64 protein-coding genes, 1 pseudogene and 2 other annotated features (2 of these 67 only partly in view) are annotated in these 57,671 nt (G+C 30.8%); of the genes and pseudogenes, 10 read left to right on the top strand and 55 right to left on the bottom strand.

Going from position 1 to position 57,671, the window contains the following annotated elements:
* From C3E89_RS12680 to C3E89_RS12625, 12 genes are all read right to left on the bottom strand, one after another.
* A protein-coding gene (locus C3E89_RS12680) for an ATP-binding protein (protein ID WP_236913308.1) crosses the window boundary here: on the bottom strand, positions 1-567 show its 5' portion. 234 nt of this gene lie to the left of the window's left edge; 567 of the gene's 801 nt are visible here — the first part of the coding sequence; the start codon lies at positions 565-567; its stop codon lies off the left edge, out of view.
* Positions 497-1,360, bottom strand: a complete 864-nt coding sequence (locus C3E89_RS12675) for a replication protein (RefSeq protein WP_236913307.1) — start codon at positions 1,358-1,360, stop codon at positions 497-499. The genes C3E89_RS12680 and C3E89_RS12675 overlap by 71 nt, the downstream gene beginning before the upstream one ends.
* Positions 1,361-1,403: 43 nt before the next feature.
* Positions 1,404-2,303, bottom strand: a complete 900-nt coding sequence (locus C3E89_RS12670; RefSeq protein WP_236913306.1) for a recombinase RecT — start codon at positions 2,301-2,303, stop codon at positions 1,404-1,406.
* A gap of 12 nt (positions 2,304-2,315) precedes the next feature.
* The gene (locus tag C3E89_RS12665) at positions 2,316-2,801 is read right to left on the bottom strand and encodes a siphovirus Gp157 family protein (RefSeq protein WP_236913305.1); all 486 of its coding nucleotides are present in this window, start codon (positions 2,799-2,801) and stop codon (positions 2,316-2,318) included.
* Positions 2,802-3,218, bottom strand: a complete 417-nt coding sequence (locus C3E89_RS12660; RefSeq protein ID WP_236913304.1) for a hypothetical protein — start codon at positions 3,216-3,218, stop codon at positions 2,802-2,804.
* Between the two features lie 31 nt (positions 3,219-3,249).
* Complete coding sequence (locus C3E89_RS12655; protein ID WP_236913303.1) at positions 3,250-3,564, bottom strand: hypothetical protein; 315 nt, start codon at positions 3,562-3,564, stop codon at positions 3,250-3,252.
* A gap of 13 nt (positions 3,565-3,577) precedes the next feature.
* Positions 3,578-3,880 carry a hypothetical protein gene (locus C3E89_RS12650; protein WP_236913302.1) on the bottom strand — a complete coding sequence of 101 codons (303 nt, stop codon included), beginning with the start codon at positions 3,878-3,880 and terminating at the stop codon, positions 3,578-3,580.
* A 5-nt stretch (positions 3,881-3,885) separates the two neighbouring features.
* A complete protein-coding gene (locus tag C3E89_RS12645) occupies positions 3,886-4,431 on the bottom strand; it encodes a helix-turn-helix domain-containing protein (protein ID WP_236913301.1) in 546 nt (181 codons plus the stop codon).
* A gap of 189 nt (positions 4,432-4,620) precedes the next feature.
* A complete protein-coding gene (locus tag C3E89_RS12640) occupies positions 4,621-4,860 on the bottom strand; it encodes a hypothetical protein (RefSeq protein WP_236913300.1) in 240 nt (79 codons plus the stop codon).
* 14 nt (positions 4,861-4,874) lie between these two features.
* Entirely contained in the window at positions 4,875-5,054 is a 180-nt protein-coding gene (locus C3E89_RS12635; RefSeq protein ID WP_236913299.1) for a hypothetical protein, read from the bottom strand.
* Between the two features lie 20 nt (positions 5,055-5,074).
* Positions 5,075-5,281 carry a hypothetical protein gene (locus C3E89_RS12630; RefSeq protein ID WP_236913298.1) on the bottom strand — a complete coding sequence of 69 codons (207 nt, stop codon included), beginning with the start codon at positions 5,279-5,281 and terminating at the stop codon, positions 5,075-5,077.
* Between the two features lie 63 nt (positions 5,282-5,344).
* Positions 5,345-5,569: a helix-turn-helix transcriptional regulator gene (locus C3E89_RS12625; RefSeq protein WP_236913297.1), complete on the bottom strand. Its 225-nt coding sequence runs from the start codon at positions 5,567-5,569 to the stop codon at positions 5,345-5,347.
* Between the two features lie 176 nt (positions 5,570-5,745).
* Here C3E89_RS12625 and C3E89_RS12620 point away from each other — a divergent pair, with 176 nt between their 5' ends.
* Positions 5,746-6,099 (top strand): helix-turn-helix domain-containing protein, encoded by a 354-nt coding sequence (locus C3E89_RS12620; protein WP_236913296.1) that lies wholly within the window; start codon positions 5,746-5,748, stop codon positions 6,097-6,099.
* An 8-nt stretch (positions 6,100-6,107) separates the two neighbouring features.
* On the opposite strand, the gene C3E89_RS13375 is transcribed toward C3E89_RS12620, so the two are convergent.
* Positions 6,108-6,239, bottom strand: a complete 132-nt coding sequence (locus C3E89_RS13375; protein WP_272876624.1) for a hypothetical protein — start codon at positions 6,237-6,239, stop codon at positions 6,108-6,110.
* Between the two features lie 310 nt (positions 6,240-6,549).
* Here C3E89_RS13375 and C3E89_RS12615 point away from each other — a divergent pair, with 310 nt between their 5' ends.
* Both C3E89_RS12615 and C3E89_RS12610 read left to right on the top strand, forming a co-directional pair.
* The gene (locus tag C3E89_RS12615) at positions 6,550-8,031 is read left to right on the top strand and encodes a ComEC/Rec2 family competence protein (RefSeq protein WP_236913295.1); all 1,482 of its coding nucleotides are present in this window, start codon (positions 6,550-6,552) and stop codon (positions 8,029-8,031) included.
* Positions 8,032-8,165: 134 nt separating this feature from the next.
* Complete coding sequence (locus C3E89_RS12610) at positions 8,166-9,815, top strand: recombinase family protein (RefSeq protein WP_236913294.1); 1,650 nt, start codon at positions 8,166-8,168, stop codon at positions 9,813-9,815.
* Here the strand turns inward: C3E89_RS12610 and C3E89_RS12605 are convergent.
* Both C3E89_RS12605 and aroE read right to left on the bottom strand, forming a co-directional pair.
* Positions 9,738-10,763 carry a GspE/PulE family protein gene (locus tag C3E89_RS12605; RefSeq protein ID WP_236913293.1) on the bottom strand — a complete coding sequence of 342 codons (1,026 nt, stop codon included), beginning with the start codon at positions 10,761-10,763 and terminating at the stop codon, positions 9,738-9,740. The genes C3E89_RS12610 and C3E89_RS12605 overlap by 78 nt on opposite strands.
* A 32-nt stretch (positions 10,764-10,795) precedes the next feature.
* On the bottom strand, positions 10,796-11,662 hold the full coding sequence (aroE, locus tag C3E89_RS12600) for a shikimate dehydrogenase (RefSeq protein WP_236913292.1): 867 nt from the start codon (positions 11,660-11,662) through the stop codon (positions 10,796-10,798).
* A 177-nt stretch (positions 11,663-11,839) separates the two neighbouring features.
* Between aroE and C3E89_RS12595 the strand changes: the two genes are divergently transcribed.
* A complete protein-coding gene (locus C3E89_RS12595) occupies positions 11,840-12,493 on the top strand; it encodes a YhcN/YlaJ family sporulation lipoprotein (protein WP_236913291.1) in 654 nt (217 codons plus the stop codon).
* A gap of 67 nt (positions 12,494-12,560) precedes the next feature.
* Positions 12,561-13,301 (top strand): polysaccharide deacetylase family protein, encoded by a 741-nt coding sequence (locus tag C3E89_RS12590; protein WP_236913290.1) that lies wholly within the window; start codon positions 12,561-12,563, stop codon positions 13,299-13,301.
* Between the two features lie 23 nt (positions 13,302-13,324).
* Here C3E89_RS12590 and sigK read toward each other — a convergent pair whose 3' ends face one another.
* The 25 genes from sigK to C3E89_RS12465 form a co-directional block, all read right to left on the bottom strand.
* The gene (gene sigK, locus C3E89_RS12585; protein WP_236913289.1) at positions 13,325-14,023 is read right to left on the bottom strand and encodes an RNA polymerase sporulation sigma factor SigK; all 699 of its coding nucleotides are present in this window, start codon (positions 14,021-14,023) and stop codon (positions 13,325-13,327) included.
* A 62-nt stretch (positions 14,024-14,085) separates the two neighbouring features.
* Positions 14,086-15,750, bottom strand: coding sequence for a peptidoglycan D,D-transpeptidase FtsI family protein (locus tag C3E89_RS12580; protein WP_236913288.1), 1,665 nt, complete (start codon positions 15,748-15,750; stop codon positions 14,086-14,088).
* A gap of 60 nt (positions 15,751-15,810) precedes the next feature.
* Positions 15,811-16,431 (bottom strand): uridine kinase, encoded by a 621-nt coding sequence (gene udk / locus C3E89_RS12575; RefSeq protein ID WP_236913287.1) that lies wholly within the window; start codon positions 16,429-16,431, stop codon positions 15,811-15,813.
* A 4-nt stretch (positions 16,432-16,435) separates the two neighbouring features.
* A complete protein-coding gene (locus C3E89_RS12570; RefSeq protein WP_236913286.1) occupies positions 16,436-17,665 on the bottom strand; it encodes a peptidase U32 family protein in 1,230 nt (409 codons plus the stop codon).
* 5 nt (positions 17,666-17,670) lie between these two features.
* Positions 17,671-18,318 (bottom strand): O-methyltransferase, encoded by a 648-nt coding sequence (locus C3E89_RS12565; protein ID WP_236913285.1) that lies wholly within the window; start codon positions 18,316-18,318, stop codon positions 17,671-17,673.
* 69 nt (positions 18,319-18,387) lie between these two features.
* Positions 18,388-19,434, bottom strand: coding sequence for an endolytic transglycosylase MltG (gene mltG, locus C3E89_RS12560; RefSeq protein WP_236913284.1), 1,047 nt, complete (start codon positions 19,432-19,434; stop codon positions 18,388-18,390).
* A gap of 96 nt (positions 19,435-19,530) precedes the next feature.
* Positions 19,531-20,016 (bottom strand): QueT transporter family protein, encoded by a 486-nt coding sequence (locus C3E89_RS12555; protein ID WP_236913283.1) that lies wholly within the window; start codon positions 20,014-20,016, stop codon positions 19,531-19,533.
* Between the two features lie 21 nt (positions 20,017-20,037).
* Entirely contained in the window at positions 20,038-20,376 is a 339-nt protein-coding gene (locus C3E89_RS12550) for a YlbF family regulator (RefSeq protein ID WP_236913282.1), read from the bottom strand.
* A gap of 17 nt (positions 20,377-20,393) precedes the next feature.
* Positions 20,394-20,981: a lysine exporter LysO family protein gene (locus C3E89_RS12545; RefSeq protein WP_236913281.1), complete on the bottom strand. Its 588-nt coding sequence runs from the start codon at positions 20,979-20,981 to the stop codon at positions 20,394-20,396.
* Positions 20,971-21,276 (bottom strand): LysO family transporter, encoded by a 306-nt coding sequence (locus C3E89_RS12540; protein WP_236913280.1) that lies wholly within the window; start codon positions 21,274-21,276, stop codon positions 20,971-20,973. Before C3E89_RS12540 ends, C3E89_RS12545 begins: the two co-directional genes overlap by 11 nt.
* A gap of 114 nt (positions 21,277-21,390) precedes the next feature.
* Positions 21,391-23,055, bottom strand: coding sequence for a ribonuclease J (locus C3E89_RS12535; protein WP_236913279.1), 1,665 nt, complete (start codon positions 23,053-23,055; stop codon positions 21,391-21,393).
* 98 nt (positions 23,056-23,153) lie between these two features.
* Positions 23,154-23,591, bottom strand: a complete 438-nt coding sequence (locus C3E89_RS12530) for a Fur family transcriptional regulator (RefSeq protein ID WP_236913278.1) — start codon at positions 23,589-23,591, stop codon at positions 23,154-23,156.
* A 68-nt stretch (positions 23,592-23,659) separates the two neighbouring features.
* Positions 23,660-23,911 carry a DUF1292 domain-containing protein gene (locus C3E89_RS12525; RefSeq protein WP_236913277.1) on the bottom strand — a complete coding sequence of 84 codons (252 nt, stop codon included), beginning with the start codon at positions 23,909-23,911 and terminating at the stop codon, positions 23,660-23,662.
* A gap of 12 nt (positions 23,912-23,923) precedes the next feature.
* On the bottom strand, positions 23,924-24,334 hold the full coding sequence (gene ruvX / locus C3E89_RS12520) for a Holliday junction resolvase RuvX (RefSeq protein WP_236913276.1): 411 nt from the start codon (positions 24,332-24,334) through the stop codon (positions 23,924-23,926).
* An 11-nt stretch (positions 24,335-24,345) separates the two neighbouring features.
* Positions 24,346-25,293 carry an aldo/keto reductase gene (locus C3E89_RS12515; protein WP_236913275.1) on the bottom strand — a complete coding sequence of 316 codons (948 nt, stop codon included), beginning with the start codon at positions 25,291-25,293 and terminating at the stop codon, positions 24,346-24,348.
* Positions 25,290-27,458 (bottom strand): hypothetical protein, encoded by a 2,169-nt coding sequence (locus tag C3E89_RS12510; protein WP_236913274.1) that lies wholly within the window; start codon positions 27,456-27,458, stop codon positions 25,290-25,292. The genes C3E89_RS12515 and C3E89_RS12510 overlap by 4 nt, the downstream gene beginning before the upstream one ends.
* Positions 27,459-27,471: 13 nt before the next feature.
* Entirely contained in the window at positions 27,472-27,738 is a 267-nt protein-coding gene (locus tag C3E89_RS12505) for an IreB family regulatory phosphoprotein (protein WP_236913273.1), read from the bottom strand.
* A gap of 84 nt (positions 27,739-27,822) precedes the next feature.
* A complete protein-coding gene (gene alaS / locus C3E89_RS12500) occupies positions 27,823-30,462 on the bottom strand; it encodes an alanine--tRNA ligase (RefSeq protein ID WP_236913272.1) in 2,640 nt (879 codons plus the stop codon).
* A 134-nt stretch (positions 30,463-30,596) separates the two neighbouring features.
* Positions 30,597-31,784, bottom strand: a complete 1,188-nt coding sequence (locus C3E89_RS12495) for an AI-2E family transporter (protein ID WP_236913271.1) — start codon at positions 31,782-31,784, stop codon at positions 30,597-30,599.
* A 47-nt stretch (positions 31,785-31,831) separates the two neighbouring features.
* Positions 31,832-32,002, bottom strand: coding sequence for a hypothetical protein (locus C3E89_RS12490; RefSeq protein WP_236913270.1), 171 nt, complete (start codon positions 32,000-32,002; stop codon positions 31,832-31,834).
* A 97-nt stretch (positions 32,003-32,099) separates the two neighbouring features.
* Positions 32,100-32,576: a PRC-barrel domain-containing protein gene (locus C3E89_RS13465; RefSeq protein WP_236913269.1), complete on the bottom strand. Its 477-nt coding sequence runs from the start codon at positions 32,574-32,576 to the stop codon at positions 32,100-32,102.
* 118 nt (positions 32,577-32,694) lie between these two features.
* Positions 32,695-33,117: a Fe-S cluster assembly scaffold protein NifU gene (nifU, locus tag C3E89_RS12480; protein WP_236913268.1), complete on the bottom strand. Its 423-nt coding sequence runs from the start codon at positions 33,115-33,117 to the stop codon at positions 32,695-32,697.
* Positions 33,118-34,296, bottom strand: a complete 1,179-nt coding sequence (gene nifS / locus C3E89_RS12475) for a cysteine desulfurase NifS (RefSeq protein ID WP_236913267.1) — start codon at positions 34,294-34,296, stop codon at positions 33,118-33,120.
* Between the two features lie 11 nt (positions 34,297-34,307).
* Entirely contained in the window at positions 34,308-34,745 is a 438-nt protein-coding gene (locus C3E89_RS12470; protein WP_236913266.1) for an RrF2 family transcriptional regulator, read from the bottom strand.
* 231 nt (positions 34,746-34,976) lie between these two features.
* Positions 34,977-35,591: a hypothetical protein gene (locus C3E89_RS12465; RefSeq protein ID WP_236913265.1), complete on the bottom strand. Its 615-nt coding sequence runs from the start codon at positions 35,589-35,591 to the stop codon at positions 34,977-34,979.
* Between the two features lie 99 nt (positions 35,592-35,690).
* On the opposite strand from C3E89_RS12465, the gene C3E89_RS12460 reads away from it, so the two are divergent.
* Positions 35,691-36,956 (top strand): hypothetical protein, encoded by a 1,266-nt coding sequence (locus C3E89_RS12460; RefSeq protein WP_236913264.1) that lies wholly within the window; start codon positions 35,691-35,693, stop codon positions 36,954-36,956.
* Here C3E89_RS12460 and C3E89_RS12455 read toward each other — a convergent pair.
* Positions 36,949-37,221, bottom strand: a complete 273-nt coding sequence (locus C3E89_RS12455; RefSeq protein WP_236913263.1) for a putative Se/S carrier-like protein — start codon at positions 37,219-37,221, stop codon at positions 36,949-36,951. The two genes, C3E89_RS12460 and C3E89_RS12455, sit on opposite strands and share 8 nt — an antisense overlap.
* A 111-nt stretch (positions 37,222-37,332) precedes the next feature.
* Here C3E89_RS12455 and C3E89_RS12450 point away from each other — a divergent pair, with 111 nt between their 5' ends.
* The 4 genes from C3E89_RS12450 to C3E89_RS12435 all read left to right on the top strand — a co-directional run bounded on the left by C3E89_RS12450 (position 37,333) and on the right by C3E89_RS12435 (position 39,220).
* Positions 37,333-38,103 (top strand): glycosyltransferase, encoded by a 771-nt coding sequence (locus tag C3E89_RS12450; protein ID WP_236913262.1) that lies wholly within the window; start codon positions 37,333-37,335, stop codon positions 38,101-38,103.
* Between the two features lie 19 nt (positions 38,104-38,122).
* Complete coding sequence (locus C3E89_RS12445; protein ID WP_236913261.1) at positions 38,123-38,311, top strand: hypothetical protein; 189 nt, start codon at positions 38,123-38,125, stop codon at positions 38,309-38,311.
* A 289-nt stretch (positions 38,312-38,600) separates the two neighbouring features.
* On the top strand, positions 38,601-38,897 hold the full coding sequence (locus tag C3E89_RS12440; protein ID WP_442870600.1) for a hypothetical protein: 297 nt from the start codon (positions 38,601-38,603) through the stop codon (positions 38,895-38,897).
* Complete coding sequence (locus tag C3E89_RS12435; RefSeq protein ID WP_236913260.1) at positions 38,873-39,220, top strand: glycosyltransferase family protein; 348 nt, start codon at positions 38,873-38,875, stop codon at positions 39,218-39,220. Before C3E89_RS12440 ends, C3E89_RS12435 begins: the two co-directional genes overlap by 25 nt.
* 115 nt (positions 39,221-39,335) lie before the next feature.
* Here the strand turns inward: C3E89_RS12435 and C3E89_RS12430 are convergent, their stop codons facing one another.
* The 14 genes and pseudogenes from C3E89_RS12430 to ortB all read right to left on the bottom strand — a co-directional run.
* The gene (locus C3E89_RS12430) at positions 39,336-39,689 is read right to left on the bottom strand and encodes a formyltransferase family protein (protein WP_236913259.1); all 354 of its coding nucleotides are present in this window, start codon (positions 39,687-39,689) and stop codon (positions 39,336-39,338) included.
* A gap of 196 nt (positions 39,690-39,885) precedes the next feature.
* Positions 39,886-40,752 carry a nucleotide sugar dehydrogenase gene (locus tag C3E89_RS12425; protein ID WP_236913258.1) on the bottom strand — a complete coding sequence of 289 codons (867 nt, stop codon included), beginning with the start codon at positions 40,750-40,752 and terminating at the stop codon, positions 39,886-39,888.
* A gap of 12 nt (positions 40,753-40,764) precedes the next feature.
* Positions 40,765-41,869, bottom strand: a pseudogene (locus tag C3E89_RS12420) (DegT/DnrJ/EryC1/StrS family aminotransferase).
* Between the two features lie 142 nt (positions 41,870-42,011).
* Positions 42,012-43,073 (bottom strand): glucose-1-phosphate thymidylyltransferase, encoded by a 1,062-nt coding sequence (locus C3E89_RS12415; RefSeq protein WP_236913257.1) that lies wholly within the window; start codon positions 43,071-43,073, stop codon positions 42,012-42,014.
* A 106-nt stretch (positions 43,074-43,179) separates the two neighbouring features.
* A complete protein-coding gene (locus tag C3E89_RS12410; protein WP_236913256.1) occupies positions 43,180-44,136 on the bottom strand; it encodes an L-threonine 3-dehydrogenase in 957 nt (318 codons plus the stop codon).
* A gap of 92 nt (positions 44,137-44,228) precedes the next feature.
* Positions 44,229-45,056 carry a DegV family protein gene (locus C3E89_RS12405; RefSeq protein WP_236913255.1) on the bottom strand — a complete coding sequence of 276 codons (828 nt, stop codon included), beginning with the start codon at positions 45,054-45,056 and terminating at the stop codon, positions 44,229-44,231.
* 71 nt (positions 45,057-45,127) lie between these two features.
* Complete coding sequence (gene leuS / locus C3E89_RS12400) at positions 45,128-47,539, bottom strand: leucine--tRNA ligase (protein ID WP_236913254.1); 2,412 nt, start codon at positions 47,537-47,539, stop codon at positions 45,128-45,130.
* Between the two features lie 44 nt (positions 47,540-47,583).
* Positions 47,584-47,794, bottom strand: a binding site (T-box leader).
* Between the two features lie 62 nt (positions 47,795-47,856).
* The gene (asnS, locus tag C3E89_RS12395) at positions 47,857-49,245 is read right to left on the bottom strand and encodes an asparagine--tRNA ligase (protein WP_236913253.1); all 1,389 of its coding nucleotides are present in this window, start codon (positions 49,243-49,245) and stop codon (positions 47,857-47,859) included.
* Between the two features lie 56 nt (positions 49,246-49,301).
* Positions 49,302-49,531 (bottom strand) — a binding site (T-box leader).
* Between the two features lie 24 nt (positions 49,532-49,555).
* Complete coding sequence (locus C3E89_RS12390) at positions 49,556-50,881, bottom strand: replication-associated recombination protein A (protein WP_236913252.1); 1,326 nt, start codon at positions 50,879-50,881, stop codon at positions 49,556-49,558.
* A gap of 126 nt (positions 50,882-51,007) precedes the next feature.
* Complete coding sequence (orr, locus tag C3E89_RS12385; protein WP_236913251.1) at positions 51,008-52,072, bottom strand: ornithine racemase Orr; 1,065 nt, start codon at positions 52,070-52,072, stop codon at positions 51,008-51,010.
* A 419-nt stretch (positions 52,073-52,491) separates the two neighbouring features.
* Entirely contained in the window at positions 52,492-53,853 is a 1,362-nt protein-coding gene (locus C3E89_RS12380) for a GlmL-related ornithine degradation protein (RefSeq protein WP_236913250.1), read from the bottom strand.
* The gene (oraE, locus tag C3E89_RS12375; protein ID WP_236913249.1) at positions 53,843-56,059 is read right to left on the bottom strand and encodes a D-ornithine 4,5-aminomutase subunit OraE; all 2,217 of its coding nucleotides are present in this window, start codon (positions 56,057-56,059) and stop codon (positions 53,843-53,845) included. The genes C3E89_RS12380 and oraE overlap by 11 nt, the downstream gene beginning before the upstream one ends.
* Complete coding sequence (locus tag C3E89_RS12370; protein ID WP_236913248.1) at positions 56,059-56,424, bottom strand: ornithine aminomutase subunit alpha; 366 nt, start codon at positions 56,422-56,424, stop codon at positions 56,059-56,061. The genes oraE and C3E89_RS12370 overlap by 1 nt, the downstream gene beginning before the upstream one ends.
* Before the next feature lie 11 nt (positions 56,425-56,435).
* Positions 56,436-57,671: the 3' portion of a 2-amino-4-oxopentanoate thiolase subunit OrtB gene (ortB, locus tag C3E89_RS12365; RefSeq protein ID WP_236913247.1), read on the bottom strand. Its footprint extends 183 nt past the window's final position; the window shows 1,236 of its 1,419 coding nt (coding positions 184-1,419); the start codon falls outside the window, past its right edge — the gene reads right to left on this strand; it ends in the stop codon at positions 56,436-56,438.

Below are 57,671 nucleotides of genomic sequence, written 5' to 3'. Positions count from 1 at the left end.
CCTGTAAGTTGCACTTTTATATAGGTCATCTATCAATAAAACTTTTGCATTTTTATATTTGTTGATCTCTCTAACATAACTTTCCTCGTCTGCTGTAACTTGTTTAATTCTAGTTATCCCTTCCCTGTATTGCATGTATCTAACGCCAATACCCTTACTCATTAACTCGTTAGCTATAGCTATACTTAAATGTGTTTTTCCAGATCCTACTTGTCCTAAAAATGCTATAGAATTGTTTTTGGAATCCTTGATGTTACCAAAATTCTTAACATAATCTATGGCCATTTTTTTAGCTATAGCTATAAATTTATTTTTTGCTACAAAGTTATCAAAGGTTTTACTTAAAAAAGCCTCCGATATCCCAGATGATTCAAGAATCCTTTTGTAATGCTTGGCTTCCCTGCACTTACAAGGCCTAGAAGAAGTTATTAATCCATCATCATCGTATATGTCAATCCATTCAGTATCTTTGCATATCTCACATTCATACTCCTCATCATCCTTTGAAGAGGAATTTGCTTTTATCGAATTTAACACCCTGTTTGCTATTTCCTGGAGTTGGTCCATTTTTGACAACCTCCTTTTTAATCTGTTTTTTCTCCCATTCTTCATTGAAAATAGGCATAAAGTAGCTAAAAGAATTTATTGTCAGCCGTCCATTTCTAGCCTTGTTTTCTTCAGATGCAGTTTTCATAACCTCTATGATAAAATCAACATCTCGATATTTTTCATATGCATCAACTATGTCAGCTAAATCTTTCCCATTGCATATAGTTCTTTTTCGAATTTTAGTTAGATAGTATCTTTCTATTTTTTCAACTGGATTAATCTGTTTGGCAGGATCGGCACCTGCTCGGGCGACAGAATTATTGCTTCCAGTTTCTGACTGTCCATCCTCTATGGTAGTAATAGTATCTTTCTTTATATTGTCTTTATATTGTCTTTCTTGGTAAGCTAATTCGCTTACTGTAGCGTAAGCTTTTTCGCTTACTCTACTGTACGCTAATTCGCTTACTGTATCCTTTTTAATCAACTCTATGCCATCGATTTTCCACTCTGTATACCTCTTATTAAAACTCAATCTCCTTGAAGAATTAAAATCAGCTTCTTTAACCACAATAATTACATTGCTGTCAATTAATTTATCTAACTCTCTTTTAACCTGCTGCTTATTACAATTTGTAGCTTCTGATAAAAAATTAAGAGAAAACTCGCTATCCTTCCTATTAAACCCATAAGTATATCTCCACATAACCATTAAAATCTTAAATTGTGTGCCATTAAACTTTGCTTTAGAAACAACTTCTAATATCTCATTCGCTATCCTTGTATATCCATCTTCAAGTTGTGGACCTTTCAAGCATATCACCTACTTTGGAGACCAGGAGCATAAAGCTCCTAGTCTAAAATGATTTATTATCTTCACCATCTGAGTTGTTCCATGGTAAATCTGGGTTATCTACTATAAAATCATCGTTAACTTTAGTGCTATCCTCTATCTCAACTTCTGCTTCGATTATTTCTCCTGGATCATTGTCTACATAGTCGTATTCATCCTCATTTCTTATTACCGCTTGGTCTGCTTTTATAGCTTCTAATAATTGCTGATTTGGTGTTTGCATTTCTACTGATAGAATTCCCCATTTGTTTATCATATTTTTAATTACAGTTTTTTTACACATATCATCTAAGTTGTCCGACCACATTCCTGATTTATATTTTCTATATTGAGCAGAGTATTTCGTAGCATGATTTAATAAACTATCTACAGTCCAGTAAACCTTTTTCTCAAACCCATTTAACAGAGAAAAATATCCTGCATATCCTAATACTCCTTTGCCTTCCCTTTCTTTTTCGTCTTCAATGAATTCAACTTCTAGTTCCTCTGTAAGAGGATTCCAACTCTTCAATTCTCCTTCTCTTATGTCTATTACATTAATATTTCTATACATGCCTGTCCTTAAAGCTAGCTGAATATAACCTTTATATCCTAATTGAAATTGACATTCCTTATATCCTTTTTTGCTATTGTAATAAGGCACTAAATATGCAAATCCAAAGTTATCTTCTATTGGTAAATCTAATATTGCTGCTTTTAATGCTGATTGAATAACTGTATTTGGTTCACATTCTCCTAGTGCTGCATTACTGTTTACTGCACTTATAATGCTACTCATAAACTGAGGTGCTCGGCTCCCTAATACCTCTCTAAATCTTTTTTGATATCCTTCAACATTTAATAAAGATTTAACTGTATGATTTTGTGTGATACTATTATTTTTATTTGCTATCTTATTAGTCATATTGAAACCCTCCTATCTAATTCTTAACGATTTAGTTTGTTTCAACTCTGCTCCCGGGACTTCTTCTCCATTCTTCAGAGCTTCTAGGATATCTTTCTTAACTATTGACTTTGTATATTTGAAAAAGTCTTCAGGAATAGCATTTTCATCTATTATTTTTACACTTGGAGCATTGTTTTGAATTGCTACTGTAAATAAGGGTGTTTTAACTTTATCTATCTTCATAGTTTTTAATTGCATTTCTAAGTAATTCTTTATATTTTTCTGCTTATTTTCTAAAGTCTTTCTTCTATTTGCTAGTCTTTTTTCTTCTGCTTTTAATGTTTCTATGTCCCCATCTATACTTCTAATTAATTTAGCCATGTTTTCAGCCTTAGAATTAATATCCCCTTCAATTTGATTTAGTGCATTTTCCAAAGTTTCTGTACCCGTTTCATCATCATTGATTAAGTCTTGAATATTTCTATACATTTCTGCTAACTCATATAATTTAAACATCTATATAGCCTCCTTATATTCTTGAATTTCTTTTACTTTCAACTCCATAATTCTTTTGAATATCCTATATTCTAAACTAGATTTTATTTTAGTATGCTTTCTTAACTCTCTAACTGATTCCTGAGCTTCTATAATTGCTTTCCTTAGATCAGTTTCATCCATAGCATAAGTTTCATTGAATATTAAGGTCAAAGCCCGTGCTGAAGCAAATGCTATCTCGTCTTCTACAAGTACTACGTTATCCTTGTATCCTTTTTTAATTGCATTTTTATATGTCTGTTCTGTAATCAATTCCCATTCCATCATGCCATCACTTTTATTTGTATAAGCTTTCAACTTAAGATAAAACACTTGTCCTTCAATAATGTACTGATAATATCTACTCCATCTAAGTTTAAAGCTTCTATGTCTTCTCATTTTCATTTCCCCTCCAATATGGTATAATTGATTAAATAGTATTTTTTAATGCTGTTGACCTTTTCAAGTTGCCGCTTGAATTGGTCTCTTTTTCTTTATAACGCTTTATCCTGTGATATATATTTGAATCTGTTGAACCGTATATTTCTGCTATTGCTTTATATGTTAATCCCTGATTTCTCATTGCTATCATGTCTTTTACGTCTTCATCAGTAGTAGCTTTTATTACTGATGTATTTTCAATTACTGCAAATGCCTGCTCTGGTGTTGCTATATCCTCTCGTAGTATTGCTATATACATTGCTGCTATGTTGTAACGTAAATCCAAACTTGTCTCTGCCTGCATACTTATTCACCTCCTAGCTTGTCCAAAATTCAGTTTCAGATAATTTTACTTCTATTTCTTTATCAAATTCGTCTGTACCTAAAATTAAGTAATCTTCCTCTAATTCAAATATTGGCACTATTTCTTCCACATAAAGGTTAAGACTATCTAAAATTACATCTTCTTCATTTACGATATAGAAGTCATATATTTCTCCTACTTCTATTGAACTGACCAAGTAATTTAATGTGAATTCTAGATTTTCTTTAGAAATAGCTTTTTCATATCTTTTTCCTAAATATTCTTTATCTTGGTTTAAAAATATTGATTTTATCAATCTATTTACCTCCTCACATATCCTCTTCGCCTGCACTTTTCATTATGTTCTGCTATCATTTCCTTCATGTCTATAAACTTGTTTAATGCAATCTTGAAAATCTCTATAGTATGTTCTGTATCTAGTAATTCATGGATATTAGACTTAAGTCTTTGAATTTCTGTTTCTGTAAAATCTTCCTTTGTTTTTTTATTAGTGATTAGTACTAAAGTTTCTTCTAATACTTCGTGAGATTCCCTATGTTCTTCTAATAACTTTAATGCTATATTGCTAAGATTAAGATCTACAGAATCTAAGATTTCATAGCTATAAGCCTGTCCTATTGCACAACAGTATTTGCAGTATTTCTGTGTCAGAAAAGGTTCTTTATATAAATCAGCTAATTCTACTACCATTCCCGGTGAAGGATCTCTTACTCCTCTTTCATAACAACCTAAACTTTCTGTGCTTATTTCTATTCCTTTAACTGCAAGTAGTGAAGCTACATTATCCCTGGTCAATCCTTTATTCTCTCGTGGTGTTTGATAATCAATTACGTAGTTTGAACTCATTCAAAATCCTCCTTTCAACTGTTATAATTTAATTAATGAAGTAAAACTAAGCTGATTTTTTAGATTCTTTCATTTTCTTTTCTACCTTCTTTAACTCTTCCTGCAATTTAGAAGGTAAATCCTTAGCCTTGCACGTAAAGGCTACCAGTCTAATCTGTTTCATCCTTTCCTTTCCCTCCCTTCCCTTTCTTATCTATATTTTGAAAACTGTGCTTCCCATTTTTCATCTCTAATTCTCTGATTTAGTTCCTTTACTTTTTCCAATTCTTTTTCTTCATCAATAGTCTTAAAACCTAAATTATCGGCACCTTCAATTAGATCTGATAAGTCTCTTTCATGCCCAGTTAAAGCTCGATTGATTATGTCTAATTCATTTAAAGTAAATTCAATTTTTATACTATCCATGCTTTCCTTCCTCCCTTCATTCAATTAAATTCCCCCTTTCATTGAACGTGTCTTAAACTTTCTATTAGTAGATCTAAATCCTCAGGCTCTAAGCTCCTATATAAAGCTGTAGCTAGAGCCTTGCAAACTCTTTTGTCATATTCTTTTTGCTGCTCTTCGTTAAAAGGTGCATTTATAATTTCACAGTTTAATAAGCTTGGTTTTCTTTTTCTTGCCATGTTATTTCCCCTTTCTTTTATTAGTACCATGTTCCATCAGGTGCATAGTGTAGCCATTCTCCATTCTTGAATGTTACTTTAAGGTTCCTACCTAATGGCTTTACACTCACTGGAGTCCAATCCTCTTTGTAATCAGTCCCCACTCCTGCCTTATGCTTTGCATTCGTCATTATCAACAGTTGTTGTTGAGCTACTGTTAGCTTTTTAAACCCGTTAACATTTTCCACCTTACTCACTTCCTTTCCACAATTTACTTCTTTTTTTGAATCTGTTTATGTGAGATAATTTATTTATGCTGACTGGTTATCGTTGCCTTCTGGGACATTTGAAATTAAAAAAATATCATCATCTTCTGTTTTTAATACTTTTTTTATTTTTAATGCAACAGCTAATGAAGGATTTTTATCTCCAAGCTCTATATTTGTATAGGTAGTCCTTGCAATACCGACTTTTTTAGCGACTTCCTCCTGGGTTAAACCTAAATGTTTTCTTTTTTTTATCATATTGACTCTCATCTTATCACTCCTCTCATTGTCCCATATGGCAACCTTTCACTTATAATTATAGTCCCATTCAGTAACATTGTCAAGCGTTTTTTAAGTTATTATTTTATTTAGGGACATGTTCTTTAATTTGTTTATTTTGGGGACATTTTATTATACAATATAATTATGAAACTGAGGTGATAGCTTTGAATTTTGCTTCAAGATTAAAACAGCTAAGAAAAGAACATAATTTAACACAAGAAGAATTAGCTCAAAAGATTTCAAAAACTCGGTCCACTATAGCTGGCTATGAAACTGAGAGGAAAGAGCCTGATTATGAAACCCTTATCACATTATCAAAATATTTCAATGTTTCAGTAGGATATTTGCTTGGTGAAACCAATATCCCCCATAGATATGAAGAAGCTGATGAATTTCTATCTAAATTAAAAGCAGAACTTAATAATCGTGGTTATGATTTTGACGGTAAATCTGCTGAAGAACTTGCTGAAATACTATCAATTGCATTAAAACTGATGGATAAAACCAAAAGCAACTAACCTACTGGCTAACTGCTTTTGGTTTCTTTATTTATAATAATATTAGCAATGTCATTTATCAAATTATCCTGCTCTTCTTCTGTTAAATTCTCAATCAAACTTTGAATTTTGATTTTTATGTAGCCTATATCCTCCACCACTATGCGCCCCCTTTATGAATTATTACAGTGGCGAACGTATGTTTAATTACATTATAGCAAACATTTGTTCTTTATGCAATATCTATTGTGTTATTTATATAATATAAAATCGTTCTAAATCCGTCAACCATGCAGGTTTGATGAGCATTTGTATATGTTTAAAAGCCACAATATATATATTTAGTTGCCATAATATATATAAAAACAGTATCACAAATAATGGCTATAAATACACATTTGTTATATTGTACCAATTTGTCGGTATTTGTCGATAAGTTTTTTTAAATATATTAATTAAGGAGGCTTTAACATGAAGGAATTTTTAAATTATATTCCAGGATTTAGAAGTAATAAGATTTGGAAAAAGATAATAGCAACAATTTATTATTTCATTGCACTATTAGGTTTATTTGATGGTATTGGAATGTTTTTATTTTTATTAGGTATGCCTTTTATTGTTTTCTCTATAGCAGATGTACTTAAATCAAGAAAAGGCAATAAATCATCAAAAACAGCCATCATAACTCTTATTATATCGTTGGTAGTTACGTCAACAGGCTTTGCAATGATTGAGCCAGCCGAAACCAACATAGCTGATAAAGAAGAACCTGCAGCAGTAGAAAAGGCAAAAGAGGATGGGCCAGAGAAAGTTAAGAAGGTAGAAAAAGAGCCCGAGGAACCAGAAGAACCTAAAAAAGAAACATTTCAAAAATCAAGAGACTTAAAAGTACACTACATAGATGTTGGACAAGGTGATAGCATATTAATTCAACTACCAAATGGACAAACAATGCTTATTGATGGTGGACCAGGAAAGCATGCACAAATAGTTATCGATTATTTAAAAGAAGAAAAGGTAGAAAAGATTGATTATCTTGTAGCTACTCATCCACATGAAGATCATATTGGTGGATTGCCTAGTGTAGTCAATAGTTTCAATATAGCTAAAATTTATATGCCTAATAAAACCCATACTACTAAAGCCTTTGAAGACCTTTTACTGGCTATTCAAAACAAAGATAAGAAAATCACTATTGCTAAAGCTGGAGATTTAATACTAGACAAAGAAGGACTGAGTGTGAAAATATTGGCTCCTGAGGAAAATCTAAATGATAATAATTTAAACAATAATAGTATAGCGCTAAAATTAGTTTATGAAAACAACAGTTTCTTATTTACTGGTGATATTGAAACTGCCATAGAGCAATCAATAGTGAACAAAGGTTACGACATCAAATCAGATGTATTAAAAATAGCGCACCACGGAAGCAATACTTCTACTACTAATGAATTTCTTAATAAAGCTGATCCAAAATACGCAGTAATAACCTGTGGTAAAGGCAACCAATATGGCCATCCTCATCAAGCAACAATAGACAGACTAGAAGCTAAAAACATAGAAATATATAGAACAGATTTAGATGGAATTATCATAGCTACATCCGATGGAGAAAGGATAACATTTGAAAAAAAGGCCAGCACTGTTAAAGAAAATGCTCCGCCCAATACTACTTCAGCCCAAAGAAAAGAAACTACCCAAAAAAAGTCTACCAAAAGCGATAATAAACAAAGTAGTTCTCCTACCACTAGTCCTTCTAAAGAAAGTAGTGAAAGATCTGAGCCTAAACCACCAGTAACTGATAATGTCGAAGAGGTATATATAACAAATACAGGCTCTAAATATCATAGAGGAAGTTGTGGATCATTAAGTAAAAGTAAAATACCTATTAGTTTAAAGGAAGCTAAGAACCGAGGATATGAGCCATGCAAACGATGCAGCCCGCCACAATAAATAACTATAACAAAAAAGCTGCCTTCTGGGCAGCTTTTTTTATACTCAAAATTAGGTTGCTTTGCCTTCTGATTACATCTTAATTTGTTTATGCTATAATAATAAATAAACATATGTTTTGAAGGGGGATATTTATGAAAATTGCAATCTACTCTCGTAAATCTAAATTCACTGGTAAAGGTGATTCTATAGAAAATCAAATAGAAATGTGTAAAGATTATGCATTTAAACATTTTGAATGCAGTGAAGAGGATATAATCATTTATGAAGATGAAGGTTTTTCAGGAGGTAATATTAATAGGCCCAAATTTCTTAAAATGATGCAGGATGCTAAAGATAAAAAGTTTGATGTTCTTATATGCTATAGATTAGATAGAGTTTCAAGGGATGTGGCTGATTTTTCTAATACTATAGAAGAATTAAATGATCATAATATTGCTTTCGTATCGATTAAAGAACAATTTGACACTAGTACTCCTATGGGCCGTGCAATGATGTACATAGCCTCTGTTTTCTCCCAGCTTGAACGTGAAACCATAGCAGAACGAATTAAGGATAATATGCTAGAGCTTGCAAAGACTGGAAGATGGCTAGGAGGTATCCCTTCATTAGGATTTGAAACAAAAAAGATAACGTATTTAGATGAAGAGTTTAAAGAAAGGTCTCTTACTGTCCTAGAGCCTGTAAAAGAAGAAATGAAAACCGTTGAATTCTTTTATGATAAGTATTTAGAATTAGGTTCTATCCACAAGTTAAGAAAATATTTAATCCAAAACGATTTTAAAACAAGAAATAGATCCTATTATTCTAGCAGGGCTTTGTCCGATATACTGCGTAATCCAGCTTATGTTAAAGCTAATGAGAAAGTTGTTGAATATTTAGAATCCAAAGGTATTGAGGTTGCTGGACAGGATAGGTTAAATAACAAAAAAGGAATATTGGTATACAATAAAACTAACAAAAATGGTATACAAAATAATATAGATGAATGGATAGCTGCAGTTGCTAAACATGAAGGCTCTATAAGTCCAGAAAAATGGTTAGAAGTGCAATATAAACTTGATAAAAACAGCATTAAAATTCCAAGAGAAGGAACTTCTAGTGTTGCATTATTAAGTGGAATTTTGAAGTGTAAATACTGCGGATCTGCTATGAATGTAATGTATGGAAGAAAACGTAAAGACGGTACTGCTCCGCACTATTATGTCTGTAACCTTAAAACTATTTCCGCCAAGGATAAATGCGATAATAATAATGTTAATGGGATGGATATAGAATATACTGTTATAAATAAAATATTGGCATTAGCTGAAAACAAAGATATGCTCTTAGAGGAACTAGAAGCCTTAAAAAAGAACGATAATACTTCTACTAATGCTAATCTATTAAGTGAGCTTAAAAACAAGAAAGAAAAGCTCCTAGAAGAAATAGATAACCTTGTTGGTGAAGTATCTAAGAGTGCTGTTGCAAGTAAATATATTTTACCTCAAATAGAATCTAAAGATAAAGAAGTAAAGGATCTAGAAGAACAAATATCAAAATTAGAAGATAAAGCTGAAAAAATAAATAAAGATGCAGAAAACTTTAACCTGGTAGTAAATAATATTATAAATTTTGCAGAAATAGCCAATACATTAGATAATAAGCAAAAGAAATATTTTATACAAACCATTGTAGAAAATGTGTATTGGGATGGAGAAAAGGAACTAGTTGGGATTAAAATATTTACTAGAAATATTGAAGTATCTAAGTTTTGTACCACTTCCAGTAGGACCAGTTACTAATATCATTCCATAAGGTTGTTGTAAAATTTTATCAAATATTTTCAAATTTTCTTCTTTAAAACCTAGCTCAGTCTTTGTAAACATAAAGTTACTTCTATCCAATAATCTTAAAACTATTTTTTCTCCATATACAGTTGGAATAGATGAAATACGCATATCAATTTCTTTACCATTAACTTTAGCCTCTACCCTACCGTCCTGAGGAATCCTTTTTTCCGCAATATCCATTCTACCCATTATTTTAATTCTAGTTACCAAAGCAGACAGACTATTGATTGACAGTTTCATAATTTCAGTCAAATCCCCATCTATCCTAAACCTAATCTTTATATCCGAATCCCAGGGTTCAATATGTATATCACTTGCCCTCATTTCTACAGCTTGTTCAATAATAGAGTTAATTAATTTAACAACAGGAGCAGCACTTACTTCTAGTAATTCCTCATCCTCCAAGTCATTGAAATCTTTATAATTATAAGTTTTAGTAAATTCCTCTAGAACTTTTTCTGTAACTTCTTTTCTATAATATTTATCTAAATTATTTCTAATGCTATCTTTATCAGAAATTACAGGTTGTATCTCATAATTAGTATATAATTTCATATCATCAATAGCAAAGATATTTAATGGATCTGCCATAGCTACCATAAGCATATTCCCTCTAATATCAATTGCTATTAAATCATACCTTCTAGCAATATTCTCAGGAATTTCAAAAACTACTTCTGGGTTTATTATAAATTTATCTAAATCTACATGAGGTATTCCTAATTGAAATTCCAAAATTTCTATTATATCATTTTTAGAAACATATCCTTCGTTGACTAAAATCTCACCAATCTTTTCATTACTTTCCCCTTGTCTATTTAGGGCTTTATTTAGTTGTTCCTTAGTAATCTTTCCAGAATATAGTAAAAGCTCTCCAAGTTTTAAATTCGATGTTTTCATCTTTTCACCTATTCATTCTATTATTTAATATATTATTCAACATAAGTTTCCAAAATCCTTTTTATTTTATTATAATTATAAGCATAATTATTGTCTTTTTTCCCAAGCCATATCTCCTGACTAAATAAAGCTTGATTTATTAGCATAGAGAGACCATTTATAGTATAATACCCTCTTGTTTCTGCCAGTTCTAATAACTTTGTCTTTATAGGTTTATAGATAATATCATATACAATTAAGTTATAAGAAAATCCATCTAAACTTATAGGGGTTATATTAACATTAGGATACATACCCACAGAAGTACAATTTATAATCATATTGATTCTGCCTTTTTCAATCTTTTTAAGTTGTAAATTATCATATTCCACTAGAACTTTTGGAAACTTATTTTTCAGTTTTATTGCTAGTTTTTTCCCTTTAGATAAAGTTCTATTACCTATAATTATCTTTTTAGTTCCTTCCATTGCTAAAGAGGTAGAAATAGCATTTGCTGCACCACCAGCACCTAAAATCAATATAGTTTTTCCCTTTATGTCAATATTTTCTAGCTCCAAAGATTTTATAAATCCAATACCATCTGTATTGTATCCTACTAGTTTTCCTTTTTCATTATTGACTGTATTTACAGCTCCTAAAATTCTTGCCTCTTTAGAGATAGAGTCTAAATAATTAATAATATTTATCTTATGAGGTAGGGTTACGTTAAATCCTTTAATATTTAAAGCTTTAAAATTTTTTACCACATTATCCAAATCTTTTTCTTCTATATTAAAAGTTAAATATATATTATTTTTCCTAATAATTTTATAGTAGTTATTATGAATTATTGGTGATAAGGATTTTGAAACTGGATTTCCTATTAGACAATAGACATCTTGATTCCATTCTGTATACATTGTATTTCCTCCTTAATTATTATTATATATTATATCAGATTTTAATTTTATTAATATATTATCATTTATGATATGATCTGTTATGATTGCTTATTCCTTCTTTTTTACATATAACTTAAAAATTAGCCTTAATAAAAAATCTTAAAAAAGCAAAAATAGATATAGGAGGTGAACATTTTGAAAAAAAATAAAATTTTATTTTTAGCTGTTGTTCTTGCCTTAGTGTTAGCAACAATTGGCTGTACAGTAAATCGACCAGGAACACAAACTCGAATAGGTCGAGAAACCCCTAACAATAATATGGGTTTAAGAAGAAACAACAATATGTTAGGTATGGATAGAAGAAACAATAACAATTTAGTTGGAATCGATAGAAGGAATATGGATAATATAACGAATATGGATAGAACCACTCCTAATAACTTAGCTAGAAGAAATACAGATCTAGGACCAAATACTACAACAGATATTTCACCAAGAAATACAAATAATACTAATAATATGTCAACAAGAGCAAATGCTATTGCTAAAAGAATAGCCAATTTAAATGAGGTAAATAGATGTTCAGTATTGTTAAGTGGAAATACGGCAATAGTAGGAGTTGATATGAAGAACAATTTAGAAGGTCAAATGACTACAGATTTAAAACAAAAAATAGAAAATACTGTAAAAAATATGGATAATAATATTACAAATGTAAGCGTAACAGCAGATCCTGACTTATTTACAAGAATATCTACAATGGCAAGGGATATTGGAAATGGAAGACCAATAACTGGGTTTGCTAGAGAATTTCAAGAAATATTAAGGAGAATTACTCCAGTAAAATAAATCCGGAATTTCCGGATTTATTTTACATATTACTTTACTTAAATACAAAATATTAAGGGTGAATATTATGAAAAAGAAAATACCATTACTTTTAATTTTGTTACTAAATATTTTTTTAGTTTTGTCAATAATATATCCTTTTTCCATTGCTGCTATTAATTTAAATAATAATCATAGTATAGTAGTTAATCAGGGTTCAAGAAGAGAAAAAGTAATTGCATTAACTTTTGATGATGGACCACATCCTAGATATACTAACGAAATTCTAGATCTACTAAAAGAATACGATGTAAAAGCCACCTTTTTCGTTTTAGGAAAGTTGGCAGAAGCATACCCCGATATTATAAAACGTCAATCGGAGGAAGGACACGAGATTGGTAATCATACCTATTCCCATATTAATACTGAAAAAGTCACTAAAGAAGAATTAATATGGGAATATGAAAAAACACAAAATATTATTGCTAAATTGACTAACAATAGACCTAAATTATTTAGACCTCCCTATGGTTCTTTTAATAATAATACTATTGATATAATAGAATCAAATGATTCAGTAATAGTGCTTTGGTCTGCACATCAAGATTCTAAAGATTGGAGTAACCCAGAGATCGATAAAATAGTAAGTACTACTCTCTCAAATATAAAAAATGGAGACATTATCTTATTTCATGATTATGTCTATTTTAATAAAAGTAATACAGTAGAAGCCTTAAAGAAAATTCTACCTGAACTAAAAAATAGAGGCTACAGATTTGTTACAGTTTCAGAATTAATAAATATGGAAAATTTAAATTTAGGTAAATAATTAATCCAGTTATTCACTGGATTTTAATTATTTAAAGCTCTATTTAGTTTTTCTATAGCACGTTTTTCTATTCGAGAAACATAAGATCTAGAAATACCCAACATGGCAGCAATCTCCCTTTGGGTTTTACAGCCTCCATCTACTAATCCATATCTTAGCTCAACAATTTTCTTTTCTCTGTCTTTTAGTACTTTATTAATAGCCTGATACAATCTTTTAGTTTGAAGTTTTAAATGTACTTCATCTAGTATATCGTCTGTATCAGTTCCTAATATATCTAATAGCGATATTTCATTACCTTCTTTGTCTATTCCTATAGGTTCTTGCAGTGATACTTCTCCCTTTGATTTTTTATTAGATCGTATTGTCATTAAGATTTCATTTTCTATACACCTTGCAGCATATGTGGCTAGTCTTGTGCCTTTATTAATATCAAAAGTTGATATAGCTTTTATTAGGCCAATTGTTCCTATTGAAATCAAATCATCAATATCTTTTCCAGTATTATTATATTTCTTTACTATATGAGCAACCAATCTTAAGTTTCTTTCAATCAATATATTTCGTGCTTTCTCATCTCCAGCAGCACATTTTTTTAAATAATATGCCTCCTCCTCTTTGTTAAGAGGTCTTGGAAATGAATTGGTATTAGAAACATACCCAGAGAATATTAAAAAGGGTTTCATTAACCCTCCTAAAGAAAAAATCCATTGAGTAATCATAAAGGCACCTCCACTCTCCCCATACTAAAGTATATGTATGAAGAAGAGTGCTGGTGCTAGTCCTATCTATTTATCTTATATATTTCTTTTATAATACTTTCAAAAACTGGAGCAGCTGTCCTTGAACCTGAAATACCCTCCTCAACTAAAACAGTAATTACATATTTAGGATCATTCTTAGGATAAAAGCCTGAAAACCAACCATGAATAGTTTCTTTTCTATTTAATATTGCTTGAGCAGAGCCAGTTTTACCACCAGCACCGCCAACATTTTCTAATTCTATATTTCTAGCAGTTCCATTCTCTACTACATCTATTAGATATTCCATTAATATTTCACAACTATTTTCAGATATAACTCTTTTTGGTGTCTCTCGGTTATATTTTTTTATAATATATCCGTCTTCACTAGTAATCCCATCTACAATGGTTATACCTGTCTTAATACCATTATTGGCTACAATAGCCATCATATTAGTTATTTGAATTGGAGTAACTTCAATACTACCCTGACCTATAGAAATGTTCCCAATTGCCGGACCTTGTAACTCATCTCCCTTTGGAAGATTCCCTTTTATTTCTTCTAATAAGCCAATATTTATTTTATCTCCTAGTCCAAGCTTTTTTGCCATATTGATTATATTAGTGCTACCAACCTGTTGTCCCAATTGAATGAAAGCAGAGTTACATGATTTTGAAAAAGCTTCTTTTAAGTTAATAAGTCCATGCCCTTCTTCCCTATTACATTTAATAATTGTACTGCCTATTTCTTCATATCCCTTACAATAGTAAGCATTTTTTAAATAATCAGTATTCTGTTCTAATGCTGCTAAAAGAACAACTAATTTAAATAGAGACCCTGGTGGATAAGCAACTTGTACTGCTTTATTATACAATACCATATCATCTCTGTTTAAATATTCATCTACATCTCGCTGATTAAAATTAGGTCTACTAGCTAAAGCTCTAACTTCACCAGATTTTACATCAACTACTATAACTGCTCCATTTAATTCCATCTGATCAAGTACTTTTTCAACAATTGCTTGTATATGGTAATCTATGGTCAATTTTACTCCAGTAGGTTCTAAAGAGTCATTTTTTTTACTTGTAATATAGCTACTACCAAGGAAAATATTTTCTCTATCATCCAGTTCAATAAATAATGAATTTCCTCTTTTACTATTTTTTAAAATTTCGTCATAAACTTTTTCAATACCTGCTTCTCCCCTATTCTCAGATTTATTAATATACCCAATTACATGAGAAAGAATATTTTCATTACTATATCTTAATGTCTTTTCGCTTATTAGCATATTTTTATTATCCTTATAATTATATTTAGAAGTTAAGTCCACTAAAGGTATTTCTATGATCTTTTCCTCAGTTTTCAAATACTCTTTTAATTGACTTTCCTTTAAGCTACTATTTTTTAATATAAAATTAATTATTCTTTGATCCTTTATAAGATTATCTTTCAATACAAACAAGGCTGTAATCTTTTCTCTATTAGTAAGAGGAATTAAATTCCTATCATAGATTATACCTCTATTAGGGTATATATTTATCTCTTTGCCTCTCTGCTTTAAAACTTGAGTATTTAACCAATCATGCTTTTTTATTTGAATCCAATATAGCCTACCAATAAGTAATACAAAAGCTAAAATACAGATTATAAGATATTTTAATATCCTGCTATGTATTATATTTTTCTGAAATCTCCTCATAAAAATCCCCCAATCAATTAATAATTATAGTATTACCAATTGATTGGGGTTATATAATCTCTATTTATTTAATATTGAATTAATCTTTGTAGCTATTATATCAATTGCAACTTTATTATATCCACCTTCAGGAATAATTATATCCGCATACTTTTTAGTAGGCTCAACAAACTGAAGATGTGCAGGTCGAACTGTAGTCATATACTGATTGATAACTGAGTCTAAAGTTCTGCCCCTTTCCTTTATATCTCTTACTATTCGTCTAATAACTCTTACATCTGAATCAGTATCAACAAACACCTTTATGTCGCAAAGGTTTCGAATATCTTCATTATTTAAGATCAATATCCCTTCCAAAATAATTATTTCTTTAGGATATACAGTTATTGTTTCCTTTTTTCTAGTATGCTGCTCAAAATCATAAATAGGCTTTTCTATTGGTTTATTGCTTAAAAGATCCTTTAAATGTCTCAATAAAAGATCGTTGTCAAAAGCAAAAGGATGATCATAATTGGTATTAACCCTTTCTTCAAAAGATAAATGGCTTTGATTTTTATAATATGAATCCTGCTCAATAATAACCACATTCTTTCTATGAATAGTTTTTAATATCTCCTTAGAAACAGTGCTCTTACCAGAACCAGTTCCTCCTGCAATGCCAATAAGTAATCCTTTATTCATTAGATCAATCCTCCCTGCTCTTTCTAATAATATGCCAAGATTTCACTGGTTCTTTCATCTTTATCTTGATTATCTGTTGAGGATGAGGAGCAACCTCAATCTCCCTTCCCTCCTCATCCCACATTTTTTCAATGGTCTGTGTAAAATGTTCTTTACCAGGGCCAAATACTTCAACTGTATCTCCAACGAATATCCTATTTCTTTGCTCAATAGTAGCTAATTTGTTTTCTTCATCATAATCCAGTATAAGACCTACATAATCATATCCTCTAATATATGAACTAGAGGTATATACTTGATCCTCTTCCGTAGGTTTCCCAAAATAGAATCCAGTAGTAAAATCTCTATGACTAGCCTTCTTGATTTCATCAAGCCATTCCTCTTTAAAAACATAGTTTTCGGGATCTGCAAAGAAGGCATCTATAGCCATTCTATAAGAACGAATTACAGTCGCTACATAATAGGAACTTTTAACCCTTCCTTCTATTTTAAAGCTTTTAATACCAGCTTCTACTAAACTTGGTATATGCTCAATCATACATAAATCCTTTGAATTAAAAATAAAAGTTCCTTTTTCATTTTCAACTACTGGAAAATATTCTCCAGGCCGTTTTTCTTCAACTAAATTATACTTCCATCTACATGGATGGGCACAATCGCCTCGGTTAGCGTCTCTGCCTGCCATATAATTACTTAATAAGCATCTTCCAGAATATGAAATACACATAGCTCCATGTACAAAAGTTTCGATCTCTAAATCTTTAGGACATCTTTCAACAACTTCTTTAATCTCATTAAGGGACAATTCTCTAGCTAAAACAATTCTCCTAATACCAAGATCATACCAAAACATTATAGTTTCATAATTGGTAACACTAGCTTGTGTACTCAAATGGATAGGTAAATCTGGGACAGTTCTTCTTATTATGGAAAATATACCAGGATCTGATACAATCACTCCATCGACTTTTGCTTGGTATAATTTAGTTACATAATCTTCTAGCCCTATCAAATCTTCATTATGTGGAACTATATTCATAGTTACATAAATTTTCTTTCCTCTACTATGAGCAAACTCTATACCTTCTTTGATTTCATCTATACTGAAGTTTTTTGAAGCTTTCCTTAGCCCAAATTGTTCGCCCCCTAAATATACTGCATCTGCTCCATAAATTATTGCCATCTTCAATTTTTCTAAATCCCCAGCTGGTGCCAATAATTCTGGTTTTTTCAAAACTTTCACTCCTCCCTAAATGTTAAAGCCACTCCATCTCCAATTGGAATTATACAAGATTCATATCCTTCTAGGTTATTAATATATTTTAAATATTGTCTTAACCTTTTAACTATGGTCTTTTTTCGTCTAATAACTAGTTTATCAGTAGCAACCATCCCTTTAAACAATACATTATCAGACATGATTATTCCTTTGTTTTCCAATATATCTATACAATTATTAAAAAAATCTAAATACTGGCCCTTGGCAGCATCTAAAAATATAAAATCGTAATTATCCTTTAATGTAGGAATAATATCTTCAGCTTCTCCATGAAGTATTTTTATCCTATCCTTATACTCAGTATTTTGGATATTTCTCTCTGCCAATTCTACCATATCCGTCCTTCTTTCAATAGTCGTAATTTTACAATCATTGTCGGTTGACATCGCCATAATAAGAGCTGAATATCCGATAGCTGTTCCTATCTCCAGTATGTTTTTTGGTTTAGATATTTTTAATAATACTTTCAACAATTGAGCAACTTCTCTTTCGATAATTGGAACATGATTGATATTTGCATATTCTTCCATTTCCATTAAAAAACCACTATGTTTTGGCAATATATTTCTAATATATTCTTCTATATATTCTTCATTAATATGAGTCAATATAAATTTACCTCCTTGCATAAATTAATACGTGGTTAAGACCACGTATTATCTCTAGAAAATCAAATCTCATTTATTCGGATTTGCATTTAAATGTTCTTCATAGGTTCTAGAAAATGTATGTCCACCTGTGCCATCTTCTTTAGTTCTAAAAAACATATAGTCTACATCAGCTGGTTTCACAGCTGCAATTAAGGATTCTTTACCAGGTGAAGCTATTGGAGCAGGGGGTAATCCTTGATGAATATAGGTATTAAAATCAGATTCTATTTTTGTATCCTTTTTTGATAATACCTCTTTTCTCTCACCTAATATATATTGAACAGTAGCACAGGATTGTAAAGGCATTTGCAACTTTAATCTATTATGAAATACTGCAGAAATAAGTTCCCTTTCTTCATCTAATTTTCCTTCCCTTTCAATAATAGAAGCTAAAGTCACTATTTCATTTAATGATAAATCTACACCTTCCCTATTGGGTTCTATATCATTTTCATATATCATAATAAACTGAGAAATCATTTTGCCAATAATATCTTCCTCTGTAGTATCAACATAAATCTCGTAAGTAGATGGATACAAAAATCCTTCTAGACCTTGACCATCTTCTAATTCTTTCAGAATAGGAAATTTATCTTGAAAATTCTTCTTATCTGAAGCCAATTCTAAAAATCTATCTTTATCAACAATACCTTTCTCGGCTAAACTATCAGCTATTTGACGGATTTCATAGCCTTCAGGTATAGTGAATTTAATAACATTATCATTTTTCCCACCTTTTGATAATTCATCAATTAGTTTATAAATATTCATGCCAGTATTTAGTGTATAGGATCCTGCTTTTAAACTACCATCAGCGTCTTTGTTTTTAACTGCTATTTTAAATATGAGTTCATTTTTAATTAAACCTTTTTCTTTCAATATAGTTGCTATTTTACTAGAGCTACTACCAGCAGGTATTTGAATATTTATATCGGTAGGATTTTCAGCAGCAACCGCCATAAGCCCATTTTTATAATATTGTCTTATTAGGAGCACAGTAAATATAATAAATATTAAAAATAGCAATCCCTTATATTTCTTTCTTCTTTTCTTCTTACTCCTAGCTATATCCAACACATAATCTCCACCTTTTATAATACATTTATCTATTTTATTATACATTTTTTATGAATTAATTACAACAATCAACATATAATTATATCTAGAATATTATTGATTTTCGGTATGTTTAGTTGCCTTACTATAAACAGATAATATTAATGTACCAAAAATAGCCACCGATGCAGTTTCACCAGCGCCGATGCCAAGGACAGTATACAAATAAGATATATTGGTAAAATAAGATACCCAAATAGATACAATAACTGCATTTAATACTATAGGTGGCAGTGCGCCTAGAACTTTATTAGGCATTTTACTGGTCAAATATGCTGCTATTAATGTAACTAAGCTTCCCCCTAATATATCTATTAGACCAAAAGCTGAATAAGGGGTAAGTAAAAAATTTGCCACCAAGCAACCAACAAATAATCCTGGTATTGCTGCAGTTTCTACTAATGGTAATAATGTCAATCCTTCAGCAATTCTAAGTTGTATAGGTCCAAAGGCAAGGTTTCCCATTGGAATCTGTATTAGGACAAGTACTAAGTAAATACCTGCTATCAAACTTGCTTTAGTTAAGTATTTCGTATTCACCTTTTCTACCTCCTCAAAAATTTAATCCTTATCTAAATCTATAGCATCGCCAATGATTTTACTTACATCTTGAACTAATTGAGAAAATCTTAATTCAGCATTTAAAAACTCATTGATTGTTGGATTTAACATTAATACCTCTTCTAATTTCCTTAACTTTTCTACATCTTCTTGTTTTATTTCTTTACCTGACATTTGATCCATTTGAATTTCAAGAGCTTTCTTTTTAAAATCTTCTACCATTTTCTTATTTCTTTCGTTAGCATAAACATCTTTTCTCTTTTCAACGTAGGTTTTGTATTCTTCCGATGTTTTTATAGCCTTAGCTAATTTATGAGCTTGATCATAAACATTATTCATATTATTCCCTCCTATGATTACAATATTATTGATAAAAGAATAGGAACTGAAACAGTAGAAATTATTCCAGATATAAATGCAATAATAGTTGTTTGAGAATCGGTGGCTTTAGATATAACTGGCAAAGCTGTATCCATAGCTGTTGCTCCACAAATAGAGACACTTTCTATATACCCTATATATTTTGCTACAATAGGTACTAAAATTAATGCAATAACTTCTCTAACAACATTTGTTAAAAAAGCTACAGCACTAAGTTCCGTTGAATAACTCGCAATCATCATAGATGACAGGCTATACCATCCTAGACCAGATCCAACGGCTGCTGCTTCTTGTATAGGGATCTTAAGTATAATACCGCCTATAACTCCCCCTCCTATACCACCTACCATTATTCCAAAAGGTATAAATAATATTTTAAATCCCATTTTTTCTATCTCTTTAAATACATTTTTCTGTTTCCCAATATCTATGCCGACAAAAAATAATAGTATACATAATCCAATATCTATAATAATATCCGTATATTGAAAAAAATTTGATGGTAACAAAAAATATCCTGTACCTACTCCTAGTATGACAGATAACAATATTTTAAGGCTCAACTTTATTTTCACCTTCCCTAAAAATAAAAAACCTTGTTATGATTTTTGTAGTTAAAATAGTAATGATTATTGTAAAAATTGCAATTATTACAGCTCTCAATCCAATAGAAAAGAAAGATTTTATTACTTTTTCATCTAGACCAATTCTAATTCCCATGATAAACAAAAGGAAAAATAAACTAATACTTTGTAATAGATTAAGTTTATTACTCAATTTAGTCCCTATTTTATCCTTATATCCTAATACTGCTCCTATCCCTAAAATAATTAAATAAATTAAAAGGCGAATACCCATAACTTACCTCCATTAGTCAATTCTATATTATACCATTATCCATATAAAATAAACAAGTCAAAGCCCTTAAAAAGTCCTAGTATATTCAGAAAGAATATACTAGGACTAAATTAATTAAACTTCCATAATAATTGGTAGAATCATTGGATTTCTTTTTATCCTTTCATATATAAACCCTCTTAAAGCATCCCTTATACTAGACTTTAAAGTTGCCCAATCGGTAATATTCCTTTTTTCGCATTCGGAGAGAACATCCCTTACCACTTCCCTTGCTTCTTCCATTAAATCTTCAGACTCTCTTACATAAACAAATCCTCTAGATATAATATCTGGACCTGCTATTACCTTACCTTCTTGTTTACTCATAGTTACTACAACAACTATTAAACCATCTTCAGAAAGATGTTTCCTATCCCTTAATACAATATTACCTACATCTCCAATTCCAAGACCATCTACTAATATATTACCGGATTGAACATATTGGTTAATTGATCCAGAATTTTTAGTAAATTCGATAACTGAACCATTACTAGCAATGAAAATATTCTCTCTTGGCATACCTAATTCCATGGCCAACTCTGCATGTCTTTTCAAATGCCTATACTCTCCATGAACAGGTATAAAAAACTTTGGCTTTAATAGGGTATGGATTAATTTTAACTCTTCTTGGCAAGCATGACCTGACACATGGACATCAGCCAAGGATTCATAGATAACCTTTGTACCAATTTCCATTAACTTATTAATTACCCTAAAAACAGTTTTTTCATTCCCTGGAATTGGTGAAGCAGAAATAACTACTAAATCTTCAGGTACCAATTCTATTTTTCTATGTTCTGAAAAAGCCATTCTAGATAGAGCTGACATAGGTTCTCCCTGGCTACCTGTAGTTAAGATTACTATCTGATTATTAGGATATTTATGCATATCGTTAATATCAATCAAAGTCCCATCTTTTATCCTTAAATATCCTAAATCATAGGCCACATTAATTGTGTTTACCATGCTCCTACCAGAAACTATTACCTTTCTATTATAAAGTTCTGCAGCATCAATAACCTGCTGAACCCTATGCACATTAGAAGCAAAAGTTGCAACAATAATTCTCTCAGGTGCCTTTAGGAAAATATCGTTAAAAGTATCTCCTACTGTTTTTTCCGACATAGTATATCCTGGCCTTTCCACATTAGTACTATCAGCTAATAGAACTAGTACTCCCTTGCTACCTATTTCAGCAAATTTATGCAAATCGATTAAATTATCATTAATAGGTGTAAAATCAATCTTAAAGTCACCAGTGTGAACTACGGTACCCATAGGTGTATTTATGGCTAAAGCAATACTATCAGGTATACTATGGCTAGTTTTAATAAACTCAACTGTAAAACAGCCTAATTTAATCTTATCATTTGCTTTTATCTCAATTAAATTAACCTTATCCAGTTTATGTTCTTTTAATTTATTTTCTACTAATCCCAAAGTCAATTTTGTTCCATAAACGGGTAAATCTAATTTTGCAAGGGCATAAGGTAGCCCTCCTATATGATCTTCATGTCCGTGAGTTAATATAATACCTCTAATTTTATCTTTATTTTTTAAAAGATAGCTAATATCAGGTATTACCACATCAATTCCTAACATTTCATCTTCTGGAAAGGTTAAACCACAGTCTATAACAATAATATCATCTTTATATTCTAAAACGGTAATATTCTTACCAACTTCTCCCAATCCGCCTAATGGAATAATCTTTAATTTATTTGTTTTTTTCGCCACTTTATCATCTCCCTTATATTAATTTCTCCAATTTTCATAGCATATAAACCATAAGATCACTGTAAAATCTTCCTAAAAAAATGAATCCCAAATGGGATTCATTGTTGGCAATCAGCACAGTACCCAAAAAATTTAACATTATGGTCCACAATTTTAAAACTATTCTCAATTTCGATCTCATTTTCTAAGTTTTCCAATAGGTCTAGTTTTACTTCCATCACTTTTCCACATCTTAGGCATATTAGATGATGATGGTGATGGTTATCCGAATCACAATTTAACTCATACCTGTTATACCCATCATCAAAGTTTACTCTATAGATAATATTTAATTTTTCTAATAATTGTAAAGTTCTATAGACTGTAGCAATTCCGATCTCCGGATAATTAATCTTTACAATATCATAAACCTCTTCAGGATTTAAATGTTTTTCATGATTCTCAATTATTGCGTCCAAAATCGCTCGTCTTTGGGTAGTTAGCTTATAACCCTCTTCTTTAAACCTTTCCTTCATTTCTTCCATATTAATATCCATTTTTTTCACCCGCTTATAATCCTATATTATAGAATACTAGTATAGGTTCTACTTGTCAAGTATAGAATTTATTGTAATTTTTCTTTTTGTATTTCTTCGTATACTTTTATAACGTCTTTCAATTCGTCATCATCATCTATGCCTACTAATATTGGTTCTCCCTCATCATCGTATTCAATCCTTAATAAATAAGTTAAAGATTCCATATCATCTACCGGTAACAAAGCAGCATATTCATAGTCATCTAATCCAAAAGTAGCTAATAGCTGAAACTCTATCCTATTACCCATTTCATCCAGCAATACTATTTTTTCATTCATATCTTCACCCTCTTAATTTCTATCTAAATAATTTTGCAAAATATAAGTAGCTGCAACTTTATCTATTATTTTTTTGCGATTTTTTCTACTTACATCTCCCTCTAATAATATCCTTTCTGCAGAAACGGTAGTCAACCGTTCATCCTCTAATATTATTTCTACCTTAATTCTCCTTTTTAGTTTCTCAACAAAATCCAGTACCTTTTGGCCTTGAATTCCTATTGTATTGTTCATATTTTTCGGAAGACCTACTATAATTTTAGTTATATTGCATTCTTCTATTATATCTTCTATCTCTTTAATATCCTTTTTATTGCTTTCTCTGAATATAGTTTTATACCCCTGAGCCGTTAATAATAGGGGATCACTAATTGCAACACCAATAGTCTTGTCTCCCACATCTAATCCCATTATTCTCTCCATATTTTCCACCTTTAAATAATCTTTATACAAAATTCAGGACAGTTTCTTGCACAATAACTACATAATATACAATTATCATTAGGCACTGCCTTGCCATTAATAATTTCAATGCCATTATGTTTGCAAGTGTTTACACATTTTCCACAACCTAAGCAATAATCAGCTACTATTAGTTTCCTTTTCTTGGCATTTAAACTATCTATTAATCTATCTGGCATCAATCCAGTTTCCATTAAACTAATATTACAATCAATTTCTTCTTTTGACTGCATTCCTATAGCAAAAGAATGGATATAAGGTATATTCTTGACAAAATTAAAAGCATCCTGAGTTTGAGGGATTAAATGACCTCCTCCCAAAGGTTTCATACCATATATACCCTTACCCTTATTATATGCTTTTTCTATAGCTGATATCATATCTTCTATATTACCATCTTGAATTCCTATCCCTTCTTTATTGACAATAGGATGTATTATGTCGATTTGACCACAGCTTAATCCACCCAGAACTCCTTCTACCCTATGGGTAGAAATGCCTATTGCTCTTATTTTGCCTTTCTTTTTTGCCTCAACAAAATAATCTATGGCCTCCTTATGACCTCTGATAGTATGAATACTCTCTTGTTCATGAAGCATAAAAATATCTATATAATCCGTTTCTAATTCCTTCAATGCCAATTCTAGGCTCTCTCTTGCCATCTCTTCAGTATATGCATAACATTTAGTTGCAATAACATAATCCTGTCTGTTTATACCTTTTAAAGCTTTATTTATATATTTATAATTTTCATAAATTTCAGCAGTATCTAAAAAATTTATTCCTTTTGAATAGGCGTATTGGATAAGGTTAGCACCTTCTTCAATAGTTAAATTAGCTTGAAAAGGCGTCATAGTCAAAGATCCAAAACACAACCTTGAAACTTCTATATCAGTATTACCTAATTTTACTCTATTCAATTTATGTCCACTTCCTGTTTATTGAATTTTTCTTCATTATTAATAATCAAAAAAATCAAAAATAATGTAATCAAATTAATGGATATCCCAGATAGTATTAAGCCTGAATCATTTAATAAAAATCCAATTATACTTCCTAAAATAGACGATAAATAGCCTTTACCTATACCTCTCTTCATTATATTATTAACTGTATCTTTATATAAGTGGGATACAATAACTTGGGTCAATATATTTATAAATGTCACTTTTGTCCAAAATGATACACCTACTAATCTAATATTCATTAATAGTTTTCTATCTATAATATTTCTTATAATATCTATTCCTCTCTCATTAATCGATATTAGAGCACTGCCTAAATGTGTCGGATTGGGATTTAGTTTTACATCTATATATCCTAATATACCTATAGTTATACCAATGATGAATAAAGTTAATATCATATTTTTAAAATTCAATTGTTTATCCATTAATTCAAGTATAAAATATATACTAGCAGACAATAAAGCAATGGTGCCCCCTACATTAGCACCTAATTTAGGATGTCCAACTAAAGCGATAGATACTAATAGGAGAAGAATTGATACTATTTTATTATCATAATTTTCATATAATATTCCAGCAGTCAGTGTCACAATAGCTAAAAACAACCCTACCATTTCATTTCCTATACCAAAATATCTTGCTCCAATAATAGGATCATGACTCATTACTGAGAATTTGGTAAACAACCCATTAAATAAAATATCTAAAACAATTAGAATAAAATAGGCATAGGTAATAAAATATATAAGTCTATTGCTATTAAATTTTATAAATATATACATAAATAAGGTTATCAGAATTGTCAAACTAGCAAAAAAACTAGTTAAATTATCAACTTTAAATAAAGAGCTTATTATAAATATTAAAGGTAATCCATACAATAATAATAACATTATTTTTAGCCAATCGCCAATTCTATTATCAAGTTTTATTTTAAACAATAACAAATTTAATATTATTATCATCAAGATAATACTTATAATTCCATAAGTTAGCAAAGTTTTAGACCTGACTTTTGACATTAAGTTTATACGTCCATTAATGGACTTAATATAATCAAAAGCATTTTCTTTTTCAATATATTTTATTATATTGCCTGACATATTTTCTGATTTTAAATTAAATAGACTGACAATAGTTGGAGCTATGTCCAAGTTGGATACTATTCCTGGTCTATTAGTAGTAGAGGATACAGGTATACTTCTCTCAACATTTTTACCCCATAAAAAGACTGGTGATAACCTATTACCATCAATTCTTTCTTCTCCACTATTTGGGCTTAAAACCATTAGCAAAGATTTATTTTCATCCATTATACTCAATAATTTACCAATAAAGTCATCGATATCAGCCAAAATCATATCCCTTTTTTTATAAAATCCATCTGTCGATAGAAAACTACTATAACTATTTAGACGGTTTAGATCTCCAGTATCCACCACAATTAAAGAAGCTTTCGATTTTATATTTAATATCTCATATAGCATTTTATCATAATCTGTTCTGATGCCATAAGGGTAATCTCCATCTTCAACAAGAATGTTATCCACATTACCATAATCTATAAGCCCCTTTGGATCCATAGGTATTAATCCAGAAGTTCTAATACTCTCTTCATCCGTATCACTATTACCAAAAATTGCAGTTCTTAGACCGCCTTCATGTAAAACATACCCTAACGCTCCTAAAACTGGTGAATACCTATTATTTTCATTTTGATTATACAATCTTCCTATCTGAATGTTCCCAACCTCATAATCTTTTTCTAATGTACCTACTCTGTTTTTATATATTCTTTTCACTTCATCATTCAAATTGAAAAATTGACTACTTTCATAACTAGCAAAAGCTTTATTAGAAGCATTAATGGTTACAAAGCTTTCTGCCCCTCTATAACCACTAGTACCACGAACATTCATTAATCCAAAACTTCCATCTTCCATTATGGTCTTTAAATTTGGCATCTTCTCTATATCTAAAAGGGTTAGTTTATTTACAACAACAACATATACGTTATTATCTGTATTTAAATTATCATTACAGTAACTAAATTCTCCAAAAGAAAATAAAAATAATAATATTATAAGTAATGTAGCAAATCTTCTTGTTCTTTCCACTTAAGATTCTCCCCTAAACCTCTTTTTCCTTTTCTAAATAGTTCCCTAATATCTCTTCTAGTAATTCATCTCTTTCAATCTTTCTAATCAAACTTCTAGCATTATTATGGCTTGTAATATATGTTGGATCCCCCGATAATATATAGCCAATAATTTGATTAATGGGATCATATCCTTTTTCCTTTAAAGCATTATAGACGGTTAGAATAATTTCTTTTGCTTCATTCACATTTTCCTTAGGCGCCTCAAATTTCATAGTCTCATTAAATTTATTGTTCATTGTTACACCCCCTATAATATTTATACCATATCATTTGTATAATATACAGTATCAAAATAAATATTAGCCTCAATTGGCTAATATTTATTTTACTTGTTTTTCAACGATTTCTGGTACCATGTTCAAGGCTTCTTCAACCTTCGATATATCTTTACCTCCCGCTTGAGCCATATCTGGACGACCGCCACCGCCGCCACCAGTAATCTTAGCTACCTCCTTTATAATATTGCCTGCATGTATGCCTTTTTCCACCAAATCCTTACTTACCATTGCAACGAATGAAAGCTTTCCTTTATCTATGCTAGCCAAAACTATAACAGATGAATCTAAAGCATTCTTTATTTCATCCCCTAGATTTCTTAAACTATTCATATCCATATTATCTAATTTATAAGTAACAATATTTATATCATCCATTACTTGCTTAGACTCTAAAATATCCTCTACTATAGATGAAGCGATTTTGGATTTTAAGGAATTGATTTGTTTATCTTTTTCTTTCAACTCTTCTGTTATACTTTCTATCCTATCTACAATATCTTTTTTGTTAGCTTTAACTATAAGTGATATATCCTCAATATCTTGTTCTAGATTTTCTAAATACTCATAAACAGCTCTACCAGTTATTGCCTCAATTCTTCTGACTCCAGAAGCAATACTGGATTCACTAATAATTTTGAAAAGCCCAATATTACTCGTATTACTTACATGGGTACCTCCACATAATTCTTGTGAAAAATCACCCATTTGAACTACTCTAACTACATCTTTATATTTATCTTCAAACAGTCCAACAACTCCCATTTCCTCTGATTCTTTTAAAGACATTTCCATAGTTCTAACTTCTAAAGAAGCCAAAATTTTCTCATTTACTATTTTTTCTATTTGCTTAAGTTCCTTATCTTTAACCCCTTCATAATGGGTAAAATCAAATCTCAACCTATTTGGTAACACTATTGATCCTGCTTGATTTACATGAGAACCTAGTACTTCTTTCAGTGCTTTATGAAGTAAATGAGTAGCAGAATGGTTTCTCATAATATCTCTTCTATTATTTAGATCAATAGAAGCCAATACTTTATCTCCCATCTCCAAGCTACCTTCTTCAACATCTATGAAATGAATTATAGTTTCATCTTTAGTATACTTAGTATCAACTACTTTTCCTTTGAAACTTTCTTTTTCTATATATCCAATATCCCCTACTTGACCACCACTTTCAGCATAAAAAGGAGTTTCCTTCAATATTATTATTCCTTCCTCCCCTTTATCTATTCTATTAGTAGTGTTTCCATCTACAAGTATTCCTAAAACTTCTGTTTCTAGTATCATATTATCATAACCCTTAAAAGATGTATCGTAGCCTTCAATCAATTCTAAAGGGCTTCCATTTTTCCAACCTGAGTCAGTTAATTCCCCTCTTGCCTTTCTAGCTCTTTCCCTTTGTTCTTCCATATATTTATTAAATTCTTCCTCTTCTACGGTTAATCCTTTCTCTTCTAATATCTCTTTGGTTAAATCTAAAGGAAAACCATAGGTATCATATAATTTAAAGGCCTTTTCACCATTTAAATGTTTTTCTTCTTTTTCTATTATTTCATCTATATAGCCTTCCAGTATGTTGATGCCTTGATGAATAGTCTCTTGGAATTTTTCTTCTTCTGCTCTAATTACTTTCTTAATTTGTTCTTCTCTTTCCTTTATTTCTCTGTATTCTACCTTCCATGACTCTATGACCTTTTCTACAATGCTATTTAAAAAGCTTTCTTCGATTCCAAGTAGTTTCCCATGTCTTGCAGCTCTTCTTATAAGTCTTCTTAGTACATAACCTCTACCTTCATTACTTGGTAAAACTCCATCAGATACAAGGAAAGTTATTGCCCTAGCATGATCAGTAATAACTCTTATAGAAGCATCAATCTTTGGATCTGCACCATATTTCTTATTAGACACAATTTCTACTTGGTTGAGAATTTTCTTAACTTCGCCTACTTCGAAAATATTATCAGCTTTTTCCATTACTGCAGCTATTCTTTCAAGCCCCATTCCAGTATCGATATTTGGATGCTCTAATGGATGATAAGTACCTGACTCATCCTTGTCAAATTGTGTAAATACCAAGTTCCACACTTCAATGAACCTATCACATTCACAACCCGGCTGACAATCCGCCTCTCCACAGCCATATATTTCTCCTCTATCTACATATATTTCCGAACAAGGCCCACATGGACCTACTTCTAATTCCCAGAAATTATCTTCTTTTCCTAGACGAACTATTTTAGATTCATCTAAACCTATAACTTTATTCCATATCTCATAAGCCTCATCATCCTCTAAATATATCGAAGCCCAAAGATCTTCTTTTGGGATCTCCATTCTTTCCGTTAAAAATTCCCAAGCCCATTCAATTGCTTCTTTTTTAAAATAATTACCAAAGGAAAAATTCCCTAACATTTCAAAGAATGTAGCATGTCTATCTGTCTTACCTACATTATCTATATCTGCAGTTCTAATACATTTTTGACAAGTAACAACCCTCTTACTAGGAGGAGTTTTTTCTCCAGTAAAATAAGGTTTTAAAGGAGCCATCCCAGCATTTATCAATAATAAACTTTTATCATTTTTAGGTACTAAAGAAAAACTAGGCAAAACTAGATGACCTTTTTCTTCAAAAAATTTTAAAAATTCTTTTCTAATTTCATGTAAACCTATGGTTTTCATCAGTTGTACACCTCACTTAAATATTTTAAAAAAATACGCCCCTCATCAAAGGGACGAGAATTCACGTTCATACCTATATTTGGATTATAATTTAAACTAAAATTTTTGTCAAACTAAATAAAGATATGTGTTTATTATTCAATCCGCCTTTTTCGTACTTTCTCCATAAAAAAACTAAACAATATTTTAAATACAGCTACTGCTGGTACAGAAAAAATCATCCCCATAACTCCAAATACTCCACCACCTATTATCAATGCTAATAAAATAGTAATAGGATGAATACCCGTTGTTTCTCCAATAATTTTAGGTGCTAAAACATTATTTTCTACCCACTGTATTCCTACAAATAGAATAGCTACCCATAATGCCTTTATAGGACTATCTAATAAAGCAAAGAATACTGCAGGTAAAAATCCTAAGAAAGGTCCAAAGTATGGAATTATATCTGCAATACCTGTTATTATTCCTATAACTACGGCAAAATCAATTCTTAAAATTAGCAATAAAATAGTTGTTGCAATTGCTACATACATGGCCAGTAAAAGCCTTCCCCTTATAAATTGACTTAAGGCTCTATCTATCTCTAAGGATAGCTCCTTAACCTCTTTTCTTAATTTCTTAGGTATTGTTAAATAGATTTTAGTTTTAAAATAATCCTTATCTTTTAAAAAATAGAATGTAAGTATAGGTATTAATATAAGACTTATTACCTTTGAAAAAGTAGAAATTATACCTTCGAAAAATTTACTTATACTAGTAATTATTACATTTTCAACATTTTGGAAGCTATTTAATATTACTCCTTCTATACCTTGTAAAATTGGAGGAATATTATCCATATTTGTATAGTATTTATAATATAAATCATCAATAAAATCTGAAATTTTCTCAAAATAAATAGGAAGAACAGCTAAAAATCTCTTTATTTCTCTTCCAGTCTTTGGAAATACTAAAAAAGATAATATAAGTATTATTCCAATTACTATCATATAAACTATTAAAACTCCAAAACTTCTTGGAATTTTATGTTTTTCAAAATAATTAATTATAGGATTAAATAAATATGCCAAAACTGCTGAAATGATTATAGTAAATAAGGTGTCAGATAAAATACCATACTTTTTTGATAGTAAATAGAATGCATAAATAAAAATTAAAACCGTTACAATAGGTAGTACTCTTTTCTTGTTGATGTTAATTTGTTTACTAGCGTCTACGTGTTTATTTCCAATATGTATTAAATAGTAGATTACTAAAGTCAAAAGAATAGATAAAATTATTATTAAGTTTCTAACTAATACTGGCGAATATTCACTCATAGTACTTGTCTCCATCTCTATTAATCTAATAGGCAGCAACCAGCTGCCTATCCCCATAATGAATTCATACCATTAAACAAAGTTGATTTTGCTCTTCTAGCAGTTCTCATAATTCTTCTTTTTTGCATAGGACCCATTCTTGTGCCAAAAATCATACCTAAAGATGCACCTAATATACTCCCTAATAGGGCTCCATTCCTGAAACCATTATTATTCATACAAGTATCCTCTCCTTTATCCTTTATATCTATTATTTTGTCACCTTATAAATATTTAATTCTATATATTTTTTGTAAATATAGATAATTTTGTTATTTATACAATAAATTTATAAGGAATGTATATACACTCTTTTTCAATACGAGTGTTTTTTAGGAGAGGAATGTAATTTCTTCCTTTCAGTATATCTTCAATTAATCCTTCTGTTATAATAAAACCACCAATAGTTCCATCTTCTTTGTTTATAACAATATCCTTAATATATCCAATACATTCTCCGTTTTCTAGCCTTATTTCCTTATCTAAAAGATTAATTTTGCCTTTAACCTCTTCATTTGATTTATCCCTAAGTGCATCCATATTCTCTAAATATAAAACTTGATTATTATCTAAGAAATCAACATGCTTATAAGGAATTGGAATCTTATTTTTAATAAGGTTATCATTTTTTACTATTAAATAATCTATTTTTTTAAAATTGTCAGAATAAATAACATCTAATATCTTGCCAATCGGTTCTTTTGTCTCTTTATCTATTAGATTTAATGTTAATAGCTGTTTATACCTTATCACATATATACCCCTCTTCAATTTTCTTCATTCATTTATTATTCCTAAAATAGAATAAAATTATTTTGTAACATTTATCCATTATCCATTCTAGGCATAAAATTTTTTGAAGGAGGGATTGTTAATGATGATGAGGATCTTCCTCAGGATCGAAATCCTCTAGTCCATCTATATGAATATTATTCTTTTTTGAATAATCAAGTAACGCAGCTTTAATTGCTTGTTCTGCTAAAACAGAACAATGCATCTTTACAGGTGGTAGCCCATCTAAGGCTTCAGCAACAGCTTTGTTAGTAATCTTCATTGCTTCCTCTATGGTTTTTCCTTTAATCAATTCTGTTGCCATACTAGATGAAGCAATAGCAGAACCACAACCAAAAGTTTTAAACTTTACATCTTTAATAATTCCATCTTCTATTTTTAAATACATCTTCATTATATCTCCACATCTTGGATTTCCAACTTGTCCAATTCCATCAGCATTCTCAATCTCGCCGACATTTCTTGGGTTTTGGAAATGTTCCATAACTTTTTCTGAGTACATTTATTTAACCTCCTTAACATTCTCATATAAAGGTGACATCGACCTTAATCTAGCCACAATCTCTTCTATTTTTTCTACCGTATAATCAACTTCCTCTTCTGTATTAAAGTCACCTAGAGATAATCTTAAAGAACCATGAGCTATTTCATGAGGTAAACCTATAGCTAATAATACATGAGACGGATCTAAGGTACCTGAAGTACAAGCAGAGCCACTAGAACCAGCAATACCTGCCATGTCTAAACTTAGTAATAAAGATTCTCCCTCTATAAATTCAAAGCAAAGATTAACATTTCCAGGCAATCTATTAATAGGATGACCATTAAGTCTTACATAATCTATTTTATCAAAAATTTTTTTGATCATGCTATCCCTTAGTCTAATTAATTTAGCATTATTTTCATCTAAATTCTCATAAGCAAGTTCAATAGCTTTCCCCATTCCTACAATTCCAGGTACATTTTCTGTCCCCGCTCTACGATTTCTTTCTTGAGCTCCACCAGAAATTAACGGGTCTATTTTTACACCTTGTCTAATATATAAGGCTCCTACACCTTTTGGGCCATAAAACTTATGTGCTGATAAAGATAATAAGTCTATATTCATTTCATTTACGTCAATTCTCACATGACCAACGGCTTGAACTGCATCTGTATGAAAATAAACACCATTTTCTTTAGCTATTCTACCAATTTCTTTAATAGGCTGAATAGTTCCTATTTCATTATTTGCAAACATTATAGAAATCAATATAGTATTACTATTAATAGATTCTTCCAATTGTTTTAAATCTATAGTTCCATATTCATCTACATCTAAGTAAGTTATCTCAAACCCTTGTTTTTCTAAATATTCACAAGTATGAAGTATTCCATGATGTTCAATTTTAGAAGTAATTATATGATTTCCTTTACTCTTATTAGCAAAAGCGATTCCTTTTAGAGCCCAATTATCTGCCTCAGAACCGCCTGCTGTAAAAAAAATTTCATTAGTTTTAGCATTTAAAACTTTAGCAATTCTCTCTCTGGAAACCTCTATAGCATTTTTTGATTGTCTTCCCAAAGAATATATACTTGATGGATTACCATATTTAGTAGTAAAATATGGTAACATCTCATGGAGAACTTCTTCTTTTACCGGAGTCGTAGCTGAGTTATCCATATAAATATAGTTTTCCATAACAATTCCTCCTAAGCCTTTGTTTTGTTTGATACCATTTCTGCTTGTTCATCCAGCATATCTTGTAACGATATAGAGTCAATAACTTGATTAATACTATCTCTCATTTGCATCCAAACTAATTTAGTAACGCAATTTTCTTCCTTTTCACATCCATTGGCATTATCTATGACACAATCAGCTGGTGCCATATCGCCTTCTAGGACTCGAAGTATATTTCCAACAGTAATTTCTTTAGGGGATTTGGCTAACATATACCCACCTTGAGCACCTCTTACACTGTTTAATAAACCTGCCTTTCTTAAAGTTGAAACTAATTGTTCTAAATAGTTTTCTGAAAGTTCTTGTGCAGTAGCAATAGTGTTTAAAGGAATAGGTCCTTCACCATAATGGAGAGCTAATTGAAACATAGCTTTTAGTCCATATCTTCCCCTAGTAGATAGTCTCATTTAACCACCCCTTTAATTCCAACTAAACTACTTGGTTTTCTTTAATAAGTATATTATACCCTAGTATTTTTGTCAACATTCAAAAATAGTATCCAATTTTCAAAAATTAATTCAATAATTATTGAATTTTCTGAAATAATAAATATATCTCAAAAGCACAAAAAATGCTTCCTTCGAAGCATTTTTTATTTAAAGTATAATCCTAAGGATATATATTTTTCTATTAATTAATTATGAATCTGGATATAGGTCTCCAAATTGAGGTGGGAAGAAATCAGGTAATGGTAAATAATCAAAATTATCACAAATATCTTCTGGGCTAAATTCTTCACAGAACTCTGGTGGTGGACAATATCCAAAGGTTGGTATTAATAATTGAACCGTTCCAACTACCTTTACTATTATAAATACACCTACTGCAAAAGTTAATGTATTCTCCGTTTGAATAGGTTGACCTAATACTTGAGAACTCGTTTCAACAACTATCCTGAATTCGAATTCATCCCTTGCATCAGGAATAAAAAGTATAATATCCTTTAGTATATCTGGCAAGAACCCTTCTATTTCTTTGCCTTCTGTAGTTATTATTTTATAAGGAATTCGTAGTGTAAATCTAACCCGTCTAAAATTAGGTGTATTGTCGATATCAGTTACTACTAATGTATTTGGAACGATAAAGCCAGGCTTGAATTTTACATCTCGAAATGTCTTGCCCTTTAGGTCTACTTCTATCTGAGGGAAACACTCTCGCTGTTGACAACTTGCAAAGACCTTATCTACTATAACACAATCTGTATCCATAACCTCTAAAATTTTGCCTAGATCATCTACATTTATATCTTTCATCGTTTTCACTCCTTTACCTTTAATAATTTAACTTTCAATTACATATTATGAACTAAGAATGTAATTGTGCTACTTTTTACTATTATAGGAGGGATAATAATGAAATTATTTTTTGAATCCAAACAATTGGTCATAAATTCAAAAGAAAAGTCCATTTTGTTTAACAGGAATTCCGCAGGAAGCGTTGAATATGCAATATTAGATAATTTATATGAACCAGTAGACGGTTTTCAACTTTATAAAGATAATGTTTTAAAATACTCTATAGATATTGATAGTATGGATAGGGTTCATTTAGTTGCTCTGATGAAGTCTGGAGAATTGAATTATTCAATATTAGAAAATGGAAATTGGTCTAATGCAATAATCGCAAAATTTGATTTACATTCAAAAATATATAGTGACATAATTCTATTAACAGAAGAAAATAATATTAATATTATTTACGGTTATGCAAACTTAATAAACTCTAAACTTTGGACTATCCAACATGTTATAGGTAAAAACCAAAATTGGGATCAATATAGCATAGCAAAATTTATTTCCGACAAAAATATGGCCTCCTATATTGTTGATAGAGATAGTCTGGGAAATATTCAATTAATATATAGTTCAATGGAAGGATTCACTTCCCAAGTCTACCATACTTTTTACAATATCTATGCTAATAAATGGAACCCTATCCCCAATAAATTGAGTTCATCAAATATAAAAAAAGTGCTTCCTTATATATTCTTAGACACTAAGGACAATATTCACTCTCTATGGTTAGAAGATTCAAATAATAATTATATCTTAAAATATAGTAGATTTAGTTCTGCAGGTGAAAACAAATTTACATGGAATCAAGTAAAGGTTCCATATATAGCCAGTTGCACCAATCATCCAATAATTTATGAAGAAAAAGGTATATTAAAGATTATTTATACTAAACCCGGTAGTATTGGTTATATATATTCACCAGATTATGGTCATACTTGGCATGAAGGAGAAGATTTTAAAACTGATTTTTCAAACATTAATTTGATAAAAATATCGAATTGTACATTTAACTCCAATTCTAAAATTAACCATGTATATTGTTCTATTGGTAAAAAATTAAACTTCATCTTTTTCGATTCTTTTAATTCTAATGATACAGAAAGCCTAAAATCAAAAGATGAAAAGGATAAATCTATTATGGAAGAAGATACATCAGAAAAAACAGAAATTATGATAAAGGAGCTCCTAAAAAATCAAGAAACAATAAATACTCTTATATTAAAAACCATTGAGTCCCAGCAAAAAGTGGAAAAAGATATAGAGTATATATTAGAATTATTGATGAACAAAAAAAGTTCTTTATTTGACAAAATATTTAAATAATAACTTTTTCCATACTTTTCTTACCACTTTTTCGTTCTATTAGATAAATATTTTCAATTTCTGCACCAATTTTCATAGCCTCTTTTCTTAAAATATTTAAGTATTTTATATTACTAAATTTAATAGAATAACTACATCCAGCTTTTATGCCACAAGGTGTGGAAACAAGCTGGAAGTTTTTATGCCCTAATCTTTCTAAAATGGTCAAAGTATAAACCGCCATATTTTTTGATTTAAATACACAAATATAATGTCTATAGTCCATTTTAATTTTCTCTCCCTCCTATAGTACAAATATATTCTTTTATCGGATTATGGTTACATATTTCTATTAAACCCATAAAATGAATTAGGGACAAAGAAAGGAGAGGACTTAATGAAAAATTCTTATAAAAAATATGTTTATAATTTTATAAAAAAAAGGTTAGAAGTGAAAAATATAAAATCCTTTGAGGGAGTTTCTATAATTACTTCCACGAACAAACCCCATACTCTCACCAACATTTTAGAAAATTTTAATAGACAAGATTATCTAGAAAAAGAATTAACTATTATTATAAACAACGATTCAATAAATTTAGAAGAATGGTCAAATATAGCAAAGAAAAATAGGAAAGTTAATATATTCAAACTAAACCAAAAGACATCTCTTGGTAAATGCTTAAATTTTGCAGTAGATAAATGTCAATATAATATAATTGCAAAATTTGATGATGACGACTATTATGGACCAAAGTATATATCTAGTACCATTGAGTATTTCAAAAGGACAGATGCTAAAGTTCTAGGTAAGGCAGCAAATTTTGTCTATTTTGTTGAAAAAAATATTCTAGCAATTAGAACTCCTAATCAAGAAAATCGATACGTTAGATTTGCAAATGGTTCAACACTTGTATTTAAAAAAGAAATATTTGAAAAAGTTAAATTTAGAGATATGTCTCTTGCAGAAGATGTCTACTTTTGCCAAGACTGTGTTAAAAATAACATTTTAATATATTCTACAGATAGATATCATCATGTTTATTTCCGTCATCCTATTAAAAAAAATCATACTTGGAAAATAACAGATGATGAATTTATGGATAAATACTGTAAAATTATTGGAAAAGTAGAAGATTACATTTCCTACGCTAATAACGTAAAATGATCAAGAAAGGAAGTGTATTATGAACAACAATAAAAATATTTATATTGAGCATATGATTAATAACCTAAATAGAAATTGGAGGAAGAAAAATAAAGGGATTATTAGAAAAAATGTTAGAAGATTTAAAGTAGCCTGTATATTGGATAGGTTCAACTATGAATGTCTTAAATATGAAGCTAATTTCTGCCAACTAGGATATTACAATTGAAAAGAAGTGATAGATAAAAATAATCTTGATTTATTATTTATTGAATCCGCTTGGGAAGGTTATAATTATCAATGGATAAATAGAATTGCCAATATAGAAAAATATAGAGATGATACATTGATTAAGATTACAGATTATTGTAGAAAAAAATATCCCTGCTGTTTTCTGGGCAAAGGAAGATCCCACTGATTTCCATGCTTTTTCTGAATCGGCCAAATATTTTGAATATGTATTTACTACTGATATCAACTGTATTTCAAAGCACAAAAAGATATTAGCCCATAATAATGTGTTTTTACTTCCATTAGCAGCCCAGCCACAGCTTCATAACCCAATTGATAGAGACAAAGAAAAGATTGGTAAAGTTGCTTTTGCTGGAAGTTGGTATAAAAAATTTGAGAATAGAAAAATATATATCCACAATCTATTAAGGCCAGCCAAAAAACATGGATTAGTTATATATAATCGTTTCTTCTATTCAAATAATGATCAGTTTGCATTTCCAGACGAATATAAAGCTTATATTAGAAAAGCATTAGATTATAAAAGTATTGCAAATGAATGCAAAAATATAATATATTTTTAAATGTGAACTCAGATAATACCAGTCCTACTGCATTTTCAAGAAGGGTGTACGAATTATTGGCTTGTGGTATTCCTGTTATTAGCAGCTATAATCCTGGAATTATTAATTTCTTTAAAGATATAGTATTTATATCTAATTCAGAAAAGGATACTGAAAAATATATAGAAAGGATAATATATGATAAAGAGCTTAGAGATAGAATATCCTTGTTAGGACAAAGAGAGGTATTTAATAATCACACTTATGAACTAAGATTCAAAGGTCTATTAAATACCTTAGGACTAAAAAAAATGAAGAAATACAAGAAGGAGTCTCAGAAATAACCTATGCAAACTCGGCTGTAGTACTTAATAGTTTTTTAGAAAACTACATGTATCAAAATTATAATCCAAAGGAATTAATATTGATTGTAGAATCTGACAGTTACATGTTTTAAATTCATTTTTCCCAACATATTATCCTTCCTCTATCTATATCCTTTATTATAAAATGTAAAGATGCACCAAAAATATCTTCATCATCTTTTATCATCCAAAACCATGGATTTGGTTCTTGACAATAAGAAAGATGACTTGTGTGTAAATTAATCATTCCATTTTTGGATATGGTGTAAATTTCGGGCTTTATTATTTGATGCAAACTACAAACACAAGCTAATTCAATCTTATGTTCTTTTAATCTATTAAATATCTCTATAGAATTAATATTATTAGTAATAATATGTTCAATATTAGCTTTTTTACAGAGTTCAATACTTAATGGAGTTTTATTTGAATCCTCTTTAATATTCATTATGACTAATTTGATGAAAATATCATACTTTAATAGTTCTTCGAAATAATTTTTAAAAACATTCCTCCAGTGCCAATAAATGCAACTTTTCTTTCCATAATAATACTTCTGTTAATTTATTTCCAATATATTATCTTTTTTATGCTTGAATTCTTTGTAGATATTGTGATATGGTTTCTGGATTAGACCAAACTGTCTAAAAAATCTTTCTATATTCTCTTACTTTCCACATTAAATAAAGGGGATCTACTGGAATACAATGCCCTCCTACACCTGGACCAGGATAAAAAGACTGAAATCCATAAGGTTTAGTTTTGGCTGCATCTATAACTTCCCAAATATCAATATTAAATTTGTCATATATTATTGCCATTTCATTAGCTAATGCAATATTAATATTTCTATAAGTATTTTCCAAAATTTTGCATATTTCGGCAACTTTTGGAGTGGATACTCTATAGACATCACACCCTATTGCATTTTTATAAAACGTTGATACTACTTCTATACATTCATGCGTTACTCCACCAACTACTTTTGTAGTTTTTTTATAATATTCTTTGTTCCCTAGGTCTATTCTTTCTGCAGAATAGGCAAGATAATAGTCCTTTCCACATTTTAAACCTGTTGAATCAAGAAGTGGTAGCAATAATTCCTCAGTAATCTCGGGATAAGTAGTACTTTCTAGTACAATTAACATATCTTTATGAAAATACTTTTTTATTTCACCAATGGAATTCTTCATATAATTCATATTTGGTATTTTATATTCATCAATAGGAGTGGGAACACATATAATAACACAATCAATACTTCTCGATACTCTAGTGTCATTAGTAGCTTTTAAAAGGCTCTTTTCTACTAAAAATTTTAAATCTTTATTGGCAACACCATCTATATAACTAATTCCTTTATTTATTAAACCAATTTTTCCTACTTGGATGTCTAAACCAATTACATTATAACCATTTTTAGCTATTTCAACAGCCAAAGGTAGTCCTACATATCCTAATCCTATCACTCCAATAATTGCTTTTTTCTTTTTAATTTTATTCAATAACATTCTTCCCATCTCCTATCTACTTAAATAAAAATCTTTGATTTTTTCTACAATATAATGTTGGATGTCCTCTGTCATTTCTGGATAAATAGGAAGAGCCAAAGTTTTATTAGAAACATTTTCTGCTGTTGGGAAATCACCTTTTTTATATCCTAGTTGTCTGTAAGCTTTTTGTAGATGTAGAGGTAAAGGATAATATATTCCACTGTCTACCCCTTGAGTTTTTAAATATTCTCTTAAATTATCTCTTTCTTCTAATTGGACTACATAAAGGTGATAAACTGAGTACACATCATCTATTTCTATTGGTCTTTTAAAAGGTAATTTTTCTAATAACCTATTATATTTAAATGCAATCTCTCTTCTATTTTCATTCCATTGATGTAAGTATTTTAATTTAACTCTTAAAATTGCTGCCTGAATTTCGTCTAATCGGCTATTATAGCCTAATATTTCGTTGAAATATTTAGTCCTTTGTCCATGAAATCTTAACATTCTTAGCTCTTTCACTATATTTTATCATTTGTTACTATCATTCCACCATCACCCATACAGCCTAAATTTTTTGTAGGAAAAAATGAAAAACATCCAGCATTGCCTATAGAACCTACCTTCTTTCCTTTATAAATGGCCCTATAACCTGACAAGCGTCTTCAATAATTTTTAAATCGTATTTTTGTCCTAAATCAACAATTTTGTTCATTTCAACAGGTTGTCCAAACAGATGGACAGGTATAATCGCCTTAGTTTTACTTGTTATTTTTTCTTCAATCATGTTTGTATTTATATTGAAAGTATCCTCATCGATATCAACAAAAACAGGAGTTGCACCAGCTTGAGATATGGCCTCAGCAGTTGCAAAAAAAGTAAAAGGTATTGTTATCACCTGGTCACCTTTTCCTATTCCATAGGCTTCAAGAGCTAATCATATTGCATCAGTGCCATTAGCAACCCCTACGCCATATAAAGCATTGGTAAATCTTACTAATCCCCTTTCCAAATTATTTACATTTTCTCCTAGTATAAAATTACTATTTTTTACTACTGCCTACATAGCTTCATCAATTTCTTTTTTAATGGATTCATGTTTCTCCTTTAAATCTATTAACGGAATTTTCATCTAATCACTCCCATATTAATCCATTGGCACCAAAACTACTTTATCCTAATATAGAATTATGCAGTAATAATAAACAATGTTACAATTATACTTTTTCCAAATAAAATAACCTCTGTCAAATATATATGACAAAGGTTATTCATCAATTAGATAGATAAATTCTACTACCCCTACCTAATATTAATCTATTACTATTTTTCATTCCCTTTTCACTTCCAATAATAGATTCTTCCCCAATTATAGAGTTTTCAATTGAATTTATAACTCCCATTATAGTACATCTGTCTAGAACAACAGAGTTTTCCAAATTAGACTTATCAATATTAACTCCATTTCCAATGGAAGTATAAGGCCCAATATATGAATGTTTAATAATTGAATTGTCTCCAATGATTACTGGCCCTCTTACTATACTATTATATATAGCTGATTCTTTTCCAAGAATTATTTTGCCAGAAATATGGGAATTTACTACTTCCCCAGTTATATTTTCTTCAATAGATGATAAGATATCTATATTCTCCTCTATTACATCTGCTGGATTGCCTATGTCTCTCCATTTCTTATTTAATATCTGATATCCTATATCATATCCATTCTGTAATAACCATTTAATAGCGTCTGTCAATTCGTATTCACCACGATAAGAAGGATCAATTTCTTTGCAAGCTTTAAATATATTTTCATCAAAAGCATATAGACCTGTAATTGCCCAATTACTGAAAGCTGTTTTCGGTTTTTCTTCTAAATCAATTATTCTTCCATTTCCTATATAAGCTACTCCAAATCTTTCTGGATTATTTACTTCTTTTAATAAAATCTTACAGTTGTTTTCACTAATTAGAAATTCCCCGATGAAGTTTTGTAAATCCAGATTGAAAGAATTATCTCCTAATACCATAATAAATTTTTCTCTATCAATATATTCTTCAGCAAATAAAAGCCCATGGGCTATTCCCTTTGGATCATGTTGTACTATATAATGGAAGTCTTGAGTATAGTATTTCTTTAATACTTTTTCAAATATTGGTTTATTATATTCATTTACTAATATAGCCAATTCTTTGATTCCAGATTTTAAAAGCAAATCGATGGTATAGACAATTAAAGGTTTATTTCCAATAGGAATTAACTGTTTAGGAATTGTATAAGTTATGGGATGAAGCCTTGTACCTCTTCCTCCACATAGAATTAATCCTTTCAATTTTCAATCCTCCCTTTATAGCTATCCTTATATATTATATTAATATATAAAAATTTTGATATTATGCAAAAACTGAGGTAAAGTCATGACTTTACCTCAATTTATTTTATAATCCTAATTTAATTTTCAGTTTTTCTAACATATCCTTTGTCATAGCATCTAAATCATATTTCGGATCCCAGCCCCATTCTTCTCTGGCTGCTGAGTCATCTAATGAATTAGGCCATGAATCTGCTATAGCTTGCCTTACTGGATCTACATCATAATCTAGTTCAAATTCTGGTATCAATTTTCTTATTGATGCAGCAATCTCTTCTGGCTCAAAACTCATTGCGGTAACATTAAAGGCATTCCTATGGACCAATTTGGATGAGTCTGCTTCTAAAAGCTTAATAATAGCTTCTAAAGCGTCTGGCATATACATCATATCCATCTTAGTTCCTTTAGCAATAAAGCTGGTGTATTTTTTGTTCTTCAATGCGTCATAGTATATATGTACCGCATAGTCTGTAGTTCCACCACCAGGTAAAGTCTCATAGGAAATCAACCCTGGAAAACGTACGCCTCTAGTGTCTACTCCAAACTTATGATAATAATAATCACATAATATTTCTCCTGCTACTTTAGTTACCCCATACATAGTATTTGGTCTTTGAATTGTATCTTGTGGAGTATTATCTTTAGGCGTAGAATCTCCAAAAGCAGCTATAGAACTTGGTGTAAATACAGCGCATTTTTCTTCTCTTGCTACTTCTAATACATTATATAATCCATTCATATTTACATCCCAAGCCATTGCAGGTTTTTCCTCACCAACTGCAGATAAAATCGCTGCTAGATGGATTATTGTATTTACCTTATGTTTTCTTACTACTTCAGCTAATTGATTAGCATCTGTAACATTTACAATTTCAAAAACTCCCGACTCCATAAGGTCTTCATGACCTTCCTTGACTCTTCTACTACTGGCGATTACATTATCGTTTCCATATATCTTTCTTAATCCCATAGTAAGTTCTGAGCCAATCTGGCCCAATGCTCCTGTTACTAAAATCTTTCTCATATTAAACACCTCCACGAATTTTAAAAACATCTTATTGATATAATTATATCATACTAAATTATATCATCTAATGCTTTAAAAAGATATATCCTCTAATAAAAACATATTCCCATAGCTTTAGGACCTAAATGGCATCCAATAACAGGCCCCAATACATCTATTGAAATATTAGCCTTGGGGAATCTATCTTGTAGATCTTCTTTAAGTTTTAAAGCTTCTTTCTCGTTTAGTATGTGACATATACCTATTTTTTCTATGGAATTTGGTATTTTACTCCTAATTGCATTTATTGCTTTATTTTTTCCCCTTACTTTTTCTAATAATTTCAATTCCCCATCTTTTAGTTGTATAATAGGTTTAATATTTAATACTTCACCAATAGCAGATTGTATCCCTGAAAGTCTACCACCCCTTCTTAAATACTCTAAGGTATCTACTGTAAGATAGACATCCATACTATTCTTTTTTCTTTCAATATATTCGACTATTTCCCCTTTAGTTTTACCCGAAGCAGCCATCTTTAATGCATCCTCTACTAAAAATCTTAAATTAGAAGCTGCTTGTATAGAATCAATAATAGTAATCCTTTCATCCTCTAAAATATTTTTTGCTAAAACAGCACTATTATAGGTACCGCTTAATTTAGAAGATAAAAGAATGGCTATTATCTCATCATAACCCTGGTCAAAAGCTTTTTTATATTTAGTTAAAAAGTCTGCTGCTGCTGGTTGTGATGTGGTAGGAAATAATTTTGTCCCTTGTAATTTTTCATAGAACTCATCAAACTCTCCAGGGAACCCTTCTCTTTCTGTTTTACCATCAAAAATATAATTTAGTGGTACTATGGATAAATCCATCTTTTCAGCAAAATCCTTACTAATATAACTAGTAGAATCAGTAATAATTTTTATACTCGCCATATTGTCCCTCCTTATAAAATAGTTTTGCTATTGCTAAAAGCAATAGCAAAACTATTATTTCATATTTCCTGCTATTTGACAACTATATTGTAAATCTTACCCATTACAAAAATCTCTTTTATTATTTGTTTTCCTTCTAAATATTTCATTACGCTTTCATTTTCTTTAGCTTTTTCCCTGACTATATCTTGAGTATCATAATTATTAACCTTAATTACGCCTCTAACCTTTCCATTAACCTGTACTGGCATTTCTATTACTTCATCTTTAATTTTTTCTTCATCATATTTAGGCCATATGCTTTGATTAAGCATTCCATCAAATCCTAGGATTTCCCATAATTCCTCTGTTATATGAGGTGCTACAGGATTTAATAGGATCAAATATGTTTTTATATCAGCTTTAGTAATCTGGCCAATGTCATTAAATTCATTTAATAATGTCATCAATGCAGCAATAGCAGTATTAAATTTCAATGTTTCATAATCCTCAGATACTTTTTTTATGGTCTTATGGATATTAGTTTCTAATTCCTTAGAATAATCATCTCCTTCTACTACAATATCTTGTAGTCTCCATACCCTATCTAGGAATCTTCTGCAACCTTTAACTCCATTTTCTGACCAAGGTACTGACTTTTCAAAATCACCTATAAACATCTCATAGGTTCTTAAAGTATCTGCCCCATATTCGTTGACAATATCATCTGGATTGATTACATTTCCTCTTGATTTTGACATTTTTTCATTATTCTCACCAAGTATCATTCCGTGAGAGGTCCTCTTTCTATAAGGTTCTTTCGTATTAACTACTCCAATATCATATAGAAATTTATGCCAAAATCTTGAATAAAGTAAATGTAGTGTAGTATGCTCCATTCCACCATTATACCAGTCTACAGGCATCCAGTATTGAATTTCTTCCTTACTAGCTAACTGCCCTTTATTATTTGGATCTATATATCTTAAAAAATACCATGAAGAACCTGCCCATTGAGGCATGGTATCAGTTTCTCTTTTAGCAGCTTTCCCACATTTAGGACAAGTTGTATTTACCCAATCGGTTATATTAGCTAATGGAGATTCTCCAGTATCAGTAGGTTCATAATTTTCTACTTCTGGTAACATTACTGGCAATTCTTCTTCAGGTACAGGCACCCAACCACAATCTTCGCAATAAACTAGTGGTATTGGCTCTCCCCAGTATCTTTGACGAGAAAATACCCAATCCCTTAATTTATAATTGGTTTTTCTTTGGCCAAGACCTTCTTCTTCTAACCAATTACTAATTTTTTCTATGGCCTCCTTTACTTCCAATCCATTTATAAGCTCTGAATTTACTAGTATTCCTGATTCTGTATCGGTATAAGCTTCCTTCTCCACATCTCCACCTTTTACAACTTCTACTATAGGAAGATTGAATTTCTTTGCAAATTCCCAATCTCTACTATCATGAGCTGGCACTGCCATTATGGCTCCAGTTCCATAACTCATTAATACGTAATCCGATATCCAAATTGGAATTTCTTTCTGCGTCACAGGATTAATTGCTTTAATCCCTTTGACTTCAACTCCAGTTTTTTCCTTAGAGAGTTCTGTTCTTTCAAAATCAGATTTTTTACTAGCATATTCTTTATATTCTCTAATCTCATCTATATTTTCTAATTCATCTTTGTACTTTTCAATTAATGGATGTTCTGCGGCAATTACCATATAAGTAGCTCCATACAATGTATCTGGTCTAGTAGTAAATACTTTTAGCACATCCTCTTTCCCACTAATTTTAAAGTCTACTTCCATTCCCTCTGAACGACCTATCCAATTGATTTGCTGTGTTTTAACCCTATCTATATAATCTACCATGTCTAAATCATCTATCAATCTATCTGCGTATTCAGTAATTTTTAGCATCCATTGGTTTTTAGTCTTTCTTACAACTTCCCCTCCACATCTTTCACAACCACCTGCTACTACTTCTTCATTAGCAAGACCTACTTTACAAGATGGACACCAATTTATAGGCATTTCATGTTTATAGGCTAATCCCTTTTCAAACATTTTTATAAATATCCATTGAGTCCATTTATAATACTTAGGGTCTGTAGTATTTATTTCCTTAGACCAATCAAAGGAAAATCCAATAGATTTTAATTGTCTTTTAAACATGGCCACATTTTTTTCAGTAACCTTCTTAGGATGAATCTTGTGTTGTATTGCAAAGTTTTCCGTAGGTAATCCAAAAGCATCCCACCCCATTGGAAATAGTACATTATACCCTTCAAATCTTCTTTTCCTAGAAACAATATCTAAAGCAGTATATGGCCTTGGATGACCTACATGTAACCCTTGCCCTGAAGGGTAAGGAAATTCAATTAAAGCATAGAATTTAGGTTTTGATTTATCTTCACTGGTTTCAAAAACCTTTTTTTCATCCCAAATATCCTGCCATTTCTTTTCAATTTTATTTGGCCTGTATTCTCTCATAATTTTACCTCCTCATAATAATAACAAAAAACCTTTCGTCAAAAAATAGAGACGAAAGGTTTATTTCCGCGGTACCACCCTAATTGATAGTATTACTATCCTCTTAAAACAATAACGGCTTTTGCCGGTTAAGATTACTATTTTTCACCTTAACAACTCTAGGACGAGTTCAGCTTCAATTGATACTGTTTTTCACCGTCCAACAGCTCTCTAAAATCAATGGATAAGCTTACTACTTCCTATCATAGTTAATATTTGATTTTATCATGTATTATAGCAGATAAATATTATTAAATCAAGGAATTATTAAATTTATTTTAAAATTCTGCAGATCTAACCGTTCTTGGGAAAGGAATAACATCTCTAATATTGGTCATCCCTGTCATATACATAATAGCTCTTTCAAATCCCAATCCATAGCCTGCATGTTTAGTTCCACCATATTTTCTTAATTCTAAATACCACCAATAATCTTTTTTATTCATACCCATCTCTTCTATTCTTCTCTCTAATATATTTAGTCTTTCTTCTCTTTGGCTACCACCAATTATTTCCCCTACTCCTGGAACTAGTAGGTCCATAGCAGCTACAGTTTTTTCATCATCATTTAATCTCATATAAAAAGCTTTTATATCCTTTGGATAGTCAATAACAAATACTGGACCTTTAAAAACTTTTTCAGAAATATATCTTTCATGTTCTGTTTGAAGATCGATACCCCATTCTACTGGATACTGAAACTGCTCTTTAGATTTCTTAAGTATATCTATAGCTTCAGTATAGGTGATACAACCAAAATCCGAATTAACTATATTTTCCAACCTCTCTATTAACCCTTTATCTATGAAAGAATTGAAGAATTTCATTTCTTCTTTAGCATTTTCCATAACATAGTTAATTATATATTTCATCATATCTTCTGCTAACTCTCTATTATCCTTTAAATCAGCAAAAGCAATTTCAGGTTCAATCATCCAAAACTCAGCTGCATGTCTAGCTGTATTAGAGTTTTCTGCCCTAAATGTTGGACCAAAGGTATAGACATTTTTAAATGCCAATGCATAGGCTTCTGCTTCTAACTGACCGCTTACAGTTAAATTAGTTTCTTTTCCAAAGAAGTCTTTAGTATAATCGACTCTATTGTCCTGGTCCAAAGGTACATTAGTTAAATCCAAGTTAGTAACTTTAAACATTTCCCCAGCACCTTCCGCATCACTACCTGTTATAATTGGTGTATGAACATATATAAAATCTCTTTCTTGGAAGAATTTATGGACAGCGTAGGCTGCTAAAGATCTCACTCTAAATACAGCATTAAAAGTATTACTTCTTGGTCTTAAATGAGCTATAGTCCTTAGGTATTCAAAAGAATGTCTCTTTTTTTGTAAAGGATAATCCCTATCAGAAAGAGATACCAAAGATATCTCTTTAGCTTGTATTTCAAAAGGTTGTTTTGCACCAGGCGTTTCTACTAAAGTCCCTTTTATAGATATAGCACTACTAATAGGAAGTTTTTCTATTTCTTTAAAATTATCTAATCCTTCATCAAAAACTATTTGTAGATTGCTAAAAAAGGTTCCATCATTGATTTCAATAAACCCAAACTTTTTTGAAGACCTTAAGGTTCTAATCCATCCTTCTGTTAGTATTTCCTTATTTAAGTATTTTTCCGTCTCATTATATATTGTTTTTATATTTACTTTCATCAGCAATACTCCTTTCTAATATATTCAATTTATAAAATAAAAAATCCTTCCATCCTGAAAGGGACGAAAGGTTCGCGGTACCACCCTAATTGCTAAAAATAGCCACTTTATCATACAATCAATGTATATCATATATAACGGTATGATGCCGTCTAAGCCTACTCTCCATAGATTTCGGTTAGAAACTCAAGGATGTTCTTCAATATAAGTTTCGTGCTGGGTTTCCACTTTGCCCCAACTCCCTAGGACTACCTCTTATATTTACTCTTCCTATCAATGTTTATATAGACTTTATAATATTATAATTAGATTATTCTTCTTTGTCAAATAATTTCCATAAATATTCTTTTATTGTCTTCTCATACCCGTGATCCGTCGGTTCATAATATTTACTTCCTATAAAATCATCGGGTAAATACTGCTGTTTTATATAAGCATTATCATAATTATGGGGATATAAATAGCCTTTACCATAACCTAAATTAGTAGCTCCCTTATACGATGCATCCCTTAGATGAGCTGGTACTTTTCCAATAGGTTTGTTTTTAATATCCTCTAAAGCCTTTTCAATACCTATATATGAAGCATTGCTCTTTGGTGCACAGGCTACATAAACTGCTGCTTGAGCCAATATTATTCTGCCTTCTGGCATACCAATAACATTCACAGCATTAAAGGCTGATACTGCTACAGTTAGAGCTTGAGGATCTGCATTACCTACATCTTCGGATGCACATATGATTATCCTTCTAGCTATAAACTTAGGATCCTCTCCTGCATTTATCATCTTGGCTAACCAATATAATGTAGCATCAGGATCTGAACCTCTCATACTTTTAATAAAAGCAGAGATCGTATTATAATGTTCATCCCCGCCTTTATCATATTTAGCTGATTTAACTAATATACATCCCTTTATGGTATCCAAATCAATATTAATTATACCGTTATTGTCCTTTGGGGTAGAAAGTACACCTATCTCTAATGAATTTAATGCAAGTCTACCATCCCCATCAGATATTGTTATCAAGTATTCTATAGCTTCTTTTTCAATATTAATCTTATAATTTCCTAATCCTTTTTCTTTGTTGGTTAATCCATTTTTTATTAATTTATAAAGATCTTCTCTTGTTAAAGGTCTAAGGGGTATAACCATCATTCTGGATAGAAGAGCTTTATTTACTTCAAAATATGGATTTTCAGTAGTTGCACCAATTAGGATAATTATCCCTCTTTCCACAAAAGGAAGTAAAGCATCTTGTTGAGCTTTATTAAATCTATGGATTTCATCTATAAATAAAATAGTCCTCTTATTGTATAGTTTTAATCCTTCTTCAGCTTTATGGATCACCTCTCTAATGTCCTTAACCCCAGAAGTAACTGCAGATAGTTTTTCAAAATTCATATTGGTTGAGTTAGCTATTATCATAGCTAATGTGGTTTTTCCAGTACCTGGTGGTCCATAAAATATCATAGATGTTATTCTATCTGCCTTTATTGACCTATTTAAAAATTTCCCCTCACCTAATATATGATTTTGACCAATAAATTCATCTATGTTCGTTGGTCTCATTCTATCTGCTAAAGGGGCATTCTTTTTTAACTGATTTTCCATATTTAAAGTAAATAAATCCATAATTATCACCTGTTCATTAATTTATCGCTATATTTCATAATATAATAGATAATTAATATAGTCAATTAAATAAAATTAAAGGGAGACTAGAGTCCTCCCTATAATTCATTATTTACTACCAATTAATTATATTAATTCCTTTTTTACATACTCCGATGTCATGGTTCTTAAAATTCCTCCATAACTAAGGTTAAATCTAATTTTATCTCCAACTTTATAATCTATTTCACTATCAGTTCCATCTAATATTAAGTGGTCACTACTTCCTCCGAGTATTGTAACACCTGAGTCTTGTGGGATTAGAGTATCAAAATCCACGTCTTGTTTTCCTATGGCGGCTATCATACGTTTTCTTATACCTTTGTCCTCAAAGGAAGGAATTTTTCCAAAGGCATCTCTTCCTATTTCACCAATAGGTAAAGATGGTTTTTCTTTTATTTCAATAATCTCTACTGTCAATTGAAAAACATCATCATAAGTGTTTTCAATTCTATTTCCATAGGCAGTTTCTAACCCTAATACTAAAGATTCTCCTAATCTTAACATATTTACCTCTGGTATTTGGATATCATTTAATAATAAATGTAGACTACTAGAGTTACCTCCAGAAATTATTTTTAAATTAATATTAAATCTATTTTCTATCTTTTTTCCTATCTCTGTAAGCCTTCCCAAATTTAATTTACTAGGTATTACTCCCCCATAACAGGTTAGGTTAGTTCCTATACCTAACAATTTAATGCCTTCTAATTTTAAAATTTCTTCTGTTACCCTATATATTTCATCTTCATCAAAATATCCTTCTCGTAAATCACCTAAATCAACCATTAATAATATTTTATGATTAACATCCTTTTCCATAGCTGCTTTTGATAATTCCTTTATAGTATTTAATTCAGAGTTAAGAGATATGTCTGCATATTCAACTACTTTTTCTACCTCAGATATCATAGGTAATCTTAATAGAATTTTAGGTATTTTAAACTGTTTTAATTTTACTAAATTTTCAATTCGAGAATCTGCCAAATAACTTACTCCACTATCAACATAAGCTTGTGCAACTTCAGGATGTCCACAAAAGACTTTCGTAACTCCTGCTACTTCTATATCTTTCTTTTTGCATAGATCTATTATTGTTTTTACATTATGGTCTAACTTTTTTAGATCTATTTGAATTTTAGGATAATACATAATAACCTCCTGTACTTTAGATCAACGTTTGGAAAATCATAGGACATTTTTGTTTAAACTTCATATTTAAATAATATTGATAATAATGGTTCAAATATTAAGATATATAATAACATCAAAAACATTTTTAGGGGAAACGTAAAATTGCTTTTAAAAACTAGGTAAGCATATAAAAGAATAAATATTACTACACTGATTATTCTACAACCGATGTTCACTCCATATTCTTTTCCACATTTTGTAAAAATATATCTGAATCTATTTTTAGAAATATATTGTTTATAAAAGTTTAAAAATGATATTTTTGTCCCACAATTACAACATTCTCTTAACATAAAACTCCTTCCCCAAAATTTCAAAACTAATATACTATATTAATGGTGGCTGCTTTAAAAATATCTGAACAGCCACCTTCCACACTATTTACGCTCAAGACTATCATTCAACAGTATTAACGCCTCTTCTGGATATTTTCTTGACATTACTCCTAGGGAAGCCATTATATATTCATTATCTATAAGTATTTTTGCTTCTTTAGATGGTAGTAATTCATTGCCTTTACCGCTTAAAGAAATTTGTTGTAATATTTTGATTCTATTGGATAATCTTGTTAATGCACCACCTGTACCAATAATTGTATTTACTTTTGTTAAATCCTTACCTTCTGCTAAAGTTGTCTTACCACCAGGTCCGTATAGATATCTTAACTGCCCAGCATGTCTTTTTACTGCAGTTAATACTGCATGAAGGGTCAATTTTTCTATAAAGGATTTTTCTAATTCTGTTTCCGGTATTGGCTTATGATTTTCAATTAATCTTTCAAATTCTTCCATAGAGATATTTAATTCCTTTATTAATTCCTCTTTTCCTACCATATTAACTATGTTATGCATATTAACATAGACACCCAAATCTCCTTCTACTGTTCTTTTAGCTAAAGGTTCTGGGTTAATTAATATTCTAGATATTTCTTCACTGCCTTCAGTTACAGAATGGACATCTGTTGTAGCTCCCCCTACATCTATGGTGATTAAATCGCCTATTTCTTCGTAAAGTAGATTAGAGGCCTCCATAACCGCACCTGGGGTAGGCATAATAGTACCTGTAACCATATCTCTAACTTTTTGCATACCAGGGGCATTGATTATATGTTTTTCGAATACGTTTTGGATAACAACTCTTGTAGGCTCAATATTTAATTCATCTATTTTAGGATACACATTTTCAACTATATATAGTTCCGATTTTTTGCCTTCAAAAATCTCCTTAACTTCTTCATGATTTTCAATATTTCCTGCATATATTACTGGAATATTTAAATCCAACTGAGCTATTAGTTCAGAATTGTAAAGAGCTGTATCTCTTTCTCCATAATCTACACCACCAGCTATGAGAATAATATTAGGTTTTATTTCCTTAATCTTTTTTAGATCCGAATCCCTCAATTTTCCTGCAGTAATGTACTTAATATTAGCTCCTGCACCTAAAGCTGCTTCTTTAGCAGCCCTAACCGTCATATCATATACCAACCCATGGACGGTCATTCTTAAACCACCAGCAGCGCTACTAGTTGCTATTAATTCATCGTATACAATCTTATCCTCTCCTAAATTATGGGCTAGATTCTCAATGGCATCTTTTAAACCAATATTAACATCCCCATCAACGGCTGTGGTAGCTGCTTGCCCTTGTCCAATGAAGCTAGGACAAGGTGTTAGATTAAAAGCATTTACTACCGTAGTGGTACTTCCTATTTCCGCCACCAGTAAATCAATTTTCATCTTTCATCTCTCTTCTCTTTTTCACTAAAAATGTTGCTACTTGATCACCATTAGAACCTCTACCAAAGCCCGCATCCATACCATTCTTTACCGCTAACTCACTAGACACTTGAGTCCCACCTGCTAATAGGATAATTTTATCTCTAATCCCTTTTTCAATACATAATTCATGTAACTTCTTCATGTTCTTATAGTGAATATCATCATGACTAATTATTGTGGAAGCTAAAATCGCATCTGCATCGATTTCTATTGCAGCATCAACTAGTTTTTCAACAGGGACAGAAGTGCCTAGATAATGGCTTTCTATTCCATATTTTTCAATTCCACCATGTTTAATATCAATTATCTCCCTCAATCCTACCGAGTGTTCATCTTCACCAACTGTACCAGCTACTACTTTCATAGGCCTATCTTCTATATCTTGTCTAATCTCATCCTCCGTTAATACTTCTGGTTTTGGTGGGATTACTAAATCATTAATATCTATGGTAAAATCTACTCTACCTTTTAATTCAATTCTTGTACCTTCTGCTTCCTGCATTATTTCTTTATGAATTACTTCACAATCTTCTAACCCCAATTTCTTACCAATCTCTAAAGCAGCAAATTCAGCTACCCTTTCTTCTGCTGGTAAAAATAGAGTCATTAAGACTATTCCATCCCCTAACCATTCCATTTCAGGTCTAATTTTAGAGGTATTTCTTAACTCTTTTGTTTCTTCTAATCTTAAATAAACATTATCATTTTCATCTAATTCATCAATATAGATAATCTTATCTGGGTCTTCAAAGGTTGAGCCATCTATTAATTTAGATGGATTATCTACTGCAGACTCGTCATATTGAGCTATATTATTATAACCAAAATGAGCAGTTACAGGTGCCATATAATCTTCATCTCTTTCATATACTGTACCTGCACCTATACCTCCATCAATTTTTCTTGCAATTCCATCTCCATTTCTTTCAGGATAGTAGCCAGAATCTACAAAGAAACCTTCTTCTACTGCTTTAAAATAACCTCCGACTTCTATAATCTCTTCCATAAACAGTATTGCTCTTTCTTTCAATTCCCTAACCTTATCTGCTAGTTCACCTTCATCCCTTTTTATCTCTATCATTTCATTTAATCCATCCATACCTGCAAAAGCTTGTTTAGCAGTATCTACTGCCTCTATGTTATAGATATGCCATGGTACATTTCTTCCTTCGTCTGGAGTAATAGTAGATTGTATATCTGCTCTAGTAAGCTGGGATATCAATAAATTTAATACATGAGTTACTGTAGCTTCTCTTGTAGAGGATTCCATATATTTTGTATTCATTTGAGCCCGCATCTTATATTCATAGAAAAGTTCCCTTAAAGCTACAGCATAAGGTAGATCTAATCTCATACACGGAGCCGGTGGTGCTGTTGGTGGCACTGTAGAAAGGCATATATTTTCTTTCTTCATACCTACCTTTACAGAAAACATAGAGTTAATAGCATGTTGCACCATTAGCTCTGGCATTACCTTCCACGCTTCTCTAGCAGTAGCATTAGCATTGTGAGCACCATCTATCTGTGCAATATCTGCCCATGCCATAATCTTCTTTGCACTAGCAGCGTCTACAAAAGACCTTACCATATTTATATTTCTATATAATACATTGTATTGAGGGTCTTGGTGAGCACCATTTACTCCTTCTTCTGCAAACATAACCGCAATTTCTGGACCTGCTACGCCAGATACATAGGAGTGGTAATTAATGGGTCTGCCTACTTCATCTTCTATAATGTCTAGCGCCTTTCTTTGGGCTCTTACTTGTTTTCTAGTAATAGGTATCCCACCTATTCCTTGAGGTGTACCTTCTATTAGTCCATCATAATGACTTTGACCAGCAGTCCTAATTACCATTAGATGATCAGCACCATGCCATGCTGCCATTCTCATACGTCTAATATCATCTTCAAATCTACCTGATGCAATTTCTGTAGTAATTACTGACTTAGGCTGTGGATCAATTTTATCAAAGTACTTTGCTGCAGGTAAAGGTTGACTATTCTCAAGAGGCTCTGATGTATCATAGTATTCAAATTTCCCCATTTGTCTTTTTTCTCCTACACCTTTTCTCCAAGTCCATCCTCTTCTTCTAGGTCTATATTTATCTAAATCTTTCAATATATTTTCAATATTCAACTTTTCATTTGGTTTTAAATCCATCAATTTTCACCTCCCCTAAAAATGTCCAATACATCATCCCACATTTCTCCATTTGCTAGTTTTAATCCCGCTTCCCTTATATCCATTTCTTTATCCTTTGCTAATCTATATACTAAATGTCCGGCACCTTTTCCTAATAATCCTCTATCAATTGCACCTTCAACTATTGCTTTGGATTCTAAACTAGAAAATCCCATTCTTAGTAAAACGGATCTTTCAATAGATGGAGTAGTATTTTTTTCAGATATTTCTACTAAAGGGTCAACTATCTTTTCGGCTAACTCCCAAAATCTAGCTTCTAATTCCTCTTCACTTAAATTAGCTAAATGCTTCCTTCTCTTCTGAAAATCATCTTCTCTCTTCATATCCTTACCTCCTAATATTCTACCCCAAATTCATCTAATACCTTTTTAACAAATTCTTCATTGGATTTAGTATCTTCAATTAAAAATTCTAAATCTTCCTTGGATACCTTCTCTACTTTGGTATTTTGGATACAGTTCCTAATATAGGATCTTTTTGTTCTATTTAAATCGATTTCTTCAGTTTTTATATACCCTGGATTCTTAGGCAATATAATATTCTTACCAGGTATTTCTTCAGATGGGTCTCCTATTAATACTTCAATTCCATTTTCCTTAGCAAAAGTTAATTGGGGTTGGATATGTTTTCCTGCACCAGTATATTCAGTTTCTTGTACTACGATTATCTTGTCTTCATCTAACTCCTGGGCCAATTTAAATGCCGCTGCTAAAGATGTATTGCCTGCTGGGCCTCTTTCCAAGCCTTCTAACTGTGCCAATACTTCTGTCATATAAAATACTGAGCCCTGATTCACTGTAACATATCTATCCATATATCTTAATGGTCTCGCTGCAGATCTAGGTACATCTGACCTATCTGGCCAAGTAGCAAATGGAATTCCAAAGCCTGTATGACCTGTAGTAAAAGATTTCTTATTAAATTGGGTATCACTAGCCATATGTAGCCCTTGAAGACTTACACTCGCTCCTACAATTTCAGTATCAGTAGCTCCAGCCTTAATTAAACCTCTAGCTGTTCCAGTTAGGTTTCCACCACCAGCATTGGTAATAACTACAACATCTGGATCCTTGCCTTCTTTTTCTCTGAATTGCATAGAAAGTTCATAGCCTAAAGTTTCTACTCCAGCTATTCCGAAAGGCGTATATAATGAAGCATTAAAATAACCCGTTTCTTCTAATAACACTAGGAAAGTATAGAACAATTCAGGTCCTACAGTTAGTTGAACTACTTCAGCTCCATAAGCCTCACATTTCCTTGCCTTTTCAATTATTTCTGGCTGTCCTATACCTTTAGAATCGTAACACTCTTGTACTATAATACATTTTAATCCTCTCATAGCCGCCTGTGATGCAACAGCAGCCCCATAATTGCCGCTGGTAGCAGCAATAACTCCTTGATAACCTAATTTCACTGCATGATAACAACTGGTAGCAGCTCTTCTAGCCTTAAAGCTTCCAGAAGGGTTAGCAGCTTCGTCCTTTATAAATATTCTAGCTCCCTTACCAGCTGGTGCAAATTTTCTTGCTAGCTTAGTTAAGTTACGTAGTTCGTATATTGGCGTATTCCC

The organism is Clostridium sp. Cult1, from assembly GCF_021655095.1.
GTDB lineage: Bacteria > Bacillota > Clostridia > Tissierellales > Tepidimicrobiaceae > Schnuerera.
Note: the sequence above shows the minus strand (reverse complement) of the source record. Positions and strands in the feature narration are given on the sequence as shown.

Coding starts and splice junctions, on each gene's coding strand:
- C3E89_RS12670 (WP_236913306.1), bottom strand. CDS start 2,303: ATGACTAATAAGATAGCAAATAAAAATAATAGTATCACACAAAATCAT.
- C3E89_RS12665 (WP_236913305.1), bottom strand. CDS start 2,801: ATGTTTAAATTATATGAGTTAGCAGAAATGTATAGAAATATTCAAGAC.
- C3E89_RS12660 (WP_236913304.1), bottom strand. CDS start 3,218: ATGAGAAGACATAGAAGCTTTAAACTTAGATGGAGTAGATATTATCAG.
- C3E89_RS12655 (WP_236913303.1), bottom strand. CDS start 3,564: ATGCAGGCAGAGACAAGTTTGGATTTACGTTACAACATAGCAGCAATG.
- C3E89_RS12645 (WP_236913301.1), bottom strand. CDS start 4,431: ATGAGTTCAAACTACGTAATTGATTATCAAACACCACGAGAGAATAAA.
- C3E89_RS12635 (WP_236913299.1), bottom strand. CDS start 5,054: ATGGCAAGAAAAAGAAAACCAAGCTTATTAAACTGTGAAATTATAAAT.
- C3E89_RS12625 (WP_236913297.1), bottom strand. CDS start 5,569: ATGAGAGTCAATATGATAAAAAAAAGAAAACATTTAGGTTTAACCCAG.
- C3E89_RS12615 (WP_236913295.1), top strand. CDS start 6,550: ATGAAGGAATTTTTAAATTATATTCCAGGATTTAGAAGTAATAAGATT.
- C3E89_RS12610 (WP_236913294.1), top strand. CDS start 8,166: ATGAAAATTGCAATCTACTCTCGTAAATCTAAATTCACTGGTAAAGGT.
- C3E89_RS12605 (WP_236913293.1), bottom strand. CDS start 10,763: ATGAAAACATCGAATTTAAAACTTGGAGAGCTTTTACTATATTCTGGA.
- aroE (WP_236913292.1), bottom strand. CDS start 11,662: ATGTATACAGAATGGAATCAAGATGTCTATTGTCTAATAGGAAATCCA.
- C3E89_RS12590 (WP_236913290.1), top strand. CDS start 12,561: ATGAAAAAGAAAATACCATTACTTTTAATTTTGTTACTAAATATTTTT.
- sigK (WP_236913289.1), bottom strand. CDS start 14,023: ATGATTACTCAATGGATTTTTTCTTTAGGAGGGTTAATGAAACCCTTT.
- C3E89_RS12580 (WP_236913288.1), bottom strand. CDS start 15,750: ATGAGGAGATTTCAGAAAAATATAATACATAGCAGGATATTAAAATAT.
- udk (WP_236913287.1), bottom strand. CDS start 16,431: ATGAATAAAGGATTACTTATTGGCATTGCAGGAGGAACTGGTTCTGGT.
- C3E89_RS12550 (WP_236913282.1), bottom strand. CDS start 20,376: ATGAATAATGTTTATGATCAAGCTCATAAATTAGCTAAGGCTATAAAA.
- C3E89_RS12540 (WP_236913280.1), bottom strand. CDS start 21,276: ATGGGTATTCGCCTTTTAATTTATTTAATTATTTTAGGGATAGGAGCA.
- C3E89_RS12530 (WP_236913278.1), bottom strand. CDS start 23,591: ATGGATATTAATATGGAAGAAATGAAGGAAAGGTTTAAAGAAGAGGGT.
- C3E89_RS12525 (WP_236913277.1), bottom strand. CDS start 23,911: ATGAATGAAAAAATAGTATTGCTGGATGAAATGGGTAATAGGATAGAG.
- ruvX (WP_236913276.1), bottom strand. CDS start 24,334: ATGGAGAGAATAATGGGATTAGATGTGGGAGACAAGACTATTGGTGTT.
- C3E89_RS12505 (WP_236913273.1), bottom strand. CDS start 27,738: ATGAACAATAAATTTAATGAGACTATGAAATTTGAGGCGCCTAAGGAA.
- alaS (WP_236913272.1), bottom strand. CDS start 30,462: ATGAAAACCATAGGTTTACATGAAATTAGAAAAGAATTTTTAAAATTT.
- C3E89_RS12495 (WP_236913271.1), bottom strand. CDS start 31,784: ATGAGTGAATATTCGCCAGTATTAGTTAGAAACTTAATAATAATTTTA.
- C3E89_RS12490 (WP_236913270.1), bottom strand. CDS start 32,002: ATGAATAATAATGGTTTCAGGAATGGAGCCCTATTAGGGAGTATATTA.
- nifU (WP_236913268.1), bottom strand. CDS start 33,117: ATGTACTCAGAAAAAGTTATGGAACATTTCCAAAACCCAAGAAATGTC.
- nifS (WP_236913267.1), bottom strand. CDS start 34,296: ATGGAAAACTATATTTATATGGATAACTCAGCTACGACTCCGGTAAAA.
- C3E89_RS12470 (WP_236913266.1), bottom strand. CDS start 34,745: ATGAGACTATCTACTAGGGGAAGATATGGACTAAAAGCTATGTTTCAA.
- C3E89_RS12465 (WP_236913265.1), bottom strand. CDS start 35,591: ATGAAAGATATAAATGTAGATGATCTAGGCAAAATTTTAGAGGTTATG.
- C3E89_RS12460 (WP_236913264.1), top strand. CDS start 35,691: ATGAAATTATTTTTTGAATCCAAACAATTGGTCATAAATTCAAAAGAA.
- C3E89_RS12455 (WP_236913263.1), bottom strand. CDS start 37,221: ATGGACTATAGACATTATATTTGTGTATTTAAATCAAAAAATATGGCG.
- C3E89_RS12450 (WP_236913262.1), top strand. CDS start 37,333: ATGAAAAATTCTTATAAAAAATATGTTTATAATTTTATAAAAAAAAGG.
- C3E89_RS12445 (WP_236913261.1), top strand. CDS start 38,123: ATGAACAACAATAAAAATATTTATATTGAGCATATGATTAATAACCTA.
- C3E89_RS12435 (WP_236913260.1), top strand. CDS start 38,873: ATGCAAAAATATAATATATTTTTAAATGTGAACTCAGATAATACCAGT.
- C3E89_RS12430 (WP_236913259.1), bottom strand. CDS start 39,689: ATGAATATTAAAGAGGATTCAAATAAAACTCCATTAAGTATTGAACTC.
- C3E89_RS12425 (WP_236913258.1), bottom strand. CDS start 40,752: ATGTTATTGAATAAAATTAAAAAGAAAAAAGCAATTATTGGAGTGATA.
- C3E89_RS12410 (WP_236913256.1), bottom strand. CDS start 44,136: ATGAGAAAGATTTTAGTAACAGGAGCATTGGGCCAGATTGGCTCAGAA.
- C3E89_RS12405 (WP_236913255.1), bottom strand. CDS start 45,056: ATGGCGAGTATAAAAATTATTACTGATTCTACTAGTTATATTAGTAAG.
- leuS (WP_236913254.1), bottom strand. CDS start 47,539: ATGAGAGAATACAGGCCAAATAAAATTGAAAAGAAATGGCAGGATATT.
- asnS (WP_236913253.1), bottom strand. CDS start 49,245: ATGAAAGTAAATATAAAAACAATATATAATGAGACGGAAAAATACTTA.
- C3E89_RS12390 (WP_236913252.1), bottom strand. CDS start 50,881: ATGGATTTATTTACTTTAAATATGGAAAATCAGTTAAAAAAGAATGCC.
- orr (WP_236913251.1), bottom strand. CDS start 52,072: ATGTATTATCCTAAAATTCAAATAGATCTAAAAAAGTTAGACCATAAT.
- C3E89_RS12380 (WP_236913250.1), bottom strand. CDS start 53,853: ATGAAAATTGATTTACTGGTGGCGGAAATAGGAAGTACCACTACGGTA.
- oraE (WP_236913249.1), bottom strand. CDS start 56,059: ATGGATTTAAAACCAAATGAAAAGTTGAATATTGAAAATATATTGAAA.
- C3E89_RS12370 (WP_236913248.1), bottom strand. CDS start 56,424: ATGAAGAGAGAAGATGATTTTCAGAAGAGAAGGAAGCATTTAGCTAAT.